This is a genomic window from Parasutterella muris, assembly GCF_009767915.1.
In the GTDB taxonomy this organism is placed as follows: domain Bacteria; phylum Pseudomonadota; class Gammaproteobacteria; order Burkholderiales; family Burkholderiaceae_F; genus Parasutterella; species Parasutterella muris.
In genome coordinates this window covers 1-56,790 of sequence record NZ_WSRP01000017.1, presented here as the reverse complement: position 1 = coordinate 56,790, position 56,790 = coordinate 1, and the positions used below count along the sequence as shown (strand labels likewise).

At 49.4% G+C, this 56,790-nt stretch carries 56 protein-coding genes, 1 tRNA gene and 1 pseudogene (1 of these 58 only partly in view); 24 read left to right on the top strand and 34 right to left on the bottom strand.

Translation table 11 applies throughout. The features are described from left to right. Nucleotides 1-874: the 3' portion of a tyrosine-type recombinase/integrase gene (locus tag E5987_RS13380; protein WP_160335338.1), read on the top strand. It extends 692 nt beyond the left edge of the window; 874 of the gene's 1,566 nt are visible here — the last part of the coding sequence; its start codon lies off the left edge, out of view; the stop codon is at nt 872-874. On the opposite strand, the gene E5987_RS06770 is transcribed toward E5987_RS13380, so the two are convergent. The 3 genes from E5987_RS06770 to mltG are packed head-to-tail and all read right to left on the bottom strand — an operon-like array spanning nt 868 to nt 3,529. Then, nucleotides 868-1,917, bottom strand: a complete 1,050-nt coding sequence (locus tag E5987_RS06770; RefSeq protein ID WP_160335337.1) for a DNA polymerase III subunit delta' — start codon at nt 1,915-1,917, stop codon at nt 868-870. The genes E5987_RS13380 and E5987_RS06770 overlap by 7 nt on opposite strands. Beyond that, complete coding sequence (gene tmk, locus E5987_RS06765) at nt 1,908-2,513, bottom strand: dTMP kinase (RefSeq protein ID WP_202074568.1); 606 nt, start codon at nt 2,511-2,513, stop codon at nt 1,908-1,910. Before tmk ends, E5987_RS06770 begins: the two co-directional genes overlap by 10 nt. A 2-nt stretch (nt 2,514-2,515) precedes the next feature. After that, complete coding sequence (mltG, locus tag E5987_RS06760; protein WP_160335336.1) at nt 2,516-3,529, bottom strand: endolytic transglycosylase MltG; 1,014 nt, start codon at nt 3,527-3,529, stop codon at nt 2,516-2,518. A 177-nt stretch (nt 3,530-3,706) separates the two neighbouring features. Here mltG and ygfZ point away from each other — a divergent pair, with 177 nt between their 5' ends. Further along, nucleotides 3,707-4,618, top strand: a complete 912-nt coding sequence (gene ygfZ / locus E5987_RS06755; protein WP_237178755.1) for a CAF17-like 4Fe-4S cluster assembly/insertion protein YgfZ — start codon at nt 3,707-3,709, stop codon at nt 4,616-4,618. A 145-nt stretch (nt 4,619-4,763) separates the two neighbouring features. Further along, nucleotides 4,764-6,476 (top strand): TaqI-like C-terminal specificity domain-containing protein, encoded by a 1,713-nt coding sequence (locus tag E5987_RS06750; RefSeq protein ID WP_160335334.1) that lies wholly within the window; start codon nt 4,764-4,766, stop codon nt 6,474-6,476. Nucleotides 6,477-7,017: 541 nt separating this feature from the next. On the opposite strand, the gene E5987_RS06745 is transcribed toward E5987_RS06750, so the two are convergent. From E5987_RS06745 to E5987_RS06720, 6 genes are all read right to left on the bottom strand, one after another. Then, a complete protein-coding gene (locus E5987_RS06745) occupies nt 7,018-7,374 on the bottom strand; it encodes a transposase (RefSeq protein WP_160335333.1) in 357 nt (118 codons plus the stop codon). A gap of 258 nt (nt 7,375-7,632) precedes the next feature. After that, nucleotides 7,633-7,875, bottom strand: a complete 243-nt coding sequence (locus tag E5987_RS06740; RefSeq protein WP_160335332.1) for a hypothetical protein — start codon at nt 7,873-7,875, stop codon at nt 7,633-7,635. Nucleotides 7,876-8,012: 137 nt separating this feature from the next. Continuing rightward, a complete protein-coding gene (locus tag E5987_RS06735) occupies nt 8,013-8,258 on the bottom strand; it encodes a FeoC-like transcriptional regulator (protein WP_160335331.1) in 246 nt (81 codons plus the stop codon). A 3-nt stretch (nt 8,259-8,261) separates the two neighbouring features. Further along, nucleotides 8,262-10,568, bottom strand: coding sequence for a Fe(2+) transporter permease subunit FeoB (gene feoB, locus E5987_RS06730; RefSeq protein ID WP_160335330.1), 2,307 nt, complete (start codon nt 10,566-10,568; stop codon nt 8,262-8,264). A gap of 8 nt (nt 10,569-10,576) precedes the next feature. Next, nucleotides 10,577-10,807 (bottom strand): FeoA family protein, encoded by a 231-nt coding sequence (locus tag E5987_RS06725; protein WP_160335329.1) that lies wholly within the window; start codon nt 10,805-10,807, stop codon nt 10,577-10,579. A gap of 6 nt (nt 10,808-10,813) precedes the next feature. Continuing rightward, the gene (locus E5987_RS06720) at nt 10,814-11,065 is read right to left on the bottom strand and encodes a FeoA family protein (RefSeq protein WP_160335328.1); all 252 of its coding nucleotides are present in this window, start codon (nt 11,063-11,065) and stop codon (nt 10,814-10,816) included. A gap of 162 nt (nt 11,066-11,227) precedes the next feature. Here E5987_RS06720 and E5987_RS06715 point away from each other — a divergent pair, with 162 nt between their 5' ends. The 5 genes from E5987_RS06715 (at nt 11,228) to E5987_RS06695 (ending at nt 16,923) form a co-directional block, all read left to right on the top strand. After that, a complete protein-coding gene (locus tag E5987_RS06715) occupies nt 11,228-12,991 on the top strand; it encodes a sensor histidine kinase (RefSeq protein WP_160335327.1) in 1,764 nt (587 codons plus the stop codon). Then, nucleotides 12,988-13,602 carry a response regulator transcription factor gene (locus E5987_RS06710; RefSeq protein ID WP_160335326.1) on the top strand — a complete coding sequence of 205 codons (615 nt, stop codon included), beginning with the start codon at nt 12,988-12,990 and terminating at the stop codon, nt 13,600-13,602. Before E5987_RS06715 ends, E5987_RS06710 begins: the two co-directional genes overlap by 4 nt. After that, complete coding sequence (locus E5987_RS06705) at nt 13,599-14,963, top strand: FAD-dependent oxidoreductase (protein WP_160335325.1); 1,365 nt, start codon at nt 13,599-13,601, stop codon at nt 14,961-14,963. Before E5987_RS06710 ends, E5987_RS06705 begins: the two co-directional genes overlap by 4 nt. Before the next feature lie 125 nt (nt 14,964-15,088). Further along, entirely contained in the window at nt 15,089-16,573 is a 1,485-nt protein-coding gene (locus E5987_RS06700) for an FAD-dependent oxidoreductase (protein ID WP_160335324.1), read from the top strand. A gap of 11 nt (nt 16,574-16,584) precedes the next feature. Continuing rightward, the gene (locus E5987_RS06695) at nt 16,585-16,923 is read left to right on the top strand and encodes a cytochrome c3 family protein (RefSeq protein WP_160335323.1); all 339 of its coding nucleotides are present in this window, start codon (nt 16,585-16,587) and stop codon (nt 16,921-16,923) included. A 67-nt stretch (nt 16,924-16,990) separates the two neighbouring features. On the opposite strand, the gene E5987_RS06690 is transcribed toward E5987_RS06695, so the two are convergent. From E5987_RS06690 to E5987_RS06675, 4 genes are all read right to left on the bottom strand, one after another. Next, entirely contained in the window at nt 16,991-19,702 is a 2,712-nt protein-coding gene (locus E5987_RS06690) for a M16 family metallopeptidase (RefSeq protein ID WP_237178754.1), read from the bottom strand. A gap of 347 nt (nt 19,703-20,049) precedes the next feature. Further along, a complete protein-coding gene (locus E5987_RS06685; RefSeq protein ID WP_160335321.1) occupies nt 20,050-20,607 on the bottom strand; it encodes an FAD-binding protein in 558 nt (185 codons plus the stop codon). An 8-nt stretch (nt 20,608-20,615) separates the two neighbouring features. Continuing rightward, the gene (locus E5987_RS06680; protein WP_160335320.1) at nt 20,616-20,801 is read right to left on the bottom strand and encodes a hypothetical protein; all 186 of its coding nucleotides are present in this window, start codon (nt 20,799-20,801) and stop codon (nt 20,616-20,618) included. 39 nt (nt 20,802-20,840) lie between these two features. Further along, entirely contained in the window at nt 20,841-21,365 is a 525-nt protein-coding gene (locus E5987_RS06675; RefSeq protein ID WP_160335319.1) for an FAD-binding protein, read from the bottom strand. A 96-nt stretch (nt 21,366-21,461) separates the two neighbouring features. Here E5987_RS06675 and E5987_RS06670 point away from each other — a divergent pair, with 96 nt between their 5' ends. From E5987_RS06670 to E5987_RS06640, 7 genes are all read left to right on the top strand, one after another. Then, nucleotides 21,462-22,082 (top strand): septation protein A, encoded by a 621-nt coding sequence (locus E5987_RS06670; RefSeq protein WP_160335318.1) that lies wholly within the window; start codon nt 21,462-21,464, stop codon nt 22,080-22,082. Then, nucleotides 22,079-22,351, top strand: a complete 273-nt coding sequence (locus E5987_RS06665) for a BolA family protein (protein WP_160335317.1) — start codon at nt 22,079-22,081, stop codon at nt 22,349-22,351. Before E5987_RS06670 ends, E5987_RS06665 begins: the two co-directional genes overlap by 4 nt. Nucleotides 22,352-23,038: 687 nt before the next feature. Continuing rightward, the gene (locus E5987_RS06660) at nt 23,039-23,851 is read left to right on the top strand and encodes a peptidylprolyl isomerase (RefSeq protein ID WP_160335316.1); all 813 of its coding nucleotides are present in this window, start codon (nt 23,039-23,041) and stop codon (nt 23,849-23,851) included. A 126-nt stretch (nt 23,852-23,977) separates the two neighbouring features. Then, nucleotides 23,978-25,066, top strand: a complete 1,089-nt coding sequence (locus E5987_RS06655; protein WP_160335315.1) for an ABC transporter substrate-binding protein — start codon at nt 23,978-23,980, stop codon at nt 25,064-25,066. Between the two features lie 11 nt (nt 25,067-25,077). Continuing rightward, nucleotides 25,078-26,067, top strand: a complete 990-nt coding sequence (locus E5987_RS06650; protein ID WP_237178753.1) for a FecCD family ABC transporter permease — start codon at nt 25,078-25,080, stop codon at nt 26,065-26,067. Nucleotides 26,068-26,079: 12 nt separating this feature from the next. Beyond that, nucleotides 26,080-26,883 carry an ABC transporter ATP-binding protein gene (locus E5987_RS06645; RefSeq protein ID WP_160335314.1) on the top strand — a complete coding sequence of 268 codons (804 nt, stop codon included), beginning with the start codon at nt 26,080-26,082 and terminating at the stop codon, nt 26,881-26,883. A 41-nt stretch (nt 26,884-26,924) separates the two neighbouring features. After that, on the top strand, nt 26,925-27,722 hold the full coding sequence (locus tag E5987_RS06640) for an enoyl-ACP reductase FabI (RefSeq protein ID WP_160335313.1): 798 nt from the start codon (nt 26,925-26,927) through the stop codon (nt 27,720-27,722). 6 nt (nt 27,723-27,728) lie between these two features. On the opposite strand, the gene E5987_RS06635 is transcribed toward E5987_RS06640, so the two are convergent. Continuing rightward, nucleotides 27,729-28,721: a LysR substrate-binding domain-containing protein gene (locus E5987_RS06635; RefSeq protein ID WP_160335312.1), complete on the bottom strand. Its 993-nt coding sequence runs from the start codon at nt 28,719-28,721 to the stop codon at nt 27,729-27,731. A gap of 126 nt (nt 28,722-28,847) precedes the next feature. Here E5987_RS06635 and E5987_RS06630 point away from each other — a divergent pair, with 126 nt between their 5' ends. Both E5987_RS06630 and E5987_RS06625 read left to right on the top strand, forming a co-directional pair. Further along, nucleotides 28,848-30,428, top strand: a complete 1,581-nt coding sequence (locus tag E5987_RS06630; protein ID WP_160335311.1) for an FAD-dependent oxidoreductase — start codon at nt 28,848-28,850, stop codon at nt 30,426-30,428. Nucleotides 30,429-30,466: 38 nt separating this feature from the next. Next, complete coding sequence (locus E5987_RS06625) at nt 30,467-30,820, top strand: cytochrome c3 family protein (protein WP_160335310.1); 354 nt, start codon at nt 30,467-30,469, stop codon at nt 30,818-30,820. A gap of 65 nt (nt 30,821-30,885) precedes the next feature. On the opposite strand, the gene E5987_RS06620 is transcribed toward E5987_RS06625, so the two are convergent. From E5987_RS06620 to E5987_RS06605, 4 genes are all read right to left on the bottom strand, one after another. Then, complete coding sequence (locus tag E5987_RS06620; RefSeq protein WP_160335309.1) at nt 30,886-31,395, bottom strand: response regulator; 510 nt, start codon at nt 31,393-31,395, stop codon at nt 30,886-30,888. A 124-nt stretch (nt 31,396-31,519) separates the two neighbouring features. Next, nucleotides 31,520-31,846, bottom strand: a complete 327-nt coding sequence (locus E5987_RS06615; protein WP_160335308.1) for an FMN-binding protein — start codon at nt 31,844-31,846, stop codon at nt 31,520-31,522. A gap of 180 nt (nt 31,847-32,026) precedes the next feature. Next, entirely contained in the window at nt 32,027-33,250 is a 1,224-nt protein-coding gene (gene gltS / locus E5987_RS06610; RefSeq protein WP_160335307.1) for a sodium/glutamate symporter, read from the bottom strand. Nucleotides 33,251-33,388: 138 nt separating this feature from the next. Further along, nucleotides 33,389-34,156, bottom strand: a complete 768-nt coding sequence (locus E5987_RS06605) for a sulfite exporter TauE/SafE family protein (protein ID WP_160335306.1) — start codon at nt 34,154-34,156, stop codon at nt 33,389-33,391. Between the two features lie 191 nt (nt 34,157-34,347). Here E5987_RS06605 and E5987_RS06600 point away from each other — a divergent pair, with 191 nt between their 5' ends. Then, entirely contained in the window at nt 34,348-34,815 is a 468-nt protein-coding gene (locus E5987_RS06600; RefSeq protein WP_160335305.1) for a zinc ribbon domain-containing protein, read from the top strand. Nucleotides 34,816-34,847: 32 nt separating this feature from the next. Here the strand turns inward: E5987_RS06600 and paeA are convergent, their stop codons facing one another. Then, entirely contained in the window at nt 34,848-36,161 is a 1,314-nt protein-coding gene (gene paeA, locus E5987_RS06595) for a polyamine export protein PaeA (RefSeq protein WP_160335304.1), read from the bottom strand. A gap of 456 nt (nt 36,162-36,617) precedes the next feature. On the opposite strand from paeA, the gene E5987_RS06590 reads away from it, so the two are divergent. From E5987_RS06590 to E5987_RS06575, 4 genes are all read left to right on the top strand, one after another. Beyond that, complete coding sequence (locus E5987_RS06590) at nt 36,618-36,824, top strand: hypothetical protein (RefSeq protein ID WP_160335303.1); 207 nt, start codon at nt 36,618-36,620, stop codon at nt 36,822-36,824. 357 nt (nt 36,825-37,181) lie between these two features. Then, a tRNA-Ser gene (locus E5987_RS06585) sits at nt 37,182-37,272 on the top strand. A gap of 1,058 nt (nt 37,273-38,330) precedes the next feature. Further along, nucleotides 38,331-39,671, top strand: a complete 1,341-nt coding sequence (locus E5987_RS06580) for a porin (protein ID WP_202074567.1) — start codon at nt 38,331-38,333, stop codon at nt 39,669-39,671. Between the two features lie 89 nt (nt 39,672-39,760). Then, a complete protein-coding gene (locus E5987_RS06575; protein ID WP_160335302.1) occupies nt 39,761-40,732 on the top strand; it encodes a cytochrome c3 family protein in 972 nt (323 codons plus the stop codon). A 162-nt stretch (nt 40,733-40,894) separates the two neighbouring features. Here E5987_RS06575 and E5987_RS06570 read toward each other — a convergent pair whose 3' ends face one another. The 15 genes and pseudogenes from E5987_RS06570 to E5987_RS06505 all read right to left on the bottom strand — a co-directional run bounded on the left by E5987_RS06570 (nt 40,895) and on the right by E5987_RS06505 (nt 54,567). Then, the gene (locus E5987_RS06570) at nt 40,895-41,995 is read right to left on the bottom strand and encodes an FAD:protein FMN transferase (protein ID WP_160335301.1); all 1,101 of its coding nucleotides are present in this window, start codon (nt 41,993-41,995) and stop codon (nt 40,895-40,897) included. 26 nt (nt 41,996-42,021) lie between these two features. Next, on the bottom strand, nt 42,022-42,456 hold the full coding sequence (locus E5987_RS06565; protein ID WP_160335300.1) for a tetratricopeptide repeat protein: 435 nt from the start codon (nt 42,454-42,456) through the stop codon (nt 42,022-42,024). Nucleotides 42,457-42,624: 168 nt separating this feature from the next. After that, the gene (locus E5987_RS06560; RefSeq protein WP_160335299.1) at nt 42,625-42,807 is read right to left on the bottom strand and encodes a hypothetical protein; all 183 of its coding nucleotides are present in this window, start codon (nt 42,805-42,807) and stop codon (nt 42,625-42,627) included. A 103-nt stretch (nt 42,808-42,910) separates the two neighbouring features. Next, nucleotides 42,911-43,465, bottom strand: coding sequence for a GNAT family N-acetyltransferase (locus E5987_RS06555; protein ID WP_160335298.1), 555 nt, complete (start codon nt 43,463-43,465; stop codon nt 42,911-42,913). A gap of 66 nt (nt 43,466-43,531) precedes the next feature. Beyond that, nucleotides 43,532-44,266, bottom strand: coding sequence for an energy-coupling factor ABC transporter ATP-binding protein (locus E5987_RS06550; protein ID WP_160335297.1), 735 nt, complete (start codon nt 44,264-44,266; stop codon nt 43,532-43,534). Next, on the bottom strand, nt 44,254-44,991 hold the full coding sequence (locus E5987_RS06545) for an energy-coupling factor transporter transmembrane component T family protein (RefSeq protein WP_202074566.1): 738 nt from the start codon (nt 44,989-44,991) through the stop codon (nt 44,254-44,256). The genes E5987_RS06550 and E5987_RS06545 overlap by 13 nt, the downstream gene beginning before the upstream one ends. Beyond that, nucleotides 44,964-45,578 (bottom strand): hypothetical protein, encoded by a 615-nt coding sequence (locus tag E5987_RS06540; RefSeq protein WP_237178752.1) that lies wholly within the window; start codon nt 45,576-45,578, stop codon nt 44,964-44,966. The genes E5987_RS06545 and E5987_RS06540 overlap by 28 nt, the downstream gene beginning before the upstream one ends. Then, complete coding sequence (gene cbiM, locus E5987_RS06535) at nt 45,565-46,170, bottom strand: cobalt transporter CbiM (protein WP_160335296.1); 606 nt, start codon at nt 46,168-46,170, stop codon at nt 45,565-45,567. Before cbiM ends, E5987_RS06540 begins: the two co-directional genes overlap by 14 nt. Continuing rightward, the gene (locus E5987_RS06530) at nt 46,170-46,934 is read right to left on the bottom strand and encodes a DUF4198 domain-containing protein (protein WP_160335295.1); all 765 of its coding nucleotides are present in this window, start codon (nt 46,932-46,934) and stop codon (nt 46,170-46,172) included. The genes cbiM and E5987_RS06530 overlap by 1 nt, the downstream gene beginning before the upstream one ends. Nucleotides 46,935-47,029: 95 nt before the next feature. Continuing rightward, nucleotides 47,030-47,914 (bottom strand): aromatic amino acid DMT transporter YddG, encoded by an 885-nt coding sequence (gene yddG / locus E5987_RS06525; RefSeq protein WP_160335294.1) that lies wholly within the window; start codon nt 47,912-47,914, stop codon nt 47,030-47,032. Between the two features lie 143 nt (nt 47,915-48,057). Then, entirely contained in the window at nt 48,058-48,273 is a 216-nt protein-coding gene (locus E5987_RS13590) for a DUF7947 five-stranded beta-barrel domain-containing protein (protein ID WP_443094411.1), read from the bottom strand. Between the two features lie 80 nt (nt 48,274-48,353). After that, nucleotides 48,354-48,611, bottom strand: a pseudogene (locus E5987_RS13585) (DUF7946 domain-containing protein); the annotation flags it as partial. Nucleotides 48,612-48,785: 174 nt separating this feature from the next. Further along, on the bottom strand, nt 48,786-52,472 hold the full coding sequence (locus E5987_RS06515; RefSeq protein WP_160335292.1) for an AAA family ATPase: 3,687 nt from the start codon (nt 52,470-52,472) through the stop codon (nt 48,786-48,788). A 39-nt stretch (nt 52,473-52,511) separates the two neighbouring features. Then, nucleotides 52,512-53,747, bottom strand: a complete 1,236-nt coding sequence (locus tag E5987_RS06510) for an exonuclease SbcCD subunit D C-terminal domain-containing protein (protein ID WP_160335291.1) — start codon at nt 53,745-53,747, stop codon at nt 52,512-52,514. Nucleotides 53,748-53,817: 70 nt separating this feature from the next. Then, on the bottom strand, nt 53,818-54,567 hold the full coding sequence (locus E5987_RS06505) for an ABC transporter ATP-binding protein (protein ID WP_160335290.1): 750 nt from the start codon (nt 54,565-54,567) through the stop codon (nt 53,818-53,820). A gap of 203 nt (nt 54,568-54,770) precedes the next feature. Between E5987_RS06505 and E5987_RS06500 the strand changes: the two genes are divergently transcribed. Both E5987_RS06500 and E5987_RS06495 read left to right on the top strand, forming a co-directional pair. Then, nucleotides 54,771-55,718, top strand: coding sequence for a LysR family transcriptional regulator (locus E5987_RS06500; RefSeq protein ID WP_160335289.1), 948 nt, complete (start codon nt 54,771-54,773; stop codon nt 55,716-55,718). A 72-nt stretch (nt 55,719-55,790) separates the two neighbouring features. After that, nucleotides 55,791-56,591 (top strand): aspartate dehydrogenase domain-containing protein, encoded by an 801-nt coding sequence (locus E5987_RS06495; RefSeq protein ID WP_160335288.1) that lies wholly within the window; start codon nt 55,791-55,793, stop codon nt 56,589-56,591. Nucleotides 56,592-56,790 lie beyond the last annotated feature (199 nt).

The window sequence follows — 56,790 nt, the reverse complement described above, 5'->3', positions numbered from 1 at the left end:
GCAGACGGTTTGGCTGGGGCCTAAAAATATTCCTCGTGACTCCCGAGATTGGCGCCCATTTAACTGCGCCCTCTCCTTCTCCAGTCGAAAAGCCGCTTCGACAATCGTGCGGCAGCTCTTTACCTTTCTGCATAAGACCGGGTATCTGCGCTTTAATCCTTTTGACCAGATCTCAAGCAAAGTGCAGCTGCTTCCGGGAGAAGGCAAGCCGAAGGAATTCGCAGACCGCTCGCTGACCAAAGAACAGTGGGAAGAAATCGAGGAGTATCTCGATAAACAGCCCGACGATATTCTGAAAGCGCGGCTTAAGGTCATGCTCCTGCTTGGCAAAGGCCTCGGTATGCGCGCCAGCGAAATGCTCAATGCTCGCTGCGGATGGATACAGATCGCCCGTTACGGACAAAACGAGGAACTCGTCATCGATATCGTCGGAAAAGGCGATAAAGAAAGACGTCTTCCGATTTCTGAGGCGCAGGAAAGAATCATCAATGACTATCTTGCTTACCGGCGGCGTCCTCTTCTGCTCGAAGAAGAGGGCCGAGATATTCCGATTCTTGCTTCTTTACGCCCGGGCAGCAAGGGCGCCGCTTCCGAAGGGCTCTCCCGTTCAGGCCTTTACCTGATTCTGCAGAAATTCCTTGAAGAGGTTGCGGCCGCGCTTCACAAAGAGCGGCCGAGAGATTCGGCTAAGCTTAGGGCAAGTTCCCTGCACTGGCTGCGTCATACGTTCGCGGTGACAAGTCTTGAAGTTATGCCTGTAAACGTGGTACAGAACGCGCTCGGACACGCGTCTGTCAATACCACGACAAAATACATCGCACCGGATCAGGAGGAAATCCTCGAAAGCTTTAAGCGACTGGAGAAAAATCAGTAATTTTTCTGAGACGCTTTAAGCGCGGATGCGTAATCCATCAGCAGTGTCTGCGCGACAAGCTTTTTACTCAGAGGATGATCCTTGCTTCGGCTCGCCTGATTGAGCTTAGCGTTAAATTCCTGAAACCTGCGGATATCGATCTGAGCCGAAAGCGATTGAACAGCGGCCGCATAGTCAGGAAAATAGCGGCTTTCCAAACCCATTGACTGCGCGCTGATATCCCAGCACCAGCGCTGCATCACTGCGACCAGAGGCCCGATCGTCAAGTCGTTCTTAACAGCTTCAAGCACATCTCCGGACGTCATCAACGCACCCTTAGCAAGAAGATCAAGAATCATCTTCTCGTCCTTCTTTTCCAAAAGCAGATTGGCGCCGCTCTCATGAATCAGCAGCGGAAGTCCGCCCAAACGCGCAAGTTCGGACTCGGGGTTCCGAACCTTTTGAGATTTCAGATAGGCGATGCCCTGCTCTCGTGTCGGCGGCGCGACTCGAACGAGCTGACAGCGCGAACGAATGGTCGGAAGAATGGAGCTGACATCGTCCGCGACAAGGATAAGCACCGCGCCTTCGGGCGGCTCCTCCAGCGTTTTTAAAAGCGCCGAACTCTGATCCTCGCTCATGGAATCGGCCGGATAAATCAGTACCGCGCGATGATCCGAGCGGAATGCCGTAACCGACAAGTACTCACCGATTTCACGCACCTGTTCAATAAGAATCTGTTTGGAAAAGGACTTGCCTTTAGGAAGCGGCTGAATTTTGCCGTTCCAGGGCTCAGGCCGAAGCGCCGCTTCGGTCTCGCTCAGCACGTACTTCAGATCCGGATGGGTACCTGCCTGCACCAGACGGCAGTCCGCGCAGCTGCCGCAGGCGACGCCGTCCTTGGGAGACGAACACACTACGGAAGCCGCAAACGAAGCCGCTAGTTCATAGGCTCCGCTGCCTCTGGGGCCGTAAATCAGCACGCCGCCCGGAAGCTTATCTCTCATTTTGCGAAGCGCTGCCGCCGGCCTCTCCAGCCAAGGATATAAATCGGTTATTTCCATTGAGCAAACACCTCTCGAAGCTGCGCGGAAATCTGTTCCGGCGTCTGAGTTCCGTCAACCACATAAAAACGCTCGGGTTCGGCTTTAGCCATTCTGAGATAGCCCTCGCGGACCCGGCGATGAAAGTCCTGACTTTCTTTCTCAAAGCGGTCGAGCTTGCGGCTTAATCGGGCCGCGGCCACTTCTGTCGGTACATCAAACAGCACAGTTAAATCCGGCTTTAAGTCCGGATGAACAAAATTTTCGAGCGCTCTGATTTCTTCAATTGAACGGCCTCTTCCGTATCCCTGATAAGCGTATGAAGCGTCGGTAAACCGATCGCAAAGTACCCATTGTCCCTTAGCGAGCGCAGGACGAATAATTTTGTCGAGATTCTCTTCACGTGCCGCGAACATCAGCATAAGTTCGCACTTCGGACTCATCGGTTCATTTAAAAGCAACTTGCGAATCTTTTCCGCGGTCTCGGGACCGCCGGGCTCACGAGTTCTCACCAAATCAATGCCGCGCTCTCGCAGCGCCTGATCGATCACCGCCATCTGAGTGCTTTTGCCGGCGCCGTCAACGCCCTCAACCGTAATCAATTTTCCTTTTTCCAAAATCAGCTCCCGGGATTACGCAAATATTTCTGAACAGCGGCATTGTGTTCTTTCAGAGTCTTAGAAAAATGCGACTGGCCGCTGTTTCCCTTCGCGACAAAATAGAGATAGTCAGTCTGAGCCGGATGCGCGGCAGCCACAAGCGAAGCTTCTCCCGGATTGCAGATCGGCGTTGGCGGAAGGCCCGCTCTGGTGTACGTATTGTACGGATGATCCGTCTTCAGGTGCGATTTAAGAATATGGCCGTCAAAATTTTCTATCCCGTAGACAACTGTCGGATCCGTCTGCAGGAGCATGCCCTTTTTAAGCCGGTTGTTAAAGACGCTCGAGACCAAAGTACGGTCTTTAGAATCGCCCGTTTCTTTTTCAATCAGGCTCGCGAGAATTAAAAGTTCATAAGGCGTTTTAACCGCAATGTTTTTATCTCGAGATTCCCAAACCGCGTTCAGGCGCTGCTGCTGCTCCCGGTACATACGGCGAAGGATGATCGTGTCGGGAACGCCGGCCGCAAAGACATAAGTATCCGCCGCAAATTGGCCCTCGGGATGCGTCCCTTCGGGCGCTCCAACTTCTTTCATCAGATCCTGAGATGAGAGCTCACCGTGCGGATGCTCAAAATTATCGTCCGCGGCAATTTTCTTCAAAAGCTTAGCCGTTTCCGTTCCTTCAATGAGGGTAAATTTGCTCATGATGACTTCGCCCGAGGAAATGTGCTTTACCAATTCCTTAAGCGTCATGCCGGACTTGATTAAATAGCGGCCGACATGGATCGAACGGTCCGAGCCGAAATATTTAAATACCCACTGGAAGGCGTTCGGATCGACCTTGACACCAGCATTCAGAAGTTCCGATGCGATATTCCTGACAGTGCTTGCCGGCTTTACTTTAAGAATGATCTCGCTTTGTCCGCCCTCCAATTCGATTGGTCGTTTTTCGACATACCAATACGCAAAACCGGCCGCAGCGACCGCTGAAACCAACGCTATCGCCACTGCCCATTTAATAAAACGCAGCATCAGGAACTCCAATTCAACGATATGTGAATCATAATTTAATTTTGCGGCGCCGCTCGCAATTATGAGAACAATCCCGAGGATGAAATCTGCTCAAAATGCATAAAACTCGACGCCGCCATCGTCGGACTCTGCTAATTTATGCGGATATCTTTTTAGGAGTCAAATAGCAATATGAGCATGTTTGAATTAAGCTCCTGGACTTTCAGCCAGGAAGAGCAGTTTAGCTTCGTCACAATTACCGGTGAGGATGCAGAAACATTTCTTCAGGGAATGCTGACTCAGGACGTTAAAAAGCTTCCTGAAAACCGTGCGGCTTGGGCTGCAGCCTGCAACCATCAGGGTCGTGTCGCCGCTTCCTCTTTAATCTTCCGTATTCCCAACGGTTTCGGAATGCTTCTGCCGCTTTCAATCGCGCAGGCTGAAGTGGATCGCCTGAACAAATTCGTACTGAGAAGCAAAGTTGAACTCTCGCTTCGTCCGGACGCCATCACGTACTTCTGCTCTCCGGATGCCAAGGCTGTAGATATTCCCTGCCCGGCTCTTCCGCGCAACCCGATGGACGTCTATGTCGGTCAGTCCGTCATCACAGTTCGTCTGCCGAGCAATGACGCTCAGGGCATGCACGGTAAGTTCATCGCTATCGGACAGATTCCCGACAACATGATGGGCTCTTACAATGCTAAGAACCGCCTTGCCCGCTCTCTCATGGAAGAAGGCATCGCGCTGATTGAAAAACCGGAAAGCCTTGAGTGGCTGCCGCAGGCTCTGAATTTAGACCTGATCGGCGCAATCGCCGCCAATAAGGGCTGCTACACCGGCCAGGAAATCGTCTCTAAGACTCAGAATCTCGGCAAAGTAAAACGCCGTATGTTCCTTGGCATCTGCAAAGAAGTTGAAAATCCGGACGCCGGCAAGGAAATCTTTGTTGAAAACGAGCCGATGGGTAGAATTATCCAGAGCGACGGAGAACACTTCCTCTTTGTTCTTAATTACGAATACATGGACTCAGAACTCTTCCTTGAAAGCAAGCCGGTTAAAATCCTGCCGCTTCCTTATGAAGTCACAGTTCCGAGCAGCGTACTCGCATAATTCACGCCAATACGCGCATAAACGGGCTTATCGCCGCCTGCATTCGTCAGGCGGGCCGAAAGCCCGTTTTTCTGTGCGTAATTAGATAAAACCTCAGAGCAGGCAAAGCCTGAGGCTATACTTGGCAAAACGGAATACAGACAAAATGACGATCAGCAGCGCGACCAAAAGAAACTGGCAGAAACTTGCCCCGAATCTCGGAGACAAGCTTAAGTCGCGTGCCAATAAAAGCCGATCTCAAAAAACTTTTATCCCGCTTGAGCGGATTCAAAACAAGGATTCGGTTCCGTTCATTGAATCTCTTTTTGCGCTGCGGGAGCGCTTTTCTATTGCGCAGATCATGCACGCTCTGTGCTTGAACGCCATTGATAAGTCCCGAGCAAAGGAGCCTCTTGCGCGTCGGTTTCTGGATGAATATCCGCGCGTCAGTGATCTGACCATCGTTTTGCCGGATAACTTTGACAAGGAATCGGACCTTCTCGGGACCATCTATCAGTCGCTTTTAAGTGAAGGAGACAAAAACATCCGCGGTTCTTACTACACAACGCAAAAGACCGCTCGTTTGATGCTTCAGGAACTTGATATCTCAAGCGGAGAGAAATTTCTTGATCCCTGCTGCGGAAGCGGAATTTTTCTTTTGGAAGCCGCTCGGCTCGGCTGCAGCGTTGTCGGAAACGACATTGACCCGATCGCGGTAATGATTGCAAAAGCCAACCTCATTGCGCAGAACCCTGAGGCGCTTCACTATCCCGACGTCCGACTTCTCAATTTTCTCAACCCTGAGGAAAGAAAACAGATTGAAGACATCGGTCCTTTTGACGCTTCCGCCTCTAATCCGCCATGGGGCGGCGAAGCGAGAACCGTTTTTAATGAAACAGCCTCCGAATTTTTCTTTGCGGCTTTTGATCTGCTTAAAAAAGGCGGAAAGCAGAACTTTTTGCTCCCTTCTTCCCTGCTCAACGTCGCCAAACATCGACGTTTCCGCGAATCAGCCCTCAAAGAAGGCCGAATTCTTCAAATTCGAGTCTTTTCTGAGCGCTTTACCAGCGTTCAGACAAATTTTGTCTCCTTTCTTTATCAAAAATCCGCGCCCGCTGAGCCTGTTCGCTTTGTCCGCTCGGACGGTAAAACGACAGATATTCCGCTGCATTCGTTTGAGCTCACCGCTCATAAAACCTTTCTGCCCGTCTCGCGCGAAGCGCTTGAACTTTTAAATCAGGTAAAGAAAAAAGGCACACTCAGTTTAGTGAACAGCCGCTGGGGTTTGGGAATCGTCACAGGGAACAATCAGACGTGTCTGAAGACAGAACAAACCGATGAGCTTGAACCGATTTATACAGGCAAAGAAATTCAGCCCTATCGTCTATCCGCACCAAAGCGGTTTATTCGGTTTACGCCGCAGAACTTTCAGCAGTGCGCTCCTGAAGCGCTTTTCAGAACGTCTCCGAAACTTCTGTACAAATTCATCGGCTCCAAGCTGGTTTTTGCCATTGATAACGAGCGCAGTCTTGCGCTCAACAGTGCCAATATCCTAATTCCGGACGTTGAAGGCCTAAGCATTTACTCCGTCATGGGACTGCTCAACAGTCCGCTCTTTAACGCGCTGCACCGAATGCTTTTTAAAGAGATCAAAATTCTTAAAGGCAACCTCTGTCAGCTTCCGCTGCCCAGACTCTCTCCCGAAGAAGACACCGCTTTGACAGAAGCGGTCAAGGCCGCTATAGAGAACCCCGACAGAGAAGATACTGTAAACCGCCTGATTGAAGACCTGTACGAACTTACACCGCAGCAAAGGCTGCTTATCCAAAGCATTTTCCAAGACAATCTCTGGAACCCCGGCAATCGTCAAGCACTTTAGGGTAGAGTTTTTCTCTAGTCTTGCGAAGCAAGACTCCTCTCCATAGCTTTTCGATTATCTAGGTATCTTGTTCAAGGTTAAATGAGTCTGCTGCAGCATACAGAAGAGGCCAATCTACCAATCTCTTCTGGCTGTTTCAAGAATCTCATTTGATTCTATTTGCCTACCATGAACTTCAAGATCAGTCCGCCCGTGCCCCTTAAAATTAGATGGCTGTAAACTTCCGGGCTGTTGAGCGGGCCTTTCGGCTTTCTCATGCTTAGTTGTAGACGATTGTGCTCGAACTGTAAGTTAAATCTCTAGATCCCTTTGGGCAATGAAGATTTCGCAACCCCTGCTATTTTCGGGTTGTATGGTTTATTACTGATAAGAACAGCTCTAACAATCCGTAAAAGCTTTGCAGCAACGGCGCATACAAGCTTTCCCCACGGCATTTTCTCTTTTTGTTTCTTTAGAATCCACTTCGTTAATTACTTGGACCCCAATGTTCCTTTGGTAGCCATAATGACTACACACCCAGCGCCTTGCACCATTAGGGATCTCATTGTTTTGTCTCCTCGATGGGTAATTTTCCTTTCTTCTCGTTGTGCCCCGTAGCAATGCTTCTCGGTACCAAGCCATAATAGGCAGGAAAATCTTTAGGAGTTTTGAATCTCCTGATATCTCCGATGGTTGCACGCAGTCTGCAGCTGCAGATCGGTCCTAGCCCTGGAATCGTTTGAATTAGTTGGCAGACTTTATCGTTTTTTGCTAACTCCTCCAGAGTTTTAGTGATTTTATTTAAGACCTTTTGAGTTGTTTGAGCGTGTGTGACCATGTCAACAAGTCCCGCTCTCAGCTCTTCTGGAAATGCCGCATAACTCTCGATCAGGTCTATCAGTCGAGCTTTGCCGCTCATCCCTTTCGATATATTCAGTCCCCAGGCTTGACAAATCCCTTTTAAAGACACAATGGTCTGTCTATATTGCTTGATATATTGTTCCCGCAGCGTTGTTAAGCTCGCGTACTTTTGTTGCTCCGGATCTTTGGCTTTGATCGTTCTCAGTTGTGTATCTTTGGCTAGAAAAGCCAGTGCTTGAGCATCATTTAAATCAGTTTTTTGACTTGAAAAATGAGATTCAATGTAATCCCCGCTGATAATCAGGCAACGATGTCCTCAAGCCTCTAACTTTTGGACTAAATAATTCATTTCAGTGCACGGCTCCATGGCGAATATCGTAGGGCTTAGCTCTTGTGCGCTCTTCTCAAGCTCCGGATAGTCAAGGCGATCAATACCGATCACTTCACCATCTGTTGTTAACAGAACGGCACTGACACAATTCTTGGCCAAATCAATACCAATGACTTCATATTCGAGGTCGGGGTCGATCGTTTTTGCGAGTATCTTACTAACTGACATGGAATCACCTTTAATGAGAAAGTTATCACTTCCATTTTGCTCCCTCGATCTCATTGGGAGCAAAGGGGTTCCATGTCATTAAAATTAAGGAAGGCGCGAACTTTAGTCGAAGCCTTCCTTAATCGGAGGATAACTTTTTATTTTTTAAACGTGACCGACTGCGGTCCGAGCCATTCGTAATGGCGCTTGATTCCGTCGGCGCAGGCCGTGCAGCCGCCGCACTTGGTTCCGTCCATGTCAACAATAGCCATTAGGCCCTTCTCGACCCAGCGTCGCGCCATCGGTTCAATCGCGGATTCTTCAATCCGAAAATGAAGCGAGATTTCGCGCTCAGAAACAATGCGTCTGGCCTGAACGTATTCTTTAAGTTCGGTCAAAGTCATAAGTTAATCTCCGCGGCCCTTGATTCTGAGTCCGACGATAAAAGCCAGAATCGCGGCTGCCGACAAAGCAATACAGGTTCCTGAGAACACCGGATGAGCGCTGAAGCGGCCGATCTGATACACGATCGTTGAGACGCCGTAGCCGACCACAAGCGTCCAACCTGCAGCAAACGCGGTCCAGCCGCTTCCCACTTCGCGGTACATCGCACCGATTGAAGCACAGCAAGGGATATAGAGAAGCACCATCAGCAAATAGCTGAAAGCGCCAAGCTCACCGTCAAAGAGTGTCTTCATCGCGCGGAACGTACCGCTGCCGACTTCCTGCAGCGCCGCCTGCTCATCAACGTCCGTCAGATCCTTCTCTACGTTTGTGCCAAGCGGATCGATAAACATGGTGCCAATTTCAGAGAGATTCTCGCCGACCGAATCAACCGCGCGTTTTGCTTCAGCGGCAAGACTGAAGGGCTCGTCCTCGTCGTCATTGGCTTTCTCGTCGGCGCCGGCCATTTTGTCGCCCATGCCCGAGTACAGAGAATCAAGCGTTCCGACAACGGCTTCTTTTGCAAGAATGCCCGTAAAGACACCTACGGCGGCAGGCCAGTTCTCCTGAGAAAGTCCCATCGGTTCAAAAGCCGGAACGATCGTCTTTCCGATCTGAGAGAGGACAGATTTGTCGGTATCTTCGTTGCCGAACGAGCCGTCCGTTCCGAGAGAATTCAAAAACGCGAGTACCGCGACGATAATGACGATCAGCTGACCGGCTTTGAGGATAAAGCTCTTTAAGCGGTCCCAGGTACGCAGCGCAAGGTTCTTGATCGTCGGCATGTGATACGGCGGAATTTCCATCACAAAGGCGCCCGCTTCGTCGCGAAGCGCGGTGCGTTTCAGGATGAATCCCGTGATGATGGCGACCAAAATACCGATGAGATAAAGCGAGAACACCAGATTTTGTCCGCCAAGCGGCCAGAAGGTGGTCGCAAACAGCACATAAACCGGAAGACGAGCGCCGCAGCTCATAAAAGGCGCCATCATGACGGTCGTGATGCGATCGGACTTCTTTTCCATGGTACGCGCGGCCATGATCGCCGGAACACCGCAGCCGAAGCCGACAATGAGCGGCACAAAGGATTTACCGGGCAGTCCCAGAAAGCGCATCATTCGGTCCATCACAAAGGCCGCACGCGCCATATAGCCCGAATCTTCCAAGAATGAAAGCGAAAGAAAGAGGCAGGCGATCACAGGAATGAAGGTCGAAACCGTCTGGATACCGCCGCCGATGCCGTCGGCTAAAATCGTTTTAAGCCATTCGTGCGTTCCCCAGCTTGTGAGCAGATTGCCAAATCCCTGAACAAAGATCGCTCCGAACAAAATATCAAAGAAATCGATAAAAGCGGAACCGATGTTAATCGAGAAGACAAACATCAGGTACATGATCAGCAGAAAAATCGGAATGCCGAGCCAGCGGTTCAGAACAATCTTATCGATTTTGTCGGTTGTGCTCTGCGTGACTTCGCCGTTGCGCGTCAGGCAGGCTTCGGTAACCTTTGATACGAACTGATAACGCACATCAGCCATTTCAATATCGAGGTTTCCCTCATAAGCCTTATCCGTCTCATCGATAATCTGATTGATTTCTGTGAGATCAACGCCCTTGAGGTAGGTATCCATCGCGGCGTCGCCTTCAAGCAGCTGTTCCGCAGTCCAGGCGCCCCGCTCCACGCCCTGCTTTTCCAGAAGCGCTGCGATTTTGTCTCGGGCTTTTTCGATTTTGTCGCTGAATCGGATGGGATTCGGCGGCACTTTAAGATTATTGAGCTCGGAATCAATCATGGCGCACAGCTCTTTTAAGCCGCGCTCTTTAGCTGCCACGATACCGATGACGGGGCAGCCGAGCTGATCACGAAGCTTCTTCGGATCAATACTGAGCTGATGCTTCTCAGCCATGTCAAGCATATTGAGCACCACAATCATCGGTACCTGCATCTCAATGAGCTGAGTCGTCAGATACAGGTTGCGCTCCAAATTGCTCGCATCCACGATATTGACGATAAGTTCGGCTTCGTCCTGAAGGATGTAGTCGCGCGCGACGCGCTCGTCCTCGCTCGAAGCCGAACTCGGCTGAAGGGAGTAGATACCGGGAAGATCAACGATTTTGACCTGACGATCCTTGTAGGTGAACTCTCCGACGATCTGTTCGACCGTTACGCCGGGCCAGTTGCCGACCGTCTGATGTGATCCTGTCAGTCCGTTAAATAGAGTCGTCTTGCCGCAGTTCGGGTTGCCGACCACAGCGATAATATTCTTCTTCATTGCACTAATTAATCGAGCGGTTTAACGTCCAAGATTTCAATCTCTCCCTTTCTCACGCTGATGAAAGAGCCGCGAAGTTTGATTTCCACCGGATCTCCCAAAGGCGCAACCCGCGCGACTTCAAACTTGGTGCCGGGAAGCGCGCCAAGAGCAAGAAGACGCCTGCGATATTCAATTTGTCCGGGCCTGAACTGAACGATAATTCCTTTTTCGCCCGGTTTCATATCTTTTAAAAGCATTGATATTTATTCCTTCAGATAAACCTGCATGTGCTTTGCGGTGTTGGTTCCGATCGCGATATGCGCGTCATTGATTGCGACAACGATCGGTCCGGAAGACGTTACATTCAGGACGATCAGCGGAAGATCTAAAAAAACACCGACATCGGTCAGTTTTTTTACATCCTGCGTCTCTAAACCGCCCCAACCCACCAGAACACACGTCGCGCCCTGAGGTACATCTAAAAGGGTCACAATTTTCTTATCTTTCTGTGCCATACATCGTATCCGTTACATTGCAATAAAAAGAACAGTAATAGGAACCATTCTCATTTTAGAACTGCAATTATCGCACTTATTTTGCGCCCTGCCCGTTTTACGCTTATTGGATTAGTTATGTCACTAATAGCCTAACGGCAAGATTTGCGAGACACTTTCCTAATGTTCAAATCTATCTTACTGCTGCTGTCTTTCTTCTTTTGTCTGACAACCGCGGCGCAGCCCGGCAGCGCTCAGGAAATCAGAATCGGACTGATTGACACTTTTGATCCGGATTTCTATCTCGGAACTTTTGTTCCGACGATGGAGCATCTGCAGCACACGCTCAAAGACAACAAGATCAGTGTGGTGGAGATTGATCCGCATTCTCTTCTCTCTGATATTGAAGAAAAGAAACCGCACTTTCTGCTCTCCTCCGCGGGCAGTTTTGTGACGCTGATCAACAGCAAAGGCGCGCAGCAGATCGCGACCGTTCGAAGATCGCACGCGCTGAGCGCGGACGAAGCGGTTTCCTCGGTTTTTATAACCCGTAAGGACAGAACCGACATCCGCTCGATTGAGGATTTGAAAGACAAGGTTGTGACCGCGACCGACTCCAAGGATTTTGACGGCTATCTGCTTGCGCTCGGGGAAGTCGCCAAACGCGGATTCAATCCGGATTCCTTCTTTAAGCGCACGCTTTTTACGAATTATCAGTATCCGGACGTATCGACCTACATCAAAGTTGGAGAAGCGGATGCGGGCATTCTCGGGCCGTGTCAGCTTGAAGATCTTGTGCGGGACGGCATCGTTAAAGCGGATGAATTTCGGGTGCTCGATCCGAAGCGCGGTCCGGGCCGCTGTCTGCGATCGACAGAAATGTACCCGGACGCGGTGTTCTTTTCCTTAGACGGCGCGCCCTCCGGCGCGGTCAAAGCCGTGACGCTCTCTCTTCTTTCCATGCCTAAGCGCGACGGCGGCTTCGAATGGGTCCCCGCGGGCGGTTTCTTAAAAGTCTTTGATCTCATGAAAGACTTAAAACTCGGTCCGTACGCGCATCTGCGCGAGACCACCGTCAAGGCTTTTGTGATGGAGTACCGCACTGAATTTGCTCTTGCTGCGGCACTGCTGTTTGCGCTGATTATTCATATTATTCGCGTCAATGTGCTGGTGAACCGAAGAACCAACGAGCTTCGATTTGCGCTTGCCGCGCAGCGCGCTACGGAGAGAAGAGCGCAGAGAAACCGAGAAAAACTCGATCGCCTCGAAAAAAGCCGCGTTATCTCTCAGATGAGTTCTATTTTCGCGCATGAAGTCAAACAGCCGATCACCAATATGATTTATTACTCGAGCGGGCTCAAGCTTCTGCTCTCGCAGCTCGGCATTAAGGACAGTCGAGTCAGTCACGCGCTCGAGCAGCTTTGCGTGCAGGCAAGACGAACGAGCGACATTGTCGAACACGTGAGATCGTACGCCAAACACACCGCGAACCGCTCGGGCTCGTTCGAACTCACTGAAATCGTCGAGCGAGCGGTATCGAGCATCCGAAACGACGAACGCCACGAAGCAGACATCCGAGTCGAGATGCCCCGCAGCTGTGAAGCCCGAGGCGACAGCTTTGAGATCGAACTCGTTATTCTGAATCTTCTTAAAAACGCTGTGAAAGCGGCTGAATCGGAGAATCAGCCTCAGGTTGAGGTCTTAGTGGAGGATCAGAGGAATCGCTGGCTCGTTACCGTCTCCGACAACGGGCCGGAAATTTCCGATGAGCGCTTCGCTAAGCTTGGCAAACCGACAAAAAGCGATAAACAGGAAGGTTTAGGCATCGGGTTGTCCATCGCGGTCGAGATCATTGAGAATCACGGCGCGCACCTTAATTTCCAAAAACGTACTCCTCACGGACTGATTGTGAGCTTTAACCTCAACAAACCGGAGACCGAATTATGAAACTTCTCACGCCGATCATCCGGATCGTCGATGACGATAAGACGGTGAGCGACTCGCTCAGCTTCTTTCTGAACCTGGCGGGTCTTCAGACAAGATCATTTTCAAGCGCGGAAGATTTTCTGCGCAGCGACGATCCGGAGCGTCTGGGCTGTCTGATTCTCGACGTTCGCATGGAGGGCATGACCGGAATCGAGCTGCAGGCCGAATTAAAGCGCGTGGGCTCAGATCTGCCGATTATCTTTCTCTCCGCGCACGGCGATATTGAAATGGCGGTCAGCTGTGTGGAAAACGGCGCCTTTAATTTTCTGGTCAAACCGCCGGATCCGGACAAACTTTTAGATTTGGTCAGCAAGGCGGTTGCCAAAAACAAACAGGTCCGCAGAGAAAAAGCCTACGCGGAAAGTCTTCGTGAGCAGTTTGAGACTTTAACCGCCGCGGAAAAGAAGGTTTCCTATCAAATCGCTAAAGGACTTCCGAACAGTCGGATCGCTGAGATTCTGGAAATTTCCGAGCGCACGGTGCAGTCTCACCGCGCAAATATTTTTGCCAAACTGGACTTGGAAAACCCGGTTGAGCTCAATGAATTTTTAAGAGAGATGCAAAACTCATGAAGCGCAGATCCTTTATCTCTCTGGCGTCTCTTGCGCTGCCAAGCGCTGTGCTTGCCGCTCAGAAAACCATCAGCTGCCGTGTACTGGTTGTCGGCGCGGGCGGAGCGGGTCTTTGCGCCGCGCTTGAAGCATCAAGCCGCGTCAGGGACGTGATTCTGATCGACAAAGAATCCTTTATCGGCGGAGACACGCTGATCTCGGGCGGATACTTCAACGCGCCGGATCCGGAACTGCAGAAAAAGTACGGAATTGCCGACAGCAAAGAGCTTTTCTATCAGCATATTCTGGAGTCCGCGAACGGAAAAGGCAATCCAAAAGCACAGGCTCGTCTTGCCGAATTTGCCTACCCGACGCTTGAGTGGCTCAAAGAACTCGGTGTGGTTTTTGAAGATCAGATTTATCAAATTTACGGATCCTACTATCGAAGGTGCCATAAGCCGATCCTTGCCGTCGGCAAAGCCTACGTCCAGAAACTTTCAGAAGCCTGCTTAAAAAACGGCGTGCAGATTCTTACCTCCACTCGTTTTGTAGCTTTTGAAAAAGATGCGGACGGCGGCTTTACGGTCCAAGCCGTATCCGGAACCGATGTGATCGAAATTCGATGCCGCGCGCTCGTTCTCGCCGCCGGCGGATTCGGCGCAAACCCTCGCCTTTTAAAGCGCTATGTTCCGGATCTGAATTTTTATTATTCCGACTCGAAAGGAATGGGAGAGGTTCTGGAAAGCGCCATGAAGTCCGGTGTTAAAACCGAAAACATGGACTTTATCGAATGTGTGCCGGAAGGCTCCTACCTCAACAAGTATTCGGCGAGAATCTACGTGCTCGTGCACGGCATGATCTTTATCAACGAAGACGGACATCGTTTTGCCAATGAAGGCGCGACTCGCAAAGAGCTCAGCTCCGCACTCATCGGTCAGGGTAAAAAGAAGTGCTTTACGATCGTGGACAACGCGAATTTAAATCTTCTGGACAAGCTTCAGAAAAAGCATCTTTATCAGGCCTATTTTGCCGGTCAGGTATGGAAAGCGGACAGTATTGAAGCGCTCTGCGAAGAAATCAATGTGCCGTCCGAGGCGGTTAAGCGCTCTCTCGAAGAAGTTCCCGCTCAGAACCGTCCCAAGGTCGGCCCCTTCTGGGCGGTCGGCATGTACCCGTGGGTGCATTACACACTCGGCGGCATTGCAATTGATGAAGAAGCCCGTGCTCTGGACAACGACAGTCGGCCGATTGCAGGACTCTACGCTGCGGGTCAGATTACCGGCAGCGTTCACGGACAAAACCGGCTCGGAGGCAACGGACTAACAGACGCCTTTGTGTTCGGGCGAATCGCCGGCATCAACGCCGCGAAGTATGCGAAATAAATCATTAGCAAAAATTTAACTTAAAGTCAAGCGTTGATTTACGGATGATGTGCGTGTCACATTTTTTAGCATATCGATCATGTTCAGCACGTTTGCTGATCCATCTACCAAGGAGAACAATCAATATGCAGACATCTCGCCGTTCTATTCTCAAAGGCAGCTTACTTGCCACCATGGCCACAGGTTTTGCTTCCGCCTCCCTGACCGCCAATGCGGCCGAAAAGACAGCCGCTCCTCAGAAGACTTATGACCTCGTCATCTGCGGTCTGGGTATCGGCGGTATCGTTACCGCAATCCGCGCCGCTCAGGACGGTCTCAAACCCGTGATTCTTGAAAAAATGGGTTCTGCCGCCGGCAACACGGTTTACTCCGCAGGCTTCATGCTTGGCGTCAACACCAAGATGCAGCAGGCTAAAGGTCTTCAGACCGGCGACACCGTAGAAAAATTCTACGAAGATATGATGAAAGTTTCTCAGGGCAGAGGCGATCCCGCTCTGACACGCCTTGTCGCTGAAAAGGCTGACGAAACACTCAACTGGCTGCATGACTACGTCGGCGTCCAGTACAACGTCGGCGCCAAACTCGTTTGGCCGATGCTGCAGCGCGCCCACCTCACCACAGGCGAACAGAAACCGGGCGGAAAACAGCTGATGACTTATCTGCTGAACAAAGCCAAAGAACTGAACATCCCGATCGTTTACAACGCCAAAGTTGTCGCGCTTTTGGACAACCCGAAGAACGGCGATGTGATCGGCGCCCGCGTTAAGACCCGCAAAGGCTTTGAAGAATACCTCGGCAAGCTCGGCGTTGTCATGGCGACCGGCGGCTTCTCTGCCAACAAGATGATGCTCACCATGATGTCCGGCGTTCCCGCAGCCAACATGCCGGTTCGCGGCTCCAACACCGTCACAGGCGAAAGCATTCTTCTTACCGGCCCCTACTTCCCGAAAGTCGTCAATGTTGATCAGTACCACTGCGGCCCGATACACGGACCCACAGGCGCCAACCCGCTTAACATTGTCAACACCGGTATCGCGGTTTCCAAACAGACTCAGCGCTACACCGACGAAGGCAAGACATACGTTCAGATGGCCCGCGACACCGCCGCTCTGACAAAAGACAACTGGGGCTACATGATTGTTGACGAAGACACACACAATCTTCCGATGCTGAAGAACGACTGGTTCTCTTATGAATCCAAGAAAGCTCCGGTCTACAAAGCCGACACTATTGAAGGTCTTGCTAAAGAAGCCGGTCTGGATCCGGTCGAACTGAAGAAAATTGTTGACGAATACAACGCAGCGCTTCAGAACGGGAAACTCGGTGAACTGACTCCGCCGAACACCCACAAGAATCCTCGTCCGATTCTCAAGGCTCCGTTCTACGCCGTTCCGTTCCAGGGCGGTATGACAGCCACATTCGGCGGCCCGCTCATCAACACCAAGGGCCAGGTCCTTGACACCGAAGGTCGTCCGATCAAGGGTCTGTACGCTGTAGGCAACGCTGCCGGCGGTCTCTTCTATGACAACTACGTCGGCGGTGCTCAGCTGACTTCCGCTTCTGTTATCGGTATGGCGATTGCCGATCACATGAAAGCTTTGATGCAGTAAGGAGCTGAGTAATGAAGATCGGATTAGCTGCGGCACTCGCTGCCTCCCTTCTCCTCGTATTCAGTTCCGGCGCCAGCGCTCAGATGACTCTGAAAGGCAAGCATAAGGAAATGAATATGCAGTGCGACACCTGTCACGGACAGACTCGTCCGAGAGAAATGCCTGAAGATGCTGTCTGTCTGCAGTGCCACGGAAGCAGAGACGCGGTCAAACAAAGAACCGCGAAGCTTAACCCGAACCCGCACTACGGACACGATGAATCGATTTCATGCAATGACTGCCATAAGCAGCATGAACCTTCGGTTCTGACATGCGATCAGTGCCACAAGTTCGGATATAAGACGCCGTAACCGGCCCGTTCGAAAAGAGCCTCGTTTCCGCAAAGAAACGAGGCTCTGTTTTTATGCAGCGACTGTATTATTTCTTCTGTGCTGCCTGAGCTTTCTTCTGATCGCCCGCAAGTACGAACGTCATATCTTCGGGCTTAATGTATTTACGAAGCGCCGCGTTGACCTGCTCAGTGGTCAGATTCTTAATCGCCTCGGCGCGCGCCTTGGAGAAACTCCAGTCACGGTTAAGACTCATCTTGTCATTCCAAGAGCTTGCGACGATGGGGTCCTGAGAGCGGGCGACATCCATCGACTGCAGCAGACCCTTCTTCGCTTCGCGCACCTCGTCATCGGTAAAGCCGTCTTTAACCGCTTTAGCAATCACGTCCTTGGCGCTGGCTTCGGCCTTCAGAAGGTTCTGAGGCGCGACAATCGCTCTGAAAATAAAGCTCGCCTGATCGCCCTTGCCGGGGATCTTCACGCCGGAACCGGCACCGTAAGAAAGACCTTCCTTCTGACGCAGACGATCAATTAAGCGGTTGGAAAGACCTGTACCGCCGCCGAGAATCCAATTGGCTACCTGAAGCGCCGGCGCATCCGGGTTGGTGTCATTCATGGAGAAATCCGAACGCGCGATAATCGTCGCGTTTTCTTTTTCCGGAGTATCGATCACGATGCGTTCGGCCTTAACCGGTTTGTATTCCTTGTAAATTTCTGCGTACGGGGCGCTCGAAACGTACTTGGCATAATCTTCGCGAATCAGCTTTTCAACGGCTTTAGCGTCGAAATCTCCGACAATACTGATTTCTCCGCGTGCGGTTCCGTAGAACTGGCTGTGGAAGTTCTTCAGATCCTTGTCTTCCGTTTTATTAAGCTCTTCGAGCGCTTCCGCAATAGAAGGCTCGTAACGGACGTCTCCCTTCGGATATGTGTTGAAGTGCTGATCGATCGCGTTCTTTGCGAGCATGTCGGGCTTGTCGCGCATGCTTTCAAGCATCACAATCATCTGCTTCTTCAGCTGTTTGAATTCATCTTCCGGGAAGGAAGAGTCTTTATAGAGACTAAATACGAGTTCAAGCGCTTTGGGCAGATTTTCTCGCGTGGTCACAAAACCCGAGGGACCGCCCTGGACTTTCAGTTCGGTAAGTTTGTCGTCAATATCCTGACGAGTCAGCTTATCGGTACCGCGAGTCAGCATTGAAGCGGTCATCTGTTTCGCAGCGGACCGGCCGAAGAGGCTCTTGGCGTCGCCGTAGCGGAAATTCATCATAACCGTCACGGTTTCTCCTCTGTTCTTCTTCGGAAGCAGAGCGATCTTCAGATTGCCGACGTCAATACGGGTGGTTCTCGCGTTCAGGTTATCGAAAGAAGAATCAAAGGCTTCCGCACTCTGAGCTTCTGCTTTGGGCTTATAGGTCGCGAGTACTTCTTCTGCACTAGGCGCGGCGGTAATTTCCGCGCGTTTAGGCTCATCATCCGGAATGAACATACCGACGACCCGGTTATCCCGCACAAAATACTTCTTCGCCGCTTCATCAGCTTCTTTGCCGGTAACGTTTTTCATCTGATCGCGGCCGTAGAAGAAGAGTCTCCAGTCGCCAAGCGCGATGTATTCGGAGAGTCCGACACCGAACCCTTCCGGATCGGAGAAAGCTCTTTCGAACTGTGTTTCGGCCTGAGCCTTCACACGGTTGAGTTCTTTTTCCGTAACCGGCGCCTTCGTTAAGGAGGTTTCGATCGTTTCGATCAGTTTGTCCTTAACTTTTTCCAAGCTTTCGCCTTTCTTCACAGTTGCGCCGAAGACGACAAAACCGGGCTGCTTCGCACCGATCGCATAGCCGAAAACACTGGTCGCCAGACCTGTTTTGACCAGTGCTTCATAAAGACGGCCGGAAGGAGTATCGGCGAGCACATCGGTTGCGGTTTCGGTGCCCGGAAAATCCTGATGCAGCGCGCTCGGAATGCGATATCCGACCGCAACGAGCTGAGACTCGCCTCTTCTGCGGATTTCAAAGACTCTCTCGCCGTCCGCTGTCGGCTCTACCGTCCATTCTTCAGGCAGCGCTTCTTTCGGATTTTCGATATTGCCGAAATCTTTAGCGATCATCGCGAGCGTTTTCGTGACGTCAAACTTGCCGCTGACCGTGAGCACGGCGTTATCGGGACGATAGTAGCGATGATAGAAGTTTTGAAGGTTTTCGATCCTGACGTGTTCGATATCGCTTCTGTTGCCGATAGTGCTCTTGCCGTAGTTGTGCCAGTCGTACATCATGGACTGAAGACGTTTAAAGAGCACGCTCGAAGGAGAGTTTTCTCCCATTTCGTATTCATTTCGAACCACGCTCATTTCGCTGTCCAAGTCCTTTTTCGCGATGAAAGAATTGCGCATAGCGTCAGCGCTCCAGGCCAGAGCGAAAGCGAGATTGTCTTCATTAGCAGTAAAGGACACGAAATAATTGGTACGGTCAAGCCAAGTGGATCCGTTCATACGGAAACCGCGGTTTGTGAACTCTTTAGTGGGATCCGGATAATTCTTGCTTCCCTTAAAAATAAGGTGTTCAAGAAGATGCGCCATACCGGTTTCGCCGTAATTTTCCTGTCTGGAGCCGACGAGGTACGTCATATTTACGGTTGCGGTCGCTTTAGAGTCGTCCGGGAAGAGAACGACGCGAAGGCCGTTGGCTAAACGATACTCAGTGATTCCTTCAACGGTGGGGCCCTGAGTTACGCCGGCAGGCAAAGATGCAGACTGCGCGGCCGGCTGAGGCGCCGGGGTCGGTTGTGCTTGTACATTCATCATAGTTAGAGCTCCTGCGACGCAAGCCGCAAGCGCAAGTTTCTTTGTAATTTTCATCTAAATCTAATTGAACGAAAGGTTCTTAACTTAACCGGGAAAGGATATACCGTATGGCTTAACAAAACTTAAAGAAATCCCTGATCGGGATAAAAAAGATTTTTCCGTTTGTAATCAATTCTCGTCATCAATAACGAGAAACCGATAAGCCCTCATCAGGCAGACGCTTATTTATTAAATAAACCTCTGTCGATCGTTCAAAAAAAACATCTGCCGATCGATGAGGCGATCAATCGGCAGACGCTTGTTCTGATCAGAAAATCAGAAAATAAAGCAGCCTGTACTGATTAAATTTATTTTTCGGCCTTTTGGTCTTTCAGCTCCTTTTCAAGATGATCCGCGCAGGTAAAAGCCGAAACCAATGCCCATGTTGTCCGCATCGGACCTGCACTGTTTTGAGAGGAGTATCCGCCCACGATATTTCCGACCGCGTACAAACCTTGAATCGGCGCGCCTTTCTTATTCAGGACCTGCATTAGCGGATTGACTCTGAGACGGCCGAGCGTAGACGCGAATCGGGGTTTCTGTTCCAGAAGATAAACCTTCCCTTCTTTGACAAAATGCTCAAGCTCTTCTCGGTTGAAAGCCTGATCCCTTTCCTCTCTAACGTCGTAGTTCCAAGCATCAATGGTTTCGGAAAGATTTTCGAGCGGCATGCCGGTCTTGTCGGCAAGTTCCTGAAGATTCTCCGCCTTCACTAAAACCGGTTCTCCGTCGTTCATAATTTCATCCCACTTTTCTGTGTCTTCCGGCTCTTTGATCAGATGATCTCTAAATGCCTTCTGCTTAAATACGTTCCATGAATGTTCATCGAACAGAACATAGAATTTTTTGCCGCGCTTCTGAAGCATCTGAGCGGTCAGTTCTCATTGATAAATCTCTTCCTTTCGTGATTTACAAAGAGCGCGCCGCCTTTGGGTGTTGCGACACCAACCGGAGCGGTGGCGACTAACGGAACGCCTTTGGCAATTTCAACCGCATTCGGGAAAAGCTTGTAATCATGCTCATTGATAAGAGAAGCGCCGTGCTTGAGCGCGATCTGCATCCCTATCCGTCCTCTTCCTTCGTGCCGTAATAAAGCACTTTATCGAGAGATTTCGGATAGTAAGAAGCATCTGCTCCGAAAGCGCCTGTCGCCAAAATAACATCCGAAACGAGGAGTTTTTTTATTCTTTTCCTCCGGACAAGAATATTCAATTCCGCTCACTCGTCCTTTTTCTGTCAGCAGATTGGTCATATTGGTTTCTGTCAAAACCAAACCGCCGAGTTTTTGGAACTGCTGCAAAAAGAACAAAGCGTTTTTATCGATGCATTTGACGAATGAGCCGGTTCGTCTCGGATCTGTTTTACTGAAATCCGGGCACGGTCGTTTTGTGAATTCGACTTTCAAGTCATTAAACAGCCAATCAGCTGCCGGTCCGACGTTCCGGGATATTGTTTCTATCAAGGCAGGATCCGCTTTAGGGCCGTTTTCGGCTTCAAGATCTTCTTTGAGCCGATCCGGGCTGTCTCGATCTTCCTCCGTGATAAAAAAACTGCTTAAGCCGCTCCTCAGGCGGATTAGGCAAACTCTCAGGCTGTCTAAGATGCCTGAGGTAACAATTTTCATTAATGAGGTTTGTATTTAACAAATTAGGCATTTTTCAGTAAAATTTTGCGGTTGCAAAATTTTTGTTTGTGTCCCAGTCCACTTAGCGAGGATTTTTTGAAGTTCTTATACGATTTGCTGCCGGTTATTCTTTTCTTCGGCACATTTAAATTTGCTCAGAACCGAGCGGATGAAGCCGCCTCGCTTTGCAACCAGTGGCTTGGCAGTGGTTTTGATCCGACACAGGCGCCTGTCATCTGCGCAACCGCAGCCGCAATCGTCGTCTCACTCGCACAGATCCTCTTTAAGCTGATCTCCGGCAAAAAAATCGATCCGATGCTTTGGATCTCTGTTGCCGTAATCCTGGTGTTCGGCTCCTTAACAATCTGGCTCCACGATGAGATGTTCATCAAGTGGAAGCCAACCATTCTTTATTGGATTTTCGCCGCAATTCTGACGTTCGGCGCTGTGACCGGTAAAAATTACCTCAAGTCGCTTCTCGGTAAACAGATTGCACTTCCCGAGAATGCCTGGCAAACTTTATTAAAAGGCTGGACTGTCTTTTTTGCAGTTGTCGGCATCCTTAATCTTATAGTTGCCTACACATGCTCCACAGATGTGTGGGTGAATTTCAAACTCTTCGGGCTGATGGGTCTGACGCTTATCTTTACTGTAGGCGTCGGGTTTTATATTTCCCGATTCATCTCCGACTCAGATTCGGAAGGAAAACTAAAATGAGCCATACCCCGTCTTTGGAAAGAATTCAGCAGGCACTAGAGCCAATCTTTCCTATTGAATTGAGATTTACAGATTATTCTCGTCCAGAAGCCGGCTTTAAACCCGCCGCCGGTACGCTCTATCACCTGTTCGTGATCTCTCGCCGCTTCGAAGGACTGCCGAAAATCGAACGGCACCGTATCGTGTACGAATACCTCAAGCCGTTTATCGGCCACGGGATTCACAATATTAATATGACGCTTCTTGCCCCGAGCGAATCCCGACACTAAACATACTTATCAATCAGCCGCTATTGCGCGGCTGATTGATCCTGCTTCCTGTATGTCTTATGCCGGATATATGGGAAATCCGGCTTGATCCCTGCTTCGCAGCGCTGAATGCGCTGTTTTCTTTTTATGCCTCTGTAAGCGGCACGCGCTTCACCATATCCCTGTCCGACGGATTTACCGTCTCATCTGTTCCGCTGCCTCGGAACAGAACAATTCGCCGCTCAATTCAATATTCAAGCACATTCACTTAAATTAACCCCTCTTATACTTTCTGAAGACAAATAAGTTTTATCGATGAATGCTAAGTTCGTCTTCAGCAGACTTCTCCTCTTTTCTGTGAACTCGTTCGCCACTGGTCAGTAAAAGTTCGTAAAAACATAAAAATAAACTAGTCTTCATAGTCCTCACGAAACAATAAATCTCTGCCGCTTTGTTATTGCAGAAACACTTTCGCTCCATAATCATTTATATAGATTCGTCTCGAATAACGCCATAAAAACAAGGTTCTTACCTCCCTTCAAGTGCTTTTAAACACCTATCCGATAAGATGCGTTATTTTAATGAATTTGTGTATATTGCAAATCCAAAATCAGTGGGTATTCTTTAATGATATTTAGGGTTTTTACCGCACAGAATAAGTGATTATTATCGCTATAATTTAATCTCCCGTTGTTTATGGAAAAAATAATGAAAAAAGTTCTTGTCGCTATTGCACTTGCCGCCGCAATTCCCGCTTCTGCTCAGACGGCTTTCACTGTCAACGGCCAGCTGGTTTCGGCAGCCGAACAAAAGGAACTCATGAACCTTCTCGCTGAGCAGGGCATCAAAGATGAGGGAAAACAGGCTGAGGCCGCACGTAATATTCTTGTTCGCGAAAAAGTAATCGGTCAGGAAGCACGTAAGCTGAAACTTCAGCAGACTCCTGAAATTAAGACACTGCTCGCAGAACGCGAAACTCAGATTCTCGCTAACGAACTCGTACGCCGCAACGCCGCTGCTCATCCGGTCACCGATAAGCAGATTCAGGACGCTTACGCGGATATGAAAAAACAGTACAGCCCGAACGAAATCAAAGTTCGCCATATTCTGGTCAAGTCCGAAGATGAAGCCAAGAGCCTCATCTCTCAGATCAAAAACGGCGCGGATATGGGCAAACTCGCCACAGAAAAATCCCTGGATAAGGGCAGCGCGGCCAACGGCGGAGAAATCCCCTTCACCAACATCCGCAGCATCATCATCCCCGGTTTCGCTGAAACCGCTATGGGCATGAATAAGGGCGATGTTCTTCCGATCCCGTTCCACAGCTCACTCGGCTACCATGTGATCAAGCTCGAAGATAAGAGAGAAGTTCCCTTCCCCGAACTCGACAAGATCAAAGATCAGGTTGAAGGCGTCGTCGCTCGCCAGAACGCTGCAAACTACCTCAGCAACCTCGTTAAGAACGCTAAGGTCGCTGACGTTCAGTCCGCACAGAAACCTGCTCCTAAAAAAACTAAATAATTCAGTTTTGAATTAGGACTGCAAGGCCGCTTCAAGCGGCCTTCGCTTTTTTCAGAGGACTCGCTTTATTTTTTGAGGCCGGCTTTGTGCAACAATGACAAAAACAGTTAACCTCAAATGAAAAAAATGAACACATCGTGCAAGATCCTCGCTCTGCTCACTTCAGCTGCACTCTTTATCAGCTCGGCCGCTGCGCGCATCGTCACCGATGAAACCGGCCATACCGCCGAAGTACCCGACTCCCTCAACCGGATCCTAATCACCAATATCTATCCGCTGCCTTCCGTACTTACGCTCTATCTCAACAGCGCTGACAAAATCATCGGCATTCATCCGAGCTCAATGGCGGCAGCCCAAAACGGTCTGCTCTCAGAAATTTATCCGGATATCACAAAAGCAAATACCGGCTTTATGAAGGGAAATGTCCTCAATATCGAGTCCGTGCTTAAGCTCAAACCCGATGTTGTCCTCGTCAATGCCGCAGATAAACAGTCCCTCTCTAAGCTTGAAGCCGCTGGAATTCCAACCGTCGCTTTCTCAACGTCCGCTCAAAAGTACGATGCGGTCAGAACCTATAAAAGCTGGATTAAAACACTCGACGAACTTTTTCCGGATCACGCAAAAGCCGATAAAGCCTCTAAATACGCCGAAAATGTAAAAGCGCTGATCGAAGAAAGAACAAAATCCATCGCGCCTCAGAATAGAAAAAAAGTCCTCTGGATTTATCAGAATCAGAACAATAAGGTCACTACCAGCGGTAAAAATTTCTTTGGTCAGTATTGGGCAGAAGCGGTCGGCGCAAAAAATGTCTCGGAATCCATACCCGCTAAAACCGCAAACGCGCAGGTCAATATGGAGCAAATCTACAGCTGGAACCCGGATGTCATTCTGATCACGAACTTCACGCCGGATACGGCGGAAAATCTCATAAAGAATCCGCTGTGGGCGCCGATCAGCGCGGTTAAAAATAAAGAGGTCTACAAGCTGCCGCTCGGCTTTTACCGAACCTATACGCCGTCTGCGGATTCTCCCGTCCTTCTTTATTGGCTCGCTAAAAAGATCTACCCGGAACAATTCAAAGATATCGACCTCAATAATGAAGCACGGAAATACTATCGGGAGGTCTTCGGTATCGAACTCACGAATGAGCAGTTAAAGAAACTCTTTGAGCCTAAACCGATGAAAATCTCAACTCCGACGCCGGGCGCCGCATAGGAGCTGTTAACTTGAACGCTAAAACCAAACTCCTCTTAGCTTTCGCGCTGGCAGCTCTGGCCGTCCTCATGATCGCTTCGCTTGGCATCGGCCGCTTTGCTGTTGATTTCAGCTCACTCGCCTCAGCGCTTTTTACAGGCGGCGCAGACTCTACAGAATCAATGGTCATCGGCAGCGTGCGCCTGCCGAGAATTCTGCTCGCCGTGATCGCAGGAGCCGGACTTTCTGTCGCCGGAGCCGCCTTTCAGGCAATCTTTAATAATCCGCTCGCAACCCCCGATACCTTGGGCGTAACCTCCGGCGCGGCCTTCGGCGCGGTACTTGCTATTCTTTTCGGATTCGAAGGACCGCTCCTGCAGATCGTCTCCTTTTTCTTCGGACTCATCTCCGTCTTCCTCGCCTATTCGGTCAGTTCAGTCCGCGGTCAAAGAACACTCTTAATGCTCATCCTCTCGGGCCTTGTCATCGGAGCTCTCTTTACCGCTCTGATCAATCTCGTCAAATTTGTCGCCGACCCTCAGGATGTCCTCCCGTCCATTACGTACTGGATGCTCGGAAGCCTCAGCGGCGCAAAAATGGATAATCTCTATAGCGCGGCTCCCGTGATCGGCTTCTCTTCACTGATCCTTTATATCCTGCGCTGGAAAATGAACGCGCTCTGCATGCCTGAAGACGAAGCCCGCAGCCTCGGTATTCCGGTCGCGCGCCTCAGAGCCGTCTGCATCCTCTGCGCGACGCTCATCTCGGCCTGTGTGGTCAGCCTCTTCGGCATCATCAGCTGGGTCGGTCTGCTGATCCCGCATTTCTGCCGGCTGCTCGTCGGAAGCAACAATAATGCGGTGGTGCCCGCCTCCTTGGTTTTCGGCGGACTTTTCCTGCTGGCCGCGGATACCGTCGCGCGCAGCGCCACTGAGGTCGAAATCCCGGTGTCCGTTCTCACCGCGGTGATCGGCGCGCCCGTCTTCCTGATCATCCTTCGGCACGGCCGCGCACGGCTTTAGGAGCGCACAATCATGCAGATCGAAGTCAGAAACGGCTCATTTACCTATCCGCACGGAAAAGAAGTTCTTCATAACCTGAACTTCAGTTTTAATTCGTCCGATATCGTCGCGATCCTCGGCCGCAACGGAGCCGGTAAAACAACGCTTTTAAAGTGCCTTCTCGGCCTTCAGCACTGGTCGGACGGAGAAGAACTGATCGACGGAAAAGCTCTAAAACCCAATGACTGCAAGTCGCTTTGGAAGAACATCGCTTATGTGCCTCAGGCTAAATCCAATGTCTTGGCCCTCACGGTCCGCGAAATGGTTGTTCTCGGCAGAACTTCCCGCTGGGGCTCTTTTCAGTCTCCTTCTAAAAAAGACTGGATTGCGGCAGATAAAGCGATTGAAATCACCGGAATCGAGCCTTTTGCGAATTACCTCTGCAACGAAATTTCAGGCGGCCAATATCAGGTCGCGCTGCTTGCGCGTGCGCTCTGCTGCGAACCTAAACTTTTGGTCCTCGACGAACCGGAAAGCAACTTGGATTTTAAAAATCAGCTGATGATCCTGCAGCTGCTCAGCCGACTCTCCCAGGAACTCAAAATCGGATCTGTCATCAATACACACTACCCGACTCACGCACTGGAAATCGCAAATAAAGCGCTTGTGCTGATGCGGGACGGTTCCACCGCTTTCGGTGCGGTCAAAGAAGTTGTGACGGCGCAAAATCTGGAAAAAAGCTTCGGTCTGCCCGTCCGAATCGAGCCGCTCAATATACCGGAACGCCCGGGATACGCTGCAGTGGTCGCTCTTGGAGCGCAAGACAAGACAAAATAACGAAGTACAATTCTCTAATTATTTTCTACGGAAAGAACAAAATGGCATTGCTTGCTGGAAAAAAATTCCTGATTACCGGTATTTCTTCAAACCGCTCTATTGCCTATGGTATCGCTCAGGCCTGCGCTCGCGAAGGAGCTCAGCTCGCGCTTTCCTACAATAACGAACGCTTTAAAGACAGAGTCCAGGGCTTTGCCGACGAGCTCGGAGCCGGTCAGGTCATCAAACTTGACGTCTCTTCCGACGAATCCGTTGATCTGGCGGCGCTGGAACTTGCCAACCGCTGGTCCGACGGCTTCGACGGTTTTGTGCACTCCATCGGCTGGGCGCCCCGCGAAGCCATCAGCGGAAGTTTCCTGGAAGGCATCACGCGCGAGGGCTTTCTCTCGGCCATGAATATCTCCGTATATTCCTACGCCGCGCTCGCTAAGAAGCTTCTTCCTCAGATGGAAGGACACAAAGCGTCCCTTCTCACGCTCTCCTACCTCGGCGGAGAAAAAATCGTCCCCAACTACAACACTATGGGACTGTGCAAGGCGGCGCTTGAAGCTGCGACCCGATATATCTCCGCCGACATCGGCCCCAAAGGCATGCGCGCCAACACCATCTCCTGCGGACCGATTAAAACGCTTGCCGCAAGCGGTATTAAAAACTTCGGCACAATGCTTGCGCAAAGCCGCTCGGTCAGCCCGCTGAGATCGCTCGTTTCTATCGAAGACGTCGGAAACGCTGCCGCGTTCCTTCTCTCCGATTCCTCGTTCGGCATTACCGCGGAAACCCTTTATGTCGACGCGGGATTTAACGCGCTCGCCTGCGTCATCCCGCCCGAAGAAGCATAATTTCTTCTAAACGCCTGCAGAGGACCGCCGCTTTTTATAGGTAGGCGGTCCTTTTCCTTTCTCTTCAAGTTCCGCAATACGGGCGGCTTCCTCCTGAGCCCATTCGCTAAATAGCGATCGCATCCAAATAATCGCCGGATCTTTATGCCGCACATCCGACCAAATCAGAACATTCCAAAGCTCATCCTCTTCCGCATCGATCGGAAGCGGAAGCGCAACCAAATCATGCGAGCGCATCGCGATTTCCGCTGCTCTCCATCCGCAGACACAGATCAGGTCGGTTTTTGACATAGCCTCCCAAGCCGTGTGAAACCGTGATGTCGAATAACGCGTGTGCTCCATATAGCGCTCATACGGAAAAATATTCTGCTCGGGACTCGTCCAGGAAGCACTTCGTCCGGTGAGAATCGATACCCGATCATACGGAATCAGAATCTTTTTGGTGAGCTGACGCCGCTCAAATGTGAGAGGATGATTTCTGCGCACCAGGATGACGCGCGTTACGGGATAAAGACGCATCACATGCACATCCGCGGGAAGTCCGACTGCGGTCACAATCGCAAAATCCGCCAGTCCGTTAACCACCGCGGCAAGCTCGTTTTCATGCTTGCTCAAGTCCAGTCTCGAGCGCGGCGAACGCTCCATGAGCTTCGGCAGAATACCGCCGACGACATGCTCCACCTCGGTCATCATGCACGAAATCACATACGTCCGCTCCGAAGTCTTCGCGTCAAAACTCTGCGCCATCAGCGTCTGCGCGTTTTTAATCATCTCAATGAGATTCGGACGAATCAGCTTAAAGTAATCCGTCGCTCTCCAGGAGCCGCCTTCAAATTTAAAAATCGGTGTGGGAAAGTAGCCGCTAATCCTCGTCAGATTTCTGCTCGCGGTCGAAGGAGACATATTGAACACAGAACCGGCCTTCAGCACAACGCCGCTCTTTTCCAACTCCATCAAAAAGGAAATATCTTCCAGAGAAAGCTTGAGTACATCCGACATTTCACTTATCTCATTTGCATTTAACTCAATTAGTCTAATGCAATAATTGCATATCTAACGAAACCGTCAGCTTGCTAATCTTTTGCCTGCAGCACAAATAAATATTTTCTTCAAGGAGAATTCACTATGCTTCGCAGACAGTTAATGGCGCTTGCCATCACATCCGCACTGACAGCCGCTTTCTCAGCCCCGGCTTTTGCAACACAAGTTTATGAAACCGACCTCGTCATCGTCGGCGGCGGCCTCTCCGGCCTTGCAGCCGCTCAGAGCGCGGTTGACCAGGGCGTTAAACCGATCGTTCTCGAAAAAGAAGCCGCGCTTGGCGGCGGCGGAAACTTCCCCGAAGGCTCCCTCGGTGTCGGCACTCGCTATCAGAAAGCCAACGGCATCAACACAACCGTTGACCAGGTTCTGACCGCCGCACTCCAGTTCCATCACTACAGAGCCGATCCGCATGTCCTGCGCGTTCTGATCGAAGAATCCGGAAAGACTATCGACTGGGTTATGGATAAAGGCGCTGAAATGCGCGGCATCCGTACCATGTACCCCAAAGATGAATCTCTCATGACTTGGCACCTCTTCAAGGGCGGCGCCGCCGGAATCATCCAGCGCTTTGCCAAAGAAGTCAACGCTAAGGGCGGCAAGATCCTGACCGAAACTCCGGCTAAGAAACTTCTCGTCGAAAACGGCAAAATCACCGGCGTGGAAGCGGTTGACGGTGAAGGCGAAAAAGTTATCATCAAAGCAAAGAAAGTAATCCTCGCAACGGGCGGCTTTGAGTCCAACAAAGAAATGCTCGCTAAGTACGTGAACGACTCCTCCGCGCTCGGCATGTTTGAACCGGTTTGGTACCGCGGTCCGGTTACCGACGGCAAGAACGGAGACGGTAGAACCGGTGACGGTATCCAAATGGCTCAGCTCGTTGGCGCAGGCGTTAAAGGCATGCACGCGCTCGCAGGCAACGCGCCTTACCTTGCCGATATGCCCCCAATCAACCAGTTCATGGGCGCTGACGAACTCAAACAGGGCCGCTGCGCACTGGCTCAGCCCTGGCTGTGGGTAGATCAGCACGGCAAACGCTTCTTTAACGAATCCCGCGGATCGGTATTCGTAGACGTTTACAATGCAATGACAAGCGCGGGCGGCGTGATGTACAACATCATCGACCAGCAGAAATACGATCAGCTCGTCAACAAAGGCGCTCTGCTTCCGTTCAACGCGATCGTTCACGCAGGCGTTCCTCTGAAAGCACTGCCGAAGACATTCGAAATCGGTCAGCAGAGAGGCTGGGCGTTTAAGGCCGATACGATCGACGATCTGGCCGCTCAGATCGGTGTTCCCGCTAAGAACCTCCGCGAAACCATGCAGAAGGTCAACGAGTACGCCAAGGCCGGAAAAGATCCGGAATTCGGCCGTCTGCCCGAACATCTGGCTACTTTCAACATGGAAAAAGGCCCCTACTACGCGCTTAAAGGCATCCGCGCTTTCTTCCTGACACTCGGCGGCGTTACCGTCAATCCCAAGTTTGAAGCACTTAATCCTCAGGGCGACGTGATCAACAACCTCTACGTCGTCGGTCAGGACATCGGCGGTCTTTACGACTCTTCTTATGACCTGCGCTGCGAAGGCTCTGCCTCTTCGTTCGCGATGACCAGCGGCAGAGTCGCTGCGGACAACGCGATCAAAGCCATCAAAGAAGGTAACTAAACCTGAGAAAACGGGGCCGTAAGGCCCCGTCCGAAAATATGAAAAAATTAAAATTCGCGCTTGCATCCCTGCTCTTTATCGGATTATGTTCCGCGGTTTCAGCCCAGCCGACCATGATGAAGCATCAGACCAAAGGCGTCAGCTGCGAGCAGTGCCACAAGAGCGCCGCTCCGGTTGCAGCCGCCAAATCCAAGACCTGTATGCAATGCCACAACTATCCGGACTTAGCAAAAGCGTCCGCGGAAAAGAAAGTCGCTTTAAATCCTCATGACAGTCACGCGGGTCAGCTGCGCTGCACACTTTGCCATAAGGAACACCAGCAGAGCGTTGTGTACTGCCGTCAGTGCCATAAGAACGCGGATGATAAACGTTTTGATATGACGGTACCCTGATAAAAACCTCTCAAACCACGTAAATTCGGCCGCTTAAAGCGGCCGAATTTATTACATGCTCTTCTCTAGAACATAATATCCGGAGCTGGGTCCTCAGCAGCCTGCAGACGCTCAAGAAGATGCTTCTGCGATTTTAAAAGTCGGGCATACTGTATGCGCGTCCGATACAGCTCAATCACATTCTCAATTCTGCGCTGCACGATAAAGGGAGAAATCGGCCGCTGAATATAATCCATCACGCCCAAATCGTAAGCTCGATGCACAACATCGTGCTCAAGCGAAGCTGTAATCAAAAATACCGGAATATCGTCAATAAGCCCCCGACCGCGAACAGTCTTCAAAAATGTCAGACCGTCCATCCCGGGCATCAAATAGTCAAGCAGAATCGCGCAGATGCTATTGGACTGCTTCTGTATGATTTCAATCGCCTCAGGTCCGCTCTCCGCAAAAAGCACTTCGTGATTTTGAGAGAACATGATTGAAAGCACGTCGCGATTTAATTCGACATCGTCAACAATAAGTATCGTATTTCTCGGAGTCTCTGCTGTCGGCTGATTTCCGTCGCTCTCCTGCATGGCAGCTCCCTTTATGTTTTATTCGTTTAAGTAGATTAACAGATTCTTCCCGAAACTAGAGATAAAGACGAAAAAAATCCGGATTCGTGAGAATCCGGATTCATCGAAAGAGGTCTAACTCAAATTACTGAGCTTTAGCAAGGGCGTTCTTAACAGCCTGCTGAATACCTTTAGAAGAGTTTGTTGCACCGGCAACAGTTTCAACACCGTCAACACCGTTCTTCTTAACGATTTCAGGAATCATGTTGTCGATCGGGGCCTGAATGATCATGTCGGTTTCTGTGTGCTTCAGAACCTTAACGTTAGCGATCTTGCCGCCCTTAACGTCTACGGAAACTGTGATCTTGCCGTGGTTGCCATCACCTTCGCCTTCGTATGTACCGTCTTTGTAGGCGGCCTGAGCGGCTGTCATTAAACCGATGCTGGCGAGCAAGAGAACAATCTTCTTCATTGGTAATACTCCTAAACGAATTAAAGTAAATGGTATGTTCCTTTCCTAGAACACGGTTGTATTTTATTGAATCAATTCGGCCTTTAACGAATTTTCAATTTATTTTTCCAGTCAAGTCCTGGTTTTTCTTATGCGTTCGTAACAGTACTCTTAATTCGCAACATTCCGTTTCATGATCGTTTACCAGGTCGCCATCCAGGTAATCATCAGCGCATTGATCAAGTCAATCAGGAACGCGCCGACTAAGCTCACAATCAGCCACGCTTTGGGGCTCGAGCCGTATTTCTCAGCGATTGCCTGCATATTGGCTAAGCCGTTGGCGGTCGCGCCCATTGAAAATCCGATACCGCCTGCGCACAGCATCACGGCGTCGTAAGTCTTTCCAAACAGCATGAAGAAAACGCCCCAGGCAAAGGCAAGCATTAAAACGGTCTGGGCCGCCAAAATAATCATGAGCGGCACCGCCAGATGAACCAGCTCGTGCAGCTTTAATCCGTTAATCGCCATTGTCACAAAGAGCACAAGACTCATTTCCGCGATGGTGTTCAGTCCCTTCCCTTCAACAGTATATTTGCCGCTGAAATCTCCGATATTGCGGACAATTGCGGCGACGATCATCGAACCGATGTATGCAGGCAGCGTGATAAACTGACCCATAAACATGGACAGAATCGTACCGAACGCCATACACACGGCCACAATGGTTCCCGCTTTAAGAAGCTCGGGCGTATAAGTGGGGGACGTGTCGTCCACAACGGCGGTGTCAATGTCTTCCGGAATCTTTAATTCGGGCTCCGGTCTTCCGACCGCTTTCGGCGTTTGAACCTTATAGCGGCGAATCAGCCACTGGCTGAAAGGCGCGCCGATGATGAGCGCGATCACCATGCCGAACGTCGCCGCGGTAATCGCGGCCGCTGTTCCGCCCACAATGTGATAAGTCTGCTCAAAATACGGTCCGAACGCAGCCGCGGTTCCAAGCCCGCCCATCATAGAAACGGAACCCGCCAGCAGACCATAGTGGAAGTCCAGTCCCAACCAATCGGCTAAGCCCATGCCCATAAGATTTTGAAGCAAGCACAAAATGGTGACGGCGATTAAAAAACCAACCAAAAGTTTCCCGCCTTCAAAAACCACCTTAAGACTTGCGACCAGACCGATCGTGGTAAAGAACGCCAGCATCAGAAGCGTCTGCAGCGATGTATCAAATTTAAAGGCGCAGATTCCAAATCCTTCCAGCGCGGAAAGCACAAAAGCGACCAGCATACCGCCGACAACCGGAGTCGGGATGGAAAATCTTTCCAGAATATTCACGCGGCGTCTGACCCAAACGCCAAAGTAGTAAGTCACTGACGCTAACGCGACCGCCTGAATCGCGGAAATATTGACAACTGTCATGTCGGTCATATGGTTGTGCTCCTTTTTTTAAAAACAAATCGTAACAAGGAACCATCAGCCGACCGAAGAACCGCAGGCAAATTGAGCGCATGAGAAATAAATAAAAGCCGCTGATTAGGCGGCCTTTATTTTTGTTTATATCCTGCGCTAAGACGCAATGAAGAAGCGATACACCAAAGAAACCATCAGAACCGCAAGTACCACATAAAGAATATTTCTCACAAACTTGCCGCCGATCTTAATGGCGTAGTAAGCGCCGACACGATTACCGATCATGCTCGCGATAGCGCACGGAATAGCGACCTGATAAGAAACACAGTCACCCGTCGCAAATGTGCAGAAAGCGGCAAAGTTGGCGGCAATGTTGAAAGCCTTCGCAGTACCGGAAGCCTGAACCATGCCCATACGAAGAAACACATGAAGCGCGATTAAGAAGAAGGTTCCCGCGCCGGGCCCGAAAAATCCTTCGTAAAAGCCAATCAAAAGCCCGATCAGCGTGACCTTGGTCCAGAAGAATTTTTTGGGAAGCTCGCCTTCATCAAGCTTAAAGCCGCCCGTAAGGATCGTAAAAAGAATACCGAGCGGCAGCATGACCACAATCACTTTGCCCATTGTCGCGCTCGCGATCTGAAGCGCGCAGTAAGCGCCGAGCGAGGCTCCGATCATGGATGAGAGTATTCCGATCGGAACAATCTTCATCAGAATAAGTCCGCCTCTCCAGAAAGTCCAGAGCGCAACGAGAGAACCGATACTTGTGGCAAGTTTTCCGGTACCGAGTGCCATATGAGGAGGCATACCGACCAGCAGTAGCGAAGGCGCGGTCACAAAACCGGCGCCGCCTGCGATAGAGTCGATAAATCCCGCCACAAAGAAAGCAGCGATACAAAAAAGCAGGATTCCGAAGGTTAATTCCATTTTGTTAGTTCTTTTTGAGAGAGAGTTATAGACAAAAATTTTATCCGTAAAATGAGCCCGGAAATTCTTTTGTCTCACAACCTACTTTGGATGCGACCGATTCCGAAAACGAACAAATCGAAGGATAATGAATCATTAACTGAAAAGAGGGAGGCATCGCGCAAAAGCGCTGTACCTCTTATGAATAAAATATGACTGAGCAGATTAAAAATTCAGAGAACCCTGTCCTGAAAGGCGTTATCACCGAAATTCTCGATGACGGAAATTACGGAACGATCAGCTGCGGAGGCGGAAGAACCTTCACTTTTGACGCCAATCAGCTCGATCCCGGCTATGAACCGCTTCTAAAGGATATTGTCGAATTCAGCGTCATTGAGGATGCTCCGTTTGCGATTCGTCTGTATCACCGGGATAAGAGGCTTGCAGCAACCTCTGGAGCCGCCGTCGATCTGCGAGTGAAGTGTCCGCACTGCGGAAGTCCTATCATCCCAAAGGCTGTTGTTGAAGACGGACACGTGACTGCGACTCGCTGTCCCAAATGTCTGACAACGCTTGAAGTGATGGAAAAGCCACCTAAAACTTCAATTTGGATTTGGCTTGTCTCCATTCTTTGCGCCCTTTTGGTCGGTACGCTCATTTACGGAATTTTCACAGCTTAAACTGAAAGCCGCGCGAAGCGGCTTTCTTCAAATTAGTCTGGCTGATCCGGCTCCTTCGGAAGTTTTGTGACCAGAATTTGGTCGATTCGGTTCATATCCACGTCAATAACTTCAAAGCGATAACCGCCGAAATCCACTTTATCCGTCAGTTTCGGAATCTTTCTCAGCATGTACATCATGAAGCCCGCCATAGTTTCGTAGGTTTCTTCTTCCGGCATCTTTTCGATTTCAAACGTTCTCTCCACCTCTTCGATCGGGGTCAAACCGTCCATCAGCCAGGTTCCGTCGTCTCGCTGAACGATATAGCCGTTTTCTTCCGTTTGAACGAGGCTGCCCATGACCGTACTCATCACGTCGCTCAAAGTGATGACGCCTACAGTCAGCGCATATTCGTTAACCACTGCGGCAAAGTCCCTGCCCTGCTTTTTGAAAGTTTCAAGAACTTCGGACAAAGATAATGAATCCGGAACAATCGCGATAGTTTTAATCAGTCCTTTTTCTTTCAGTGAGAATTTTTCATTTTCAAGCGCCCTGCACAGTAAATCTTTAGAATCCACGTAACCTATAATCCGGTCCACAGTTGAATCGCAGACCAGATATTTACTGTGCGGATTTTTTTCGATAAGCGGTCTGATCTTTTCGAACGTGTCATTCAGTCCGAAGTAGATCACAGAATCCCGCGTAGTCATAGCGCTCGTGACCAAACGGTCTTCCAGCGACATCACATTTTCAATCGCTTCCTGTTCATTTCTGTCGAGCAGTCCCGCCTCGGTACCGGCGCCGACCGTTGCGATAATGTCCTCACTGGTAATTGTCGTTTCGTTTTTTATCGGCAGCCCCATTATTTTAAGGATCGCATTGCTCATACCTGTTAGCATGAGAACAAAAGGTTTGAAGATCCAGATCAGGAAAAGCATAGAGCGGATCAGCGACAAAGAAATCGCAACCGGTTTATTCAGACCTATTCGTTTAGGAATCAGGTCGGCGAACAAAACAAAGATCATCGTGATCGTAAAGAACGAGCAGAAGAATCCGAGAGACGAAGAAAGTTCCGGCGAGAGAAACAGGCGGAAAAACATTTCGAAGTACGGCGAGAACACGGTCTCACCAATGATACCGCCGAGAATTGCGATCGCGTTCAGGCCGATCTGGATTACAGAAAAGAACGGCCCCGGTTTTACCTGAAGATCGAGCACCTGCTGTGCCCTTTTATCTCCGTTTTCCAGTGCCTGATGCAGTTTCACTTTTGGAGAGGCGGCCAAAGAAATTTCCGCCATTGAAAAGTATCCGCTGGCTAGAATGAGCAGAACGATTGAAATAATTCTTCCGGTCAGATCGAGTTCCATTCTCTTCACCCGTATTGCCTAAGGGCAGTAAGTTTAATAATGTTTTGTTAACTTACTAATTTTAGTGGCGATACCGGGGTTTACCAATTCAGAGTCTACAGAATGGGCAAATAACGGTCGCTTTTAACAAGAAAAAAGAGCCAGCGTATCCGTTTTACCTATTCCATAAGGTGATCGGGGAAGGTCTTGAAATGTTGTCCGGAAATGAAAATTGGAAATCTTTCCGCACGACAACGAATAACTCCATGAATATAGATGACAGCTCTCGTCTGAATGACTCTGACTTGAGCTGTAATCTGAAGGATATCTGCTGAACAGTTGAAGAAAACTAGGTGTGTCCCACTGAATTTGATTCGGTGGTTGTCAGCCCCTCTGCACTTGTCCAAGTATCTGGAGCAGGCATCTTCGAAGACACTCCCGCTGCTCACGAGGGTCGAAGAAACTCTGGAGAAAAAAATGAGGCAAAAAGTTGATCCGGCAGATGGGGACAGAGCCAAAAACTACATTGTCGAGAGAGGTAAAAACCTCTGGACAAAGAATATTGAAATGCTCTCCGAATACATGAATAAGGCCGCACTGTGCGAACAGCAGCCCAAACAAATGATAAGCATCTGGTCGGAAGACTCGGTTCAACCCCGCTCGCACGGGGAACTCAATCGTTGAATACGTTGACCTGCTGGAGCAAAGCGGTTCAACCCTGCTCGCGCGGGGAACTCCTTAAGTATGGTATAAGATGTTTAGACTAATTTTTAAAGAACTTTTTTGGAGTTTAAAACCTACCAGTCGAATTCCAGTCTTCTCTGTAACTTGTCTGGAATTCTTTCCAAGAATCATAAATTCAAATCTTGATCCATGATTTGCTTGCAACACAATTACAACATTTTCATACCCACACAACTGTTGCGATTGCCTCCTGATCATATCCTAAAAGTCTTCCAATGGGTACGACCTGACTTTCCGGAGCAATGAGTTCTTGACATTCTATGCTCTTCTATATTTATGTTAGAATCGCTTTTCTCTGGAGAGATGGCAGAGTGGTCGAATGCGCCGGACTCGAAATCCGGTATACGGTTATACCGTATCGTGGGTTCAAATCCCACTCTCTCCGCCACCCCCCTCTTAATTCTCTGCTTATCGTAAATCGCTGAATATCTGTGACTCCAATAACGCCGAGCGACTCTCCTTATTAAGTTATGTCATTGGCTAACATTGGGTTTCATTGGTTTGCATTGAGTTTCAAACAAAATGGTCCCTATTTAGGAACCAACTTTGGCTCCTAAATAATGACAGAGCAGCCAAGGGACAGTTTCAAATTTAAAGACAAAAAAATTGATTAGTTTGATTGCAATCCAGAAATCCAGGTGTAAGCCGTGAAATTTTGTCATGTTCTTCGCCATCCCGAAGTGCAATTCAATACGACACTGCAAACACAATTACAACAGCCGACGGCAAACCTATTCTCAAAATTTCGAAGACAAAAATTGACGACACCGGCGCCACTGCAGAAACAGCACTTGTGAAATATCTGATCCAAATTTGAAAATATTTTGTGCAGCTTCAGGAAGATTCAGCGGAAATCAGAGAATGCCCGACAAGAATTTAGGAATAAACAACGAAATGTCAAAAATTCTCCTCCATCTAAACCTTAAAATCCTCTCCAAAACCGCTTCTGTCGATAACCAAAACAACACCTCCGAGAAAATACTCCTTTTAACCCAATATTCGCCCTCTCCTTCCTCTCAGACTGCGTACACTAAAGAGCTAAAAACGGGCTAAGAAGCCAAAGGCTTTCTCTAATGTCAATTGTTTCTGCCCGCGGCTAAACCAAGGCGACTGAATCCTAAAATTTTGCTTCCTGTAAAAAATTTATCTGCATAAAAGCAAATCCGTTGCAAAAAAGCAACATTTCCAAGAAATTTTTCCTCATTCAGAGTTTTCTTAAACTTGATTAAATTCTTAAGTATTTCTTACGTAGAACACTTCACCCTCAGGGAATATACGCATATTGATTAGTTAAATCTTGATTAAATATTTAATAAGGAAACCAATTTTTACAACCTAAATTAGGGTCGGGTTAGTACTTACAAAAGATGTCGCTTCCTACACTGTCCCCATGGAATAAAAGTTCCAACGATTTTTAACCCAGTAGTTTTAAGTGCAGGTGTTGATATGACAAAAAAGACATTATTAGCGCTGACGATTTCAGCTGCTTTAGTCCCGGCTTTTTACGTATCTGCTGCTGAAACAGATACAACTTCCGGCGCCACCGAAGCTGCGGCGGCCCAAGACAGTTCCACAGCAACTAAAGGCGTTCGCTTCCGCTCGGGTCCTCAGAGACACGCAAGAGGCGTTGCTTTCGGACGCGGCCACTCCGGCCACTCCATTAACGTGAGCCACGCAAGCTCCGCGATCGCAAATATCCCGATGGATGCGACAACTTCTTCCATCACACTCTTCGGTGAATTGGACGCCGGTATCAAACTGCACAAGACAAAAGGTAAGTCCGCAACAGTTGAACTGACAAGCGGCAACTGGTATTGGACCAGCTGGGGTATCAAAGGTGTCGAAGATATCGGCAACGGCAATGCGGTCATCTTTACATTGCAGCAGGCCTTCAGACTGAACAACGGCGAGTCCATCGCGACTAACCACTCCACTTCCTCATCAGGCGGCTTTAATAATCAGGCTTTCCTCGGTCTGCAGGGACATTGGGGCCGTTTAACATTCGGTCGTCAGGGCGGCCTCTCCTCCGGTGACGGTGACTACAGTATGCTCGGCGGAAGCGCTATCGGTACAGGCATGTCTGTGATCGGTGACCTTCAGGGCGTCTTCTATCTGACCGGATGGCAGAATAACTCCATCGCATACCGCACCCAGGAATGGAACGGTCTGCAGTTCACAGTCATGTACTCCAACGGCGTCAGCTCCGATACCGATAAGTGGTCTAAGAACTCCCACTACTACGGCCTCGGTATGACATACGATGTCGGTAACTTCAATTCGAACCTGATGTACGAAATGGAAGACCATAAGGGCAACACCACTAAGATCGATAAAACAAATATCATCACGGCGGGCGCTTCTTATGACTTCGGCAGCTTCACACTGTACGGCGCATATCAGTACACACAGCACGCAACAAGAATGCCGAACTACAACCAGTTCCCGGTTAACGCATCTTCGGGCGCTTCCACTTCTGCAAGCGCAACCTCCGGAGCTTCTGCCGCTTCTTCCTACACCAAGGGAGCAAACCAGAACGCGGCTTCTATCTCTGTGGCAACACCGCTTTGGGGCGGCAACCTGATGCTGCAGCTCAACGGTGTTAAGGGCAAGATCAAGGACGACGGTACGAAATACAGCGCATGGTCTGTCGGCTCTGCATACACGTATCCGCTCTCCAAGAGAACTCTGCTTTACGGCGGAGTTGCTTACGGCAACGCCTATAAGGCTCTCGACGGATCCGACCTCGACGGCTACACAGCTGTTGTAGGTATGGCAACGTCCTTCTAAGCCTTACGGCTGATGCGGTGCCTCTCGGCACCGCAGAACATTTCCGGGCGCCTCAGGCTTTATGAGACGCCTCGGAGTTGGGGAACATTATGATCACTCTCAAAACAAAGTGGACACTATTCTGGATCCTCTGCGCGGCATTTATCTGCGGCATCCTCTCCGTCTGCGGACTGGTTTCTGCGGTTAACTGGCTCGGATCCGAGAAATTCTGCAGCACCGGATGCCACACAATGAACGGTGTCGCATACGCATGGAAACAGGGCTCACATGCGCGTACCGCGAGCGGCAAAACCGCCGACTGCTCCGACTGCCACTTGTATAACGCCTCCGAAAACACTCTCGGACCAATCGGCTATATCAGCCTGCTCGGTCATAAAGTGGTCGCCGCTTCTCACAGCGCTTTCGGACAAATCATTGGAAACTTCAGTACCCCGACACTCTGGATGCAGCAGCGCCCCGGTATCGAAGCCGGCGAAATACAATGGTTCCGCGAAACGAACTATCACACCTGCAGAGGCTGTCATGACCTCTCCAGAATGTGGGATAAAAACAATCCTTCAATCGGCGCTTGGCATGCTCTTTACCAAAACCAAACACTTGACTGCCTCGCCTGCCATAAGGACGTAGGTCACAATTACACAAAGATTGACGCTTACATCAAAGATAACGGCACATACCCGAATCTCGATGAAGCTTGGCTCTTCCCGGTAGACGCTTCCTCAAGCGCAAGCCCGATGCCGCCCGCCAATCTGACACCCGAACAGCTTCAGAAAGACGCTCAGCCTTACAACCCGTCTTCTGTCAGCGGCGCTTCAACCGGCAATACTCAGACGGTTAACCAGTCCAAGGACGCAGCTAAGATCGCTCAGGAACTCTATCAGAAGACTAAAGAGCCGATCGGTGCCGCTTCCAACACTGTGAAGTCCGCTCCTGCGGCAGCGCCTGCTCAGTCAGTATCCGGCGCCAGCGCTCCTGCTGCAAAACCCGCTGCCGCTCCGGCTCCGGCAACTAAAGCAGCACCGGCTCAAGCCGTATCGGGTGCTTCAGCTCAGAAAAAGTAAACCTTTAATCTGATATCTGCGTAAAGCGGTCACTGTCGAAGCGGCCGCTTTATTTTTTTCTCCAAAGGCTCTTCTGAGTGCGCCTTTTCGTCAAACAAAAAAAGATCAGACCGGAAAACATCTCCGGCCTGATCCTTTCTTTAATCAGAAAATCTTGACTCGCTACTTCTGATCGCCTGCTTTCGGTTCACTCGCCTTTTGGCCCTTATCCGCTTCTAACGGCTCAATCACACCGATCCTAAAGTTCTCATTAGTGAACTTGATCTCGTCGTCCAAATTCGGTGTGTACACAACGGTTTTCAGCGGCTCATCCACCAATACGGCTTTAAGTTCCGGATGCGCTCTCAGAAAATCAATCGCGCCCTGCCAGCCCATCACAAAAAGAGAAGTGCATAAGCCGTCGGCATAAGCCGAGTTCTTATGAATAATCGACACGGAAGACAAGGTCGCGGGAACCGGACGTCCCGTCCGCGGATCCAAAATGTGATGATATTTCTTTCCGTCTTTAATAAAAAACTTCTCGTAGTCGCCGCTCGTCACAACCGATTCGTCGCGAGAAGGGACCGCCGCAAAATATCCGCCTCTCTTGAGATCGGGCTCCTGCAGACCAATCAGCCAAGGATTGCCGCTGTAGTTCGTCCCGCTTGTGATCACATTGCCGCCAAGACTGATGAGCGCGTCTTTACAGCCGGCCGCTCTGAGTTTCTCAATCACTTTATCCGCGATAAAACCTTTGCCGGTCGCGCCAAGCGTTATTTCCTGACCTGCCCCGATCTTTCCGTAATACTGATCGCCCTCTTTCTTTACTTCTATCTTGGTCCAGTCAACTTTCGGAAGTGCCTCCGCAATTTCTTTATCACTCGGTACGCGGTGATTGTCATGGTCGACGCTCCAAAGTTTGACCAGAGTGCCGACGGTCGGATCGAGCGCGCCATGAGTCATCGCGCAGACTTCTTTGGTCCTCTCCAAAATATCCGCCGTGTCTTTGGAAATTTTGATCCACTCGCCTTTGGCCGCGCCTAAACGAGATAAGTCACTGTCGGGCTTATAAGCGGATAGCAGAAGTTCAAGTCGATTGACTTCGTCTTCTGTCACCTTCTCACAGTAATCGGCTTTCTCCTGGCTCTCCGTCTTAAACTGCGTTGTGACCACCGTACCCAACGCGTCAAACGCATGATGATAGACATCAGTTTCCGCATATGCCGAGGCAGAAAAACCGGCGCCTAAAACCAAAGCGGCGCAAAGTGGTTTGACATTAAACATAAAAGGCATCCTTTCGAAATTTATTCTTAGTGCATTGAGCCTGCATGCGGCTTCAGATGCGAGCATCCGAGCTCCTCACCGAGATCGCACGCGCGCTGATAATAGGCGCGGGACTTCTCTTCTGAAACCTCTGCACCGAGGCCGAGGCGATAATTATTTCCAAGCGACAGGCAGCCTGCGGCATACCCGGCCGAGCAGGCCTTTTCATAAAACGGATTGGACTGCGCATGCTCCCCTTTCTGCTGACGAGCAAAACCAAGATAGAAGCATCCGCCGCCGTGGCCTTCCATGCAGGATTTTTCCGCACACAAAAGCGCTTTGTCATAGGCTTGAGCGCGATGATATTCAATCGCCGCCTCAAAACACGCCTGACCGCCTTCAGCATCGCACTTCGGCGCCTGATCAGAAGCGAATACGCACAAGGGAACTGCTGCTAAAGCTAAAAGAAGGGATTTCATCATTTTTAAATTCCGTACCAATGAGGCCGCTCATTGTCAAAAATGAATATTTGCTTGAAATTATAGGTAAAAGCACCCGTTTATTTCAGGTGTTTTTCAAGAATATCGCCGAGAATATCGATCACTCATATGTCCGGTCGAGTCCGTTCCCGGCGAAACATCAAAAATCTGTTAAAGCTGTTTTTTCTGCTCTTTTATCTCTTCGGCAATCAGCTTTCTTTCATGCGGAGAAAAGGGTTTCAGTGCGTCTCTTTTAAAGTTGCTCGGATTCTCTCTACCAAGACCGTCTTCAACAGCTTCTTCAATGGTTTCAATATAACGTTTAAATTCTTTCACAATGCCGGTTTCTGTCATTTACTCATCTCTTTTGTATCGCTGTAAAGTTTATATTGAGTATTGCTTTATAGCGTTCTTGTTCATCCGTTTTGGTGCCTAAGTACCAAGACAGACGCTCTCTTTAGACTTTATCCAAATCACCGACCACGTCCTCTGAATCCCAGAGTTTTCCAAACACGCGCCAAAAGTCCTGAATATCCTCTTCTGAGATTTCGGCATCGCCATGAACAAGCGTCACAAACTTTTCTCCGCGCCACTCGTGCAGACCGCCAACCTCTCTAAAACCGTTTTTACGGTAAAAACATAAACGCTTCACACGCTTGGCCCGATCCGTGCATCCCGGATAAATGCCTTCGCAGTCAAGAAAGATGACTTTGCCTGCTGCCATCTCGATTGCGGCTTTGATTACGTCGCTTCCAATGCCTCTGCCCCGTTTTTTCTCATCAACCGCGATATAAAAAAGATAAAAGAAACGTCCTCTTTTTAATGTACAGAAGAAAGCTTCCGCTTCATTTTCCCGAAGCAGCACGAACATCTCTGCTCCGTTCACAGAGCAGGTAAAGAAGGGCTCAAGAGAAACTCGTTCAAAGAGCGGAAAGGACTGCATGTAAATACGACGGACAGCCGCTCGATAAGGGTTGTCGCCGCAGACTTTTTTAATTGTGAAATCCGACATTTTTCTTCGTGACAATTGAGATAGGTTTTATCCTACAGAATCGGATTCTTCCAAAACCAATCCCTGCTAATTATGGGAATGCTGTTCTGCGCCGAAGAAATGACTATGACGATGCTCATGGATCTGAGGCGCTTTAATCTCAGAAAGCTTTTTATCGGTAATCGTAAAGAAGCGGCTGCAGGTCTCGGCCAGCATGTCCGGATCATGACTGATGATGATCTTCTCACCCTCAAAGCGATTAATAATCTCAATAAGGCGCTTTCTTGCTGCCGCGTCCAGCCCGTTCGTGGGTTCATCCAGCAGAAGAACGTCCGGTTTCATCGAAAGAGCCGCCGCCAGCGTCACAAGTTTTTTCTGTCCGCCCGAGAGCTCAAAACTCAGAGAATGCTCCAAATGTTCAATACCTAGAGAGACCAGCGTTTCATGCGCCCGTACCCAAGCTTCCTCCTCTGATAAACCTTCGTTCAGCGGGCCAAACGCCACATCATCAATCACCTCCGGAAAGAAAAGCTGATCATCGGGATGCTGGAGCACAAATCCCACTTTCAGCCTAAGCGCCCGGAAGTCTTCTTCCGTCTGTACGGATTTTCCATAGAGCAGAATTTCTCCGCTCTTGGCTTTTAATAAACCGGTGATGATTTTAAAAAGTGAAGTTTTACCGGTCCCGTTCGGGCTCCATATTCCTGCACTGCAGCCCTTCTCGAGACGGAAATTTAAGCCGCTCAGAAGTTCCTCTCCGTCAGGATAGGAAAAGCTCAGATTTTTAATTTCTAAAACCACCCGGTTTTCTAAATCGTCCATCCGTACACACTCAGAAGAATAGCCGCGGCACAAAAAAGCGCCGTCATAAAAACATCCGTCCGTGTGGACGGGTATACATTCAGTGTTCGGATTTTACCGTTGAAACCGCGAAGTTTCATCGCTTCGTCCAGCACTCGACTGCGGCGAACAGCCTTTGCGAAAAGAAGAGAAATCATCGCCGCGACTGTTCGGTATGTTCTTCGATCCGCTTTCAGCACAAAACCGCGGAGTTTTGCGGCTTCAACCATCTGGCGATACTCTTTTTCAAAAATATCGATACCGCGGGCACAGAACAAAATAATCGCCACCAGTTTGTCAGAGAATCCTATCTTATGGAATCCATAGGCAAGCTGAGAAAAACTCAGACTGCTGACAAGCGTAATGAAAATCATAAAGAGCGCATTCGCTTTAATTGTCACCAATGCGGATAATTCAACGCCCTGCTTTGTAACCCAGCCCCAAAGCGGTTCACCCGGCGTTGTCCAAGGCGTCAGAAGCCAAATGAAAAGAATAAAAATATTGATTTGGACGGCGCGTTTCACAAAGTGAGACGCGTTCGGTTTGAAAAATAAAACCGCGGAGAGCGCAAAGACCAGGGCGGCAAAAGCACTTTCGCAATTAGGAAGGACAGACACCGGAGCCGCAAAAATAAATGCGCTCAATATTCTTGCGGCGGGCGTAAATGTCCTCGCGTCCATTATTTTTTCCGTCTTGCGCTCAGCCATGCAAAGATTCCGCCAAGTCCGATAAGCCAGCCGAGACCGCCGACAATATCTCTCAAAGAAATCTCAGGATTTTGAGCTTGAGCAAGCTCACGGCGAAGCGGAACAATCACTTTTGTCTCCTGATCTTCTTTGGCAAGCCGAACCGCGTTGTCTAAATCCTTCTGTGTGTAAAGTTTCGGATCCGAAGAAGTGACGCTATCCGTTTTCTTCGGCTCATACGTCAGAAGAAGCGGTTCTTTAGAGGCTTCCGCTCCGGAAAACTCTTCTCTGCTGATTTTCCATCGATTCTGATGTCCCTCTCCCGCGTTCACGACAACCGTCAGCGGAGCGGCCTTAAATCTGGCGGGAAGCGCAATACAGACTTTGCCTTCATCGGAGGTTACCGCTTTAAGAACGGATTCTCCCGCGTCGTTGATAAAGTTAACTTCAGCTCCGCGCGCAGGCGCGCCATTTGCGAATTTCGCTTCCGCGCATACCTGATCAGCCTGAGGATAAGCAAACACATTCAGCCTATGCGCCTGAGCCGAGCCCGCTGCCGCGACGGCGATCAAAGCCGCGGCTCCGTAAATCAGTTTAACGATGTTCATCAAAGACTCCGGGATCACTTTTTCTGATGTATACCACAGCGATAGCCGTAATAATTCCCTCCACAATCATGATAGGAAGATTGGAGAAGAAAATCGCCCAAGCCGCAGCCACAAATCCCTCGCTGGTGAAGGCGAGCGCAAGCGCCGTTAAAAGTCCCGAAATCAGCACGCCGCAAAAGCCGGCAGCAAAACCGGCCGCTTTTAAATGCCTATCGGCGCTTTTACCGCTGATCCAATGAAAGATTAGGCCGGCGGCTGCCGCCCCAAGGCCCATTGTCGCAGTGTTCACGCCCAGAACCGTAAAACCGCCGAATTGGAAAAGAACTGCCTGCAGAAGCAGCGCAACGAAAATAACAGGAAAAGCCGCCGCGCCGAGGACTGCCCCGATCAATCCGTTCATAATCAGATGCGCACTGGAAAAACCGACCGGCACGTGAATCAGACTTGCGACGAAAAACACGGCTCCGAGAAATCCTGCCAGCATCAGATGATCCGTTTGAATCTTTCTCAGACCGTAAGCGACGCCTACTGCGGCCGCTGCCGCACCGGCAATCAAAACCGGCGCGGATAACACTCCCTCAGCGATATGCATTATTTAAACGAAGGCGTCACAAATTCAGTCCAGAGTACCGCACCGATTTCTACCGGTTTATCGACACCCTCATGCTTAATCTTGTAGTCGGCCTCGCTAAGCGCGGCAAAACCCCACCAGCCTTCCCAGGGAACAGAGTACGAGAAAGTTCCCTGATCGTCGGTCATCACAACCTGTGTGATAAAGATGTCATTGGGCGCTTTAACGCGCTTATCTACGTTGTAGTACTCGACTTCAACCGGAACGTTTGCCGCAGGTTTGCCGTCAACAACGACCTTACCGCGGAAAATATTGCCGACATAGTTGCCGAAAGGACGGGTCAGCGGAATGATTTCAGTCTTGAGCCCGGCGGGGATTTCCCAACCGTCTTCTACACCGTAAGCCGGGACCATAACCTTGGTGTAGTGCATAATGAATTTGTCTTCGGCAGGCTCCCAATAAGGCTGCGGCTCAAGAACAAATTCATACAGGCCCGGACGAATCACTTTGTACTGTGTAATCCAAGCGTCCTTATCCAATACTTTTGCAGGCTTCAGTGTATCGGTCAGATCGGTCTTCCTGCCGTCAACAATCACAGAAAGATTCTTCGGCTTGGCCATGTTCATACCGCTTTGTTCCATCGGATGATTAAAAGCGGCTGTGAGGGTGACCGTGCTGTCTTTCTGATCTTCAACGATCTGTTTATCCGGGATCACACTGCCGAAGTGCGCCTGAGAAACAGCGGCAAAACTAAAAAGAAGCGATGCAGCGATAAGATTTTTCATAAATAGCGGCTCCTTATGAAGGTGTTAAATAATTGTAGGGCGTCAAAGAACCGTATTTAAAAAATCTTCTTAATATTTTTTAAATCTTCTTAATTTCAATCTCTGGTAGCAGCCCAACAGACGAAGGAGCCGGCAACAACAACTGCCACTCCGGCCCAGAAGGCGTGGTTCAGCGATGCCCCGATGAGAAAAGACGCAAACACGCAGGACAGGACCGGCGTGAAGTAAGAAGCGATCGCCATAATTGCGATTTTTCCCTTCTGCACACCAAAGGTCCACAGGCCGTACGCGCCTCCCATCACCATCGCTGTCAGTATGACAATCCCAAGCCCCTTCATGCTGAATTCTCTGCTCGGAGCGAGATCAAGCAACCAAATCGAATTAAAAATCAGCATATTCAGACCGAAAATGACGGTCGTAGGATTTTCCCCGTTAGCCCATGCTCTTGTGAAATTCGAATACGCCGCCCAGAATATTGCGGCCCAGAGTGCCAGGAAGTAAGCCAGCGGATTAGTTTTTACATGATCCCACATGCTTGCGAAGTCGACAAGAATACAGCCGGAGAGCACCATACAGATCCCGTAAATCGCGAGTGCCACTCCGATGGAGATCCACCACTTTGCCTTCTGACCGTTAAAAAGCACAGCAAAGAAAATCGTGAGAGAGGGCCAAAGGTAATTAACCATTCCGACTTCCATTGCCTGAGTCCCGCTGCTGGAGATGGATAGTGAGATCGCAAAAGTCAGAGAGGTACCGATCGCGGAACCCAGACCGAAAATATAGTATTTCAGAGGGAGGCGGCTAAATCTTGGAAAACCGAAAGCGAACCACACAAAAACGAAGGCAATGAGGTAATTGATTGCCAGGCCCAATCCGATTCCGATCGTATCGGAAATCAACCGAACCAGCGAGACAGACAGCCCCCAGAATATCGGCGCGGTGCAGCCGATCAAGGTTGCCTGATTCTGTGTTAATTGCATATTCTCCCCTTTTTGGAGGGATTGTAGGCAAAAAAACGATAAGCGGGACATCTTCTGCTCAAAAAATGTCCCGCTGAATTTAAACTCAAAACTTCCGAAGTTCTTACATTGAGAGTCAAAAAAGGGAAATTTTGGGCCTATTTTTACTCTGATGCAACAGCATCATTAATAAACAGTTTCGTGATTTCTCCTTCTTCTGAAAGGGTTGCTTTTCCTTTCACTTGAAGCGCTTTCCCAAGAGCAAATGCCTGCACGTACGGGGTGTTTTGGTTAGAGAGTAAGGGATCGCTGATTTGTCCGTTGATTCGCTCTTCCGGCCCTTCGTTTTCGAGTGAAACTTTACATGAACCCGTAAGCAAGTCCAGTTCTGTAAATCTAACGAAGAATTTTTTTCATCTGTGATCTTGCTGTCTTTGGTCTTTGCCAAAAGATCTTTTGTGAAAGCATCAGCTTTCACAAATTCTCGTTGGTTATCATCGCAAACAGAAATACCGGTACAGGATTTACCAATAGAAGAGCGAGCCTGCCTGTTCTCTGCGATCAATCCGTCCGCCATTTTGTCAATCGTTCCGAGCAAACATTCCTGCATTTCTTTATTCTGAGAAACGGACTGCCGGAGTGCTTGTGATAAGTGTTCCATCTTCTCCTTTCCTCTTTTACTAATAACATAGCTAGCAACGGCGGTAACTAATGAACAAGCTAAGCCTGAAACAGCTTAGGCATTATTTTAAAGAGCTGTCAACATGTTTAAATTTCGGGCTCTGTATTAAGAAGAGCCCGAATGTTCTATAGTTTCTCCGATAATGCGAAGCTGTTCAATGTCACTGACGTGAATTATTTCATCGGCTGCAATAGGGTTAAATCAAAGAAATCAGCCGATTCGCTTTACGCCCGGTCCCTGAAGTGTTGAAACTCCGGGAACCGATGAGGTTTCCACGCGGATCACAATCGGCAGGCGCTCCTGTACTTCGCCGACGTGTGAAATAATTCCGACGAGTTTATCCTGATTGATTTGGCCCAAAACGCTGAGCGCTTTTTCCAAAGATTCAGAGTCTAGTGTGCCAAACCCTTCGTCAAGAAAGAGCGAATCAATCTGGATATTGTTGCTTGCCATCTTTGAAAGACCGAGCGCAAGCGAAAGACTCACAATAAAGGTTTCGCCGCCGGAAAGATTGGCCGACGGCCTGATAACGCCGCCGAGCGCCGTATCCACGACACTGATTTCCAGATTTTTACCCTTGGTCGAACTCAAATAGAAGCGGCTGTTCAGCTTCTTCAGTTCGGCATTGGCGCACTCTAAAAGCTGAACCAGCACCAGGTCCTGAACAAACCTATTGTATTTTCCGCCGTCTGCTTGTCCGATTAAATCGCAGAGCTTTGCCCACAAAGCGTATTCACTTTCCAGATTTTTTGCCGCTTTTTGTGCTGCAGCCGCTTTCTGACGATTCTCTGCGTCGCGATCCTTCAGCGATTTAAGGCGACCAATCTCTTCGTTGTTCTGATCGATCTCTTTTCTAAGGTCAACTCTTTGGCGTTCAATCTCCGCTCGCTCTGTCTCTTTCGGGCAATCCGCCTTGTGACTTTCCAAATTCTCTGCAGACGTTTTAAGTGACGCAGTCGCTGAAAGCTGAAGATCCTCAAAATCTTTAATCTTCTTTTTCAGCAGTTCTAAATCCGCTTCGGATTTCCAGGAAGACTTCCATGCCTGCTGACTCTCGAAGGCTTTATCAATAAGTGCCTGAGCCCACTCACCTGCAGATTTGTGCGTCTGAAGCGTCAATTCATTAAGCGCCTTTTCTACCGCTTCAAGCCGTCCTGTCTTAGTTGCCCAATCCGTATCAGCAGCGGCTTTCTGCTCCTGAAGCATGGCCACATTGTCTTTTGCCTGCTTCAGCGCCTGTTCGGCCTTTTGCCGCTCCTGTGAGACACTCTTTTCTCCGAACCGGGATTTGCGCTCACCGCAGCTTTGGTCATAAACCTTTTGAAGCGTCTGAACTTTATCGCTTTTATCGTTCACTTCCTTAAGAAGTTTCGCTGCCTGCGTTTTCAACACTTCCAGAACGCCGGACATTTTGTCTTCTTTTGACTTCTGTTCGTTTAATTGGACGACGCTCCTGTTGTAAGCGTTGCCCCGCTCCAAAAGCCTTTCGATGAACGACGCGGTAATTTCCTCTGCCTTTTCCAGCGAGTAAGCACTAAAGTCCCTGATAAAAAGAACCCTGCTGTCCTGCAGTTTATCTCGATTATCCGACAGAGCCTTACCCAGCTGCTGAAGCTGAGTACTGATCGTATTCTTCTCTGCTTTCTTTGCGGCAAGCTCGCTATCGGCTCTGGTCTTTTTTTCCTTCAGCAGGTTTAATTCCGCTTCCTGCTTTTGAACTTCAGAGACCGTCTTATCGTAATCACGCTTAATCTGTTTCAGCTTGACGATCTCGTTCTCGACCCTCTGCTTTTCCTCTGTGATACGGGCAGCTCCGCATTCCCGAGAAGGTACGGATAAAACGCGCTTACAGGCTTCTTCATAGTCTTCGGATGCGGCTTGACATTCAGCCTCAAGGGATTTCAGCTGACCTTCTTCCGCTTTCTTTTGTCCGATAAGAGCCGCATTTTCTTTTGTCTTATTGCTGAGGTCTTCGCTGGCCTGCTTAAGTTCAGTCTTAGCTTCTTCCAATTTGACTTTGGCTTCAGCCACACCGGCAGGAAGCTGATCGGCATAAGGATGATGTTCGGATCCGCACAAAGGACAGGCTTCTCCGCTGACAAGGGCCGCTCGCTCCTTCATGCATTTATTAATCGCAACGAGCTTTTCGTTAGCGTCAACGTTTTTTTCCAATACGCTGTATCTGGCCGAAAGTTCGTTAATCTCGGCTTCCTTTGCTTTGGCTAATACATCAAGCTGCTTTACCGCATCACGATGTTTACGGACTTCCGTATCAAGTTTTTCCGCAGTTGAGCGCTTTTGGTCCAAGGTCAGAAGATCCGCGCGATGAGCCTCAAGCCGCTCCTGCTGCGCCTGAAGCTCTTCCGTTGTTTTACCCTCCAAAAGCGCAGTTCGGTGGTCTTTCAGCAAATCAATTTCCTTTGTTTTTACCGCAACAGCGGAAATAGCTGTCCGAGTGATTTTCTCAAGTTCTCCCGCTTCTTTTTCAGCCTTTTCAAGCAGTTTGCTAAACCTAGTCCGTTCGTCTTCATCATGCGCGATCACTGTTTCCAGTCCGGAAAGCGTATTGCGAATCACGGAAAGCCTGTCGCTTTCGTCGAACAGACGAGCATCATTCTTTTTCTCGGCAAATGAACTTTCGGCTCGAGCGGTTTTAGCTTTCTGATCAGAAAGTTCTTTCTCAGATGCGGCCTGCTTTGTCTGCGCAGTCATGTACTCTTTGCGGCTTACCTCGAGTTCGTCCTTCGCAGCCTGAAGTTGCTTAGCTTCTTCACGGATCTTCCCGTCCTGAATATCAACCCAAGTAAACAGCTCCTGATCTTTCTTGGCTTTGCTTTCTGTGTCCTGAAGCTTTTTCAATGCATCTGAGAGATCAGACGCAAGTACCGTAAGTTTGGGTTTCAGCTCTGAGAGTTCCGTACCGAGCTGATTTTTCTGCTTTTCTGACGAGTTTAAATTGCGTCGGCTTTCGTCATAAGCGTCATAGATCGGTTTAATGACGGCCGCTGCGCTTGCCCGATCCCTTTCTACTCTCAGCCGATCAAACCCTTCCTTTTGAGCTTCAATTTTTTCTAATGCGTTTTTTGCCTCTTCGCAACGCTTCTCTAATGCAGCAAGTGTTTTCAGTTTTTCCAGCTTTGCATCACAGGCAGAAGCTTGTTTTTTTTCTTCTTCGATTTTTTTGTCCAGTTCTACAAGCCCTGATTCGATCTGCTTGAGCTCCTCATCGCTCAGAATCTCAAACTTTTCATATTTTTCTTTCTCTTCGTCAAGCTGCTTTTTAAGCTGACTGGTCTTGATATAGACTTCCTGCGAAATCTTCTTATAAATCTCTGTACCGGTAATTTCTTCCAGAATATCGGCTTTGTCGTTTGTTCCGCTGTTCAGAAAAGCCGAGAATTGTCCCTGAGCAAGCAGGACAGATCGTGTGAACTGATTAAAGTCCAGTCCGAGTACTTCCTTGACCGCCTGAGCTTTCTCTTTAACTTTGGATGCCAGAGTCATCCAAGTGCCCCCTTTAAGCTCTTCAAGCGAAAGCTTTACAATTCCGAAAGATTTCTTCCCATCAGACGAATTTTCTTCGTTCTTACCGCTTCTTGAGCGAGCGTGGCTCCATTTGGATCTGAAAATGCGCCCGCCTGATTCAAAAATGAGCTCCGCAGAGCACTGATCGCTCTGACGATTCATTACTTCATCAGAAGTGTTGCTGATAGAAGAGATGCGCGGAGTTTGGCCGTAAAGCGCAAGACAAATCGCGTCGAACACGGTTGTCTTGCCGCTGCCGGTTTTGCCGGTGATGGCAAAAATTCCGCCCTTATAGGATTCATCAAGGAAATTAATCTCCCATTGCCCTTGAATAGAATTCAGATTCTCTAATTTAAGCGTATGGATTCTCATGCCGATATTCCGAATAAAAGTGAACGATCTCTGCTGCGGTTAAGGAGTGGCAAAGCTTTGCCCCATTTGCGCCATATCAACAACAGAGCGGTATATCGCAACGAGTTTTTCCCGCATCTCTTCCTCGACTTCTTCCTGCTCAAGCCGCTTGTCAAAGACGCTCATCGGATCAAGCTGCTCTATTGTCAAAACGTTCTCTCCCTCGGCAAGCGAAGCAAAGCGGCGCGCAGTATCTTCAACACGGACCACCTGAATGCTTGTGCCTGCAATAAGTCTTTGAACGGTTTCTACTAAGTTGGTCGCCGAAGAAGTGTCTTCATGAATAATCTGAGCTAAAACAGGCTGCGACGGATTCTGTTCACTAAGGACCTTAATTTGATCCAGTTGAATTTCAATGTCGCTGAGTTTGCCGCGTACTGTCACAATACGATCAAAAGAGGGAACTGGAAGATCCGAGACAGCTTTTACCTTTTCTTTATCAAATTCCACCACGCGGACGATCTTTGCGTGAGAAGCTTCATCAAAATTAAACGGTATCGGAGCGCCGCTGTAGTTACGCGTTCTGTCTCCGCCGATCAGCTGGGCTTTGTGGATATGACCTAATGCCAGATATGAAATGACGGACGGAAACACGGATGAAGGCACAATACCGAGTGAACCGATATAAAGCGCGTTTTCATCATGACCGACTTTAGAATTTGCGGTCATCAAATGACCGGTTGCGATCAGAGGAACTCGGCTGGAACCGATCGTCTCCACCGCTTTTTTAACAACCGTCTCATAGTGATCCTTAGTCGCCGCGACAATCTCTTCATCTCTGCTCAGCTGACTGTCAGCTTTGATCCGAAGAATGTCACGCTCTCTCAGATAAGGAATAGCGCAGACAACGCCTTCGAGTTTTCCCTCCTCGTCCCTTAGCTCTACAATTTCCCTGGCAGGATCGCTTTCAGCTCCGCCGACGACATAAATACCTAAATGACTAAGAATATTTTGAGGGGCATTCAGCTGCGTCGGTGAGTCATGATTGCCGCCGACAATAACAGCATGGCGGCAGCATGTCTTGCCCAAACGGGCCAAGAAGTCGTAGTACATCGCCTGGCTTCTGTGCGTCGGGACGCAAGTATCAAAGATATCGCCGGCAACAACTAAAGCGTCAATTTTCTCTGTTTCAATCGTTGACAGAAGCCAGCTCAGAAACTGTTCAAACGCGTCGTAGCGGTCGAAATCATACAGTCGTCTGCCTAAATGCCAATCGGATGTGTGAAGGATTTTCATAATTATCGTCCTTGTGGAATGATCGATAGTTTATGAAAAAATAGTAAACCCTATGGCGACAGTTGATGTCTTAAAGGTTTTCTGCTTTCAGGAACGCTTTGCCGCGCTCTGTTGTCGGTGAAGTGAAGAACTGAGCGGCGTCCGTATACTCAACCACTTTTCCGTCCTCGAGCATCAGAATCTTATCGCCCAGGAATTTCGCTTCTTCCAGACGGTGCGTCACCATCAGGAAGGTCTTTTTGATATTGTCCTTGATACCGATAAGTCCCTTCATACGCTTGAGCGTCTGGCAGAAATGATTGCTGGTTTCCACATCCAATGAGGCCGTCGGTTCGTCTAACAGAAGGACCGGAGGCGCCATCATCATGACCCGAGCAATGCCGACACGCTGCTGCTGTCCCCCGGAAAGACTGGAGGCAGGCGTTTTAAGAATATTCGGCGTAATTCCAGCGATCTCCAACGCATGCTGATAAAGCTCCTCAGTTTCCTGATGGGACATCTTCGGACCGTACTGAAGCGCCATCCTGATATTTTCCTCAGTCGTCCCTTCAAACATAACGGCCTTTTGGAAGGTGTAGGCAATTTGTCTGCGAAGCTGATGTACATCGTAGGTGTCAATATTCTGTCCGCGCCAGAGAATTTCCCCGCCCACTTTGCCGGGATCAAGTCGATTGAGCTGCTTGAGCAGGGTGCTCTTTCCGGCACCGCTGGGTCCGACAATGCAGACAAAAGCTCCGTTCTCTACATCTAAAGAGACATCGTTAAGAATTGGTGTGTTCTGTAATGTGACATTTAAATGTCTAACGGATAATTCAATCACTGCTATACCGGTTCAATGTTTACTGACCTATACATAGTAGTCGTTTAGCGAGACAATTTAAAGGCAGGGCAAAAAAATCCACCCCGGCACTGCAGAGGTGGAAAACCCATTTCTTGTCCGAGTTGAATGAACTCGACATGATGAGATTGTGAATCATCTGCTATATTACGTAAAGTGCAAATGTTATCCATCGAGTTGCAAAATTGGAAATCAAATCTAAAGCATTAAAAATTTTCTGCGCTGTGGTTGAGACGGGTTCTCTGCTTGCCGCGTCAAATAAACTGGGCATTTCTCCTTCGGCGGCAAGCCGCGTTTTATCCCAGCTTGAAGAGCGTATAGGGATCGTTCTCTTTGATCGAGGAAATAAAACGCTCACTTTGACTTCCGAGGGCACAGAGTTTTACCGAGTAGCAATGGAAGCGATGCGCGCATGGAAAGTCGTGGAAGATTATCCGACTCACCGAAAACGCAAACGCAAACTTCTGAGAGCAGCGGTGCTCGCTCGCCACTGCAGTGATGTCATTCTGCCTGCCATCGTCAAAATCTTTAAAAGACACGAAAAGGATATGCGGGTCACGCTCGATATCCATAACGGTCGAGATATTTACTTTTCAAAGTATTCTCATCCGTTTGATATCGGTTTCGGTACGCTTTTAAGTGAGCATGACGATATGGAAAAGCGCGTGCTCGCAGAGCTGCCTCTGCGTCTTGTCTGTTCAAAAAACAATCCTCTCTCACAAAAAGACGTTGTTTCAAGAGAGGATTACGCTAAAGAGAACTTTATTCTTCTTTCTCACGACATGCGTGAGAGGAAACTGTGCGATCTGCTTCTTCCTTCCTTGGAAGAAGATCAGATTGTGGGGGAGATATCGTCTACACAAGTCGCTCTGCGCATGGTAAAAAGGAATGCGGGCGTTCACATAACGGACTCCCTTGCGGCGATTAGCGTAAGCGACGACTGCAAAGCCATCCCGATCAGCGATCCTCTGACGATTCCTTTCTGCGTGTTTTGGCCGAAAACGGCAGGAGCACTCTCCGAGGAAGTCAAGGAGTGCATCGCGGAAGTTTCCGCAAGTATTGAAAAGGCGGGAATAAAGCTGACTGAATATGGAAAAAGTTTTATACGCCCAAATCGGCAAAAAAATTTCTAATATTCAATTACTCTATTTCTTTCCTTATGTGTAAAAATAAGGAATCTGTTAACAAAAAAACTTGGATTGGAAATGAAAAAAATCGCCATTTTAGGCTGCGGATCAGTCAGTCAGGTGTTCTGCATCAATGCGCTGCGCCATCTGGGTAATGATTATTTCATCACGACTGTTTGCGCAAAGCACCATGAACACGCTGTGGAACTTGCCAGCCGAGTCGGCGGAAGAGCGGCAAGAAACGTCAGCGAAATGCTCGAATTAGGCCCCGACATTGTTGTTGAGTTCGCGGGAATCTCTGCAGTTGAAGAGCATGCTCAGGAAATCCTTGAAGCCGGAGCCGACCTGGTGATCTCTTCAGTCGGCGCGCTCGACGAAAAGAATTTCAGAGACCATATTGTCAAAATCGCGAAACAGAATAAAAGACATATCTATGTGACAAGCGGCGCAATCGGCGGCCTGGATGTCATGGAAACCTACAGCGTCATTGGCAATCCAACAGTCAGAATTGAAAGCGTAAAACCGCCTGAAAGCTATATCGGCACGCCTTATATGGAAGGCAAAACTGTCAGCACAACTGAAGAGCAGCTGATTTTTGACGGCGACGTACATGATGCGATTCACGGTTTCCCGAGAAACGTCAATGTCTCCGTAGCGACATCTCTTGCTTCCGGGGCCACTGATGCCAAAGTCCGCCTGATCAGCCGTCCCGGCATCAAAGAAGTCACGCACCGCATCACACTGGAAAATGACATTATGCATTCGGAACTTTTCTTCAAGTCCAAGCCGGACCCGGAAAACCCGAAAAACAGTCTCTCTTCTGCTTACAGCGTGATTGCTCTTTTGAAGAATATGGCTTCGCCGCTTAGTTTCTTCTAAGCAATTAACCGTAAAAGCGAGTTTAAGAACTCCGGCACTCAGATCGAGCGTCGGAGTTTCATCTTTCTTTACCCCTCCGCGCAGACAAAATAAAACCTCTCACCGCATTCGCAGCAAGAGGTTTTAAGAATGGAGAGCCCGGAGACTACCTACTTTCGCAAGAAATACAACTCACTATCATCGGCGTGGAGGCGTTTCA

What these genes read in the sequence shown, in the direction of transcription:
- mltG (WP_160335336.1), bottom strand. Translation starts at nt 3,529, where the DNA reads ATGCTGCGTTTTATTAAATGGGCAGTGGCGATAGCGTTGGTTTCAGCG.
- E5987_RS06635 (WP_160335312.1), bottom strand. Translation starts at nt 28,721, where the DNA reads ATGTCGGATGTACTCAAGCTTTCTCTGGAAGATATTTCCTTTTTGATG.
- E5987_RS06580 (WP_202074567.1), top strand. Translation starts at nt 38,331, where the DNA reads ATGACAAAAAAGACATTATTAGCGCTGACGATTTCAGCTGCTTTAGTC.
- E5987_RS06555 (WP_160335298.1), bottom strand. Translation starts at nt 43,465, where the DNA reads ATGTCGGATTTCACAATTAAAAAAGTCTGCGGCGACAACCCTTATCGA.
- gltS (WP_160335307.1), bottom strand. Translation starts at nt 33,250, where the DNA reads ATGACCGACATGACAGTTGTCAATATTTCCGCGATTCAGGCGGTCGCG.
- E5987_RS06630 (WP_160335311.1), top strand. Translation starts at nt 28,848, where the DNA reads ATGCTTCGCAGACAGTTAATGGCGCTTGCCATCACATCCGCACTGACA.
- E5987_RS06770 (WP_160335337.1), bottom strand. Translation starts at nt 1,917, where the DNA reads ATGGAAATAACCGATTTATATCCTTGGCTGGAGAGGCCGGCGGCAGCG.
- E5987_RS06615 (WP_160335308.1), bottom strand. Translation starts at nt 31,846, where the DNA reads ATGAAGAAGATTGTTCTCTTGCTCGCCAGCATCGGTTTAATGACAGCC.
- E5987_RS06545 (WP_202074566.1), bottom strand. Translation starts at nt 44,991, where the DNA reads ATGGCTGAGCGCAAGACGGAAAAAATAATGGACGCGAGGACATTTACG.
- E5987_RS06720 (WP_160335328.1), bottom strand. Translation starts at nt 11,065, where the DNA reads ATGGCACAGAAAGATAAGAAAATTGTGACCCTTTTAGATGTACCTCAG.
- E5987_RS06750 (WP_160335334.1), top strand. Translation starts at nt 4,764, where the DNA reads ATGACGATCAGCAGCGCGACCAAAAGAAACTGGCAGAAACTTGCCCCG.
- E5987_RS06560 (WP_160335299.1), bottom strand. Translation starts at nt 42,807, where the DNA reads ATGACAGAAACCGGCATTGTGAAAGAATTTAAACGTTATATTGAAACC.
- cbiM (WP_160335296.1), bottom strand. Translation starts at nt 46,170, where the DNA reads ATGCATATCGCTGAGGGAGTGTTATCCGCGCCGGTTTTGATTGCCGGT.
- E5987_RS06715 (WP_160335327.1), top strand. Translation starts at nt 11,228, where the DNA reads ATGTTCAAATCTATCTTACTGCTGCTGTCTTTCTTCTTTTGTCTGACA.
- E5987_RS06625 (WP_160335310.1), top strand. Translation starts at nt 30,467, where the DNA reads ATGAAAAAATTAAAATTCGCGCTTGCATCCCTGCTCTTTATCGGATTA.
- feoB (WP_160335330.1), bottom strand. Translation starts at nt 10,568, where the DNA reads ATGAAGAAGAATATTATCGCTGTGGTCGGCAACCCGAACTGCGGCAAG.
- E5987_RS06590 (WP_160335303.1), top strand. Translation starts at nt 36,618, where the DNA reads ATGAGGCAAAAAGTTGATCCGGCAGATGGGGACAGAGCCAAAAACTAC.
- paeA (WP_160335304.1), bottom strand. Translation starts at nt 36,161, where the DNA reads ATGGAACTCGATCTGACCGGAAGAATTATTTCAATCGTTCTGCTCATT.
- E5987_RS06570 (WP_160335301.1), bottom strand. Translation starts at nt 41,995, where the DNA reads ATGTTTAATGTCAAACCACTTTGCGCCGCTTTGGTTTTAGGCGCCGGT.
- E5987_RS06510 (WP_160335291.1), bottom strand. Translation starts at nt 53,747, where the DNA reads ATGAAAATCCTTCACACATCCGATTGGCATTTAGGCAGACGACTGTAT.
- E5987_RS06735 (WP_160335331.1), bottom strand. Translation starts at nt 8,258, where the DNA reads ATGACTTTGACCGAACTTAAAGAATACGTTCAGGCCAGACGCATTGTT.
- E5987_RS06550 (WP_160335297.1), bottom strand. Translation starts at nt 44,266, where the DNA reads ATGGACGATTTAGAAAACCGGGTGGTTTTAGAAATTAAAAATCTGAGC.
- E5987_RS06640 (WP_160335313.1), top strand. Translation starts at nt 26,925, where the DNA reads ATGGCATTGCTTGCTGGAAAAAAATTCCTGATTACCGGTATTTCTTCA.
- E5987_RS06600 (WP_160335305.1), top strand. Translation starts at nt 34,348, where the DNA reads ATGACTGAGCAGATTAAAAATTCAGAGAACCCTGTCCTGAAAGGCGTT.
- ygfZ (WP_237178755.1), top strand. Translation starts at nt 3,707, where the DNA reads ATGTTTGAATTAAGCTCCTGGACTTTCAGCCAGGAAGAGCAGTTTAGC.
- E5987_RS06695 (WP_160335323.1), top strand. Translation starts at nt 16,585, where the DNA reads ATGAAGATCGGATTAGCTGCGGCACTCGCTGCCTCCCTTCTCCTCGTA.
- E5987_RS06705 (WP_160335325.1), top strand. Translation starts at nt 13,599, where the DNA reads ATGAAGCGCAGATCCTTTATCTCTCTGGCGTCTCTTGCGCTGCCAAGC.
- E5987_RS06725 (WP_160335329.1), bottom strand. Translation starts at nt 10,807, where the DNA reads ATGCTTTTAAAAGATATGAAACCGGGCGAAAAAGGAATTATCGTTCAG.
- E5987_RS06575 (WP_160335302.1), top strand. Translation starts at nt 39,761, where the DNA reads ATGATCACTCTCAAAACAAAGTGGACACTATTCTGGATCCTCTGCGCG.
- E5987_RS06515 (WP_160335292.1), bottom strand. Translation starts at nt 52,472, where the DNA reads ATGAGAATCCATACGCTTAAATTAGAGAATCTGAATTCTATTCAAGGG.
- E5987_RS06665 (WP_160335317.1), top strand. Translation starts at nt 22,079, where the DNA reads ATGAGCCATACCCCGTCTTTGGAAAGAATTCAGCAGGCACTAGAGCCA.
- E5987_RS06620 (WP_160335309.1), bottom strand. Translation starts at nt 31,395, where the DNA reads ATGCAGGAGAGCGACGGAAATCAGCCGACAGCAGAGACTCCGAGAAAT.
- E5987_RS06565 (WP_160335300.1), bottom strand. Translation starts at nt 42,456, where the DNA reads ATGATGAAATCCCTTCTTTTAGCTTTAGCAGCAGTTCCCTTGTGCGTA.
- E5987_RS06700 (WP_160335324.1), top strand. Translation starts at nt 15,089, where the DNA reads ATGCAGACATCTCGCCGTTCTATTCTCAAAGGCAGCTTACTTGCCACC.
- E5987_RS06745 (WP_160335333.1), bottom strand. Translation starts at nt 7,374, where the DNA reads ATGAGCGGCAAAGCTCGACTGATAGACCTGATCGAGAGTTATGCGGCA.
- E5987_RS06685 (WP_160335321.1), bottom strand. Translation starts at nt 20,607, where the DNA reads ATGCTTCAGAAGCGCGGCAAAAAATTCTATGTTCTGTTCGATGAACAT.
- E5987_RS06495 (WP_160335288.1), top strand. Translation starts at nt 55,791, where the DNA reads ATGAAAAAAATCGCCATTTTAGGCTGCGGATCAGTCAGTCAGGTGTTC.
- E5987_RS06655 (WP_160335315.1), top strand. Translation starts at nt 23,978, where the DNA reads ATGAACACATCGTGCAAGATCCTCGCTCTGCTCACTTCAGCTGCACTC.
- E5987_RS06690 (WP_237178754.1), bottom strand. Translation starts at nt 19,702, where the DNA reads ATGATGAATGTACAAGCACAACCGACCCCGGCGCCTCAGCCGGCCGCG.
- E5987_RS06740 (WP_160335332.1), bottom strand. Translation starts at nt 7,875, where the DNA reads ATGTCAGTTAGTAAGATACTCGCAAAAACGATCGACCCCGACCTCGAA.
- E5987_RS06680 (WP_160335320.1), bottom strand. Translation starts at nt 20,801, where the DNA reads ATGCAGATCGCGCTCAAGCACGGCGCTTCTCTTATCAATGAGCATGAT.
- E5987_RS06645 (WP_160335314.1), top strand. Translation starts at nt 26,080, where the DNA reads ATGCAGATCGAAGTCAGAAACGGCTCATTTACCTATCCGCACGGAAAA.
- E5987_RS06605 (WP_160335306.1), bottom strand. Translation starts at nt 34,156, where the DNA reads ATGGAATTAACCTTCGGAATCCTGCTTTTTTGTATCGCTGCTTTCTTT.
- E5987_RS06530 (WP_160335295.1), bottom strand. Translation starts at nt 46,934, where the DNA reads ATGAAAAATCTTATCGCTGCATCGCTTCTTTTTAGTTTTGCCGCTGTT.
- E5987_RS06710 (WP_160335326.1), top strand. Translation starts at nt 12,988, where the DNA reads ATGAAACTTCTCACGCCGATCATCCGGATCGTCGATGACGATAAGACG.
- yddG (WP_160335294.1), bottom strand. Translation starts at nt 47,914, where the DNA reads ATGCAATTAACACAGAATCAGGCAACCTTGATCGGCTGCACCGCGCCG.
- E5987_RS06660 (WP_160335316.1), top strand. Translation starts at nt 23,039, where the DNA reads ATGAAAAAAGTTCTTGTCGCTATTGCACTTGCCGCCGCAATTCCCGCT.
- E5987_RS06540 (WP_237178752.1), bottom strand. Translation starts at nt 45,578, where the DNA reads ATGAACATCGTTAAACTGATTTACGGAGCCGCGGCTTTGATCGCCGTC.
- E5987_RS06675 (WP_160335319.1), bottom strand. Translation starts at nt 21,365, where the DNA reads ATGAAAATTGTTACCTCAGGCATCTTAGACAGCCTGAGAGTTTGCCTA.